Raw genomic sequence first — 55,800 nt, 5'->3', positions numbered from 1 at the left:
GATGGCGCCCTGCTCGTCCAGCAGCTCGGCCAGCCGCAGCTCCGCCTTGTGTGAGTAGGCGGGCAGCGGTGCGGCACCGGGGTGGGCGTCCACCACCAGGAAATGAACCGTATTGGAACCCACATCGAGCACACCGAGTCGCATAATGCACCACGCTACGCCACCGCACCTGGGGAAATCCCGCGTGTTCGATTGCTGATCGAATCCGCCTGCCGCCAGCCTGGGAGGCGTTGACCATCCGTCATCCGACCCTCACCCCTTGGAGCCGAACGACCATGACGATCAGTCACCGCCGCCTGGGCGCGGGCGAGCACAAGGTCATCGTCCTGCACGACTGGTTCGGCACCACCGCGGGCTGGGGGCCGTTCCTGGACTACCTGGACCGCACCGCCTTCTCCTACGCGATGCTCGACTACCGCGGGTACGGCGACCGGGTGGCGGAGCCCGGCGAGTACACCCTGGCCGAGATCTCCCAGGACGTGCTGGCGCTCGCCGACGAGCTGGGCTGGGAGACCTTCTCGCTGGTCGGCCTGTCGATGGGCGGCAAGGCGGCCCAGCGGGTGCTGGCCGACGCGCCGCACCGGGTGCGCAAGCTGGTCGGCGTCTCGCCGGTGCCGGCCGCCCCGTACGAGATGGACGCGGACGGCTGGGAGCTGTTCCGGGCCGCCCCTCAGAACTTCACCGCCCGCCGGATCATCGTCGACCTGGTGACCGGCAACCGGGCCAAGGCGGTCTGGGTGGACCGGATGGTGGCCCGCTCCTCCGCCACCTCCCGGGTGGACGCCTTCGCCGCCTACTTCGAGGAGTGGGCCGGGCAGGACCTGGCGCCGAAACTGGCCGGGCTGGAGCTGCCGGTGAAGGTCTTCACCGGCGAGCACGACCTGGCGATCACCCCCGAACTGATGGACCGCACCTGGCTGCGGCTCTACCCGAACGCCTCGCTGACCGTGCTGCCGGCCACCGGCCACTACCCGATGTACGAGGTGCCGGTGCACTTCGCCCGGGAGCTGGAGGACTTCCTGGCGCAGTGAGCGGGGCGAGGGGCTGACGCGTGCGGCCGCCCGGCTGCCCTACCCTTGCCGGGTGGCCGCCATCGACATCCCCGCCCCCACCCGCAAGAAGCCGCTCCCCGAGGTCGGCGCGGACTTCCCGCGCGCCTGGGTGGAGTTCGCCGACCCGACCGACCCGGACCAGGTCTTCCGCTGCGACCTGACCTGGCTGACCTCGCGCTGGGGCTGCATCTTCGGCCAGGGCTGCCACGGCATCCGCCCCGGCCGCGGCGAGTCGGACGGCTGCTGCACGCTGGGCGCGCACTACTCGGACGAGGACGACGAGCAGCGGGTGGTCGAGCACGCCCGCCGGCTGACCCCGCAGACCTGGCAGCACTTCGCCGAGGGCACCGACAAGAAGGGCCGGCTGAAGCTCGACGGCGGCATCACCATGCTGGACGAGGACGGCGACCGGCAGACCCGCCGGGTGGACGGCGCCTGCATCTTCCTCAACCGCCCCGGCTTCGCCGGCGGCCAGGGCTGCGCGCTGCACACCCTGGCGCTCGCGGAGGGCAAGGAGCCGCTGGAGACCAAGCCGGACGTCTGCTGGCAGCTGCCGGTGCGCCGCACCTACGACTGGATCGACCGCCCGGACGACACCCGCTACCTCCAGGTCTCGATCGGCGAGTACGACCGGCGCGGCTGGGGCCCGGGCGGCCACGACCTGCACTGGTGGTGCACCAGCAGCCCGGAGGCGCACCAGGCGGCGGTGCCGGTCTTCGTCAGCTACAAGCCGGAGCTGACCGAGCTGATGGGCGCCGAGGCCTACGCGGTGCTGGCCGCGCTCTGCGAGGAGCGGATCGCCGCCAAGGGCGACCGCAAGCTGGCGCCCCACCCGGCCGATCCGAAGCGGAAGAAGAGCGCCAAGCAGTAGCCCCGGCTACTTGTCGATGTCGCCGACCACGAAGAACATCGACCCGAGGATCGCCACCATGTCGGCCACCAGGGTGCCGGGCAGCAGCTCGGTCAGCGCCTGGATGTTGTTGAAGGACGCCGAGCGCAGCTTCAGCCGCCACGGCGTCTTGTCGCCGCGCGAGACCAGGTAGTAGCCGTTCACCCCGAGCGGGTTCTCGGTCCAGGCGTAGGTCTCGCCCTCGGGCGCCTTGAGCACCTTGGGCAGCCGCAGGTTGACCGGGCCGGGCGCCAGCCCGGCCAGCCGGTCCAGGCAGGCGTCGGCCAGGTCGAGCGAGTTCGCCGCCTGCTCCAGCAGGCACTCGAACCGGGCCAGGCAGTCGCCCTCCTCGCGGACCGCGACGGCCAGCACGTCCTGCAGCTCGCCGTAGGCCAGGTAGGGCTCGTCCCGGCGCAGGTCGAAGTCGACGCCGCTGGCCCGGGCGATCGGGCCGGTGACGCCGTAGGCCTGCGCGTGCTCGGCGCTCAGCACGCCGACGCCGGCGGTGCGGGCCCGGAAGATCTCGTTGCCGAGCACCAGGTCCTGGTAGACCGGCAGCTGGGCGCGGACGGCGGCGACGGCGGCCCGGACCCGGCCGAGCCAGCCGGCCGGCAGGTCCTCCTTGAGGCCGCCGACCCGGTTGAACATGTAGTGCATCCGGCCGCCGCTGGCCTCCTCCAGCACGTGCTGGAGCTCCTCGCGGGCGGTGAAGGCGTAGAAGACCGGGGTGATGCCGCCCAGCTCCAGCGGGTAGGAGCCGATGAACATCAGGTGGTTGAGCACCCGGTTGAGCTCGGCCAGCAGGGTCCGGGTCCAGACCGCGCGCTCGGGCACCTCCATGCCGAGCATCCGCTCGACGGCGAGCACCACGCCCAGCTCGTTGGAGAAGGCGGAGAGCCAGTCGTGCCGGTTGGCCAGCATGATGATCTGCCGGTAGTCCCGGGCCTCGAAGAGCTTCTCGGCGCCGCGGTGCATGTAGCCGATGACCGGCTCGGCACTGACGATCCGCTCGCCGTCCAGCACCAGCCGCAGCCGGAGCACGCCGTGGGTGGCCGGGTGCTGCGGTCCGATGTTCAGCACCATGTCGGTGGCGCCCGAAAGACTGGACGCCGCCTCGGCACCGGCCCCGACACCGACCGTGGTCTCCCTCAGCGTGCTCACGCCCCCACCTCGCTGCGCTCGGCGGATGCGTGCGCGCGGCACCTTCTCATCGATCGCTCGCTCCGCTCGCTCATGGTTGCAGAGTCTGCCATCCCGCCAGCCCCGCCAGGCTCTCCGGTACCGGCATCCGGACGGCCTGGGCGAGCCAGCCGAAGCCGCCCAGCCCGCCGGCCGAGGTCAGCTCGGCGGCCTCCCCGGCGGCGGCCAGCGCCCGCAGGTAGCCCGCCGGGTCGCGGCCGGCCAGCTCCAGCGGCGGCCGGGCGCCGGAGACGCCGAGCGCGTGCAGCGCCTCCCGCTGCGTCGTCCACAGGGTGTGGACGGCGGGTGCGGCCGCCGAGTCCAGCGCCACATGGGCCGTCAGGTCGCAGCTCCCGTCCGGCACCGGCGCCGTCTCGCGGCCCTGCCGGAAGCCGGTCAGGGTGCCGAAGAGCGGCCGGTCGGAGGCCGTGTGCGCGTAGTCCACCGCCACCGCCAGTCCCCGTTCGAGCGAACCGACCGCCGCCGCCCAGGCCTCGTCCCGCGGCCGGCCGATCTCGAACCGCTCGCCCTCCGGCCACCAGCGCTCCAGCCAGGCCGCGTCGGCCGGCTCCAGCTCCGCGCCCAGCCGCTCCTCCCCCGCGCCGTCCACCTCCAGGTAGCGCAGCACCCCGTGCCCGTCCCGCTCGGCCAGGTCCAGCGGGACGTTGTCCAGCCACTCGTTGGCGAAGAGCAGCCCGACCGCCCCGCGCGGCGGCTCGGTGCACCACTCCACCCCGGCGGGCAGCCCGGCCGGACGGTCCGCCAGCTCCACCCCGTACGCCCGCAGCCGGCCGGGCAGCAGGCCGGCCAGCCGTCCGACCAGCTCGCCGCGCCCGGCCCCGACGTCCACCAGGGCGATCTCCTCCGGGTGGCCGAGGGCCGCGTCCACCTCCAGCAGCAGCCGGCCGACCGCCTGCGCGTACTGGACCGAGGCGTGCACCGAGGTCCGGAAGTGGCCCGCCGGGCCCTCCGGCCTGCGGTAGAAGCCGCCGTCCGCCCCGTAGAGGGCCCGCTCCATGGCGGGCCGCCACCGCATCCAGCTCATGCCGGCGACCGTACCCGCCTCCGACCTGCGGACGACATCCGGATCGCTCTCCCGGTGGACGGGGATGCCCCCACCTGCTGCCTACGCTTGGTCATGTGCATCGACTCTATGCCTGGCTCCGCGGACACCCGATGGTGGTCGACGGTGCTTGGGCTGCCCTGGTGGTCTTCCTCTCGCTGGTGTCCAACATCAGCAGCGAGGGGTGGCACCGGATCGGGTACCTGGTCATCACCGGGCTGATCGCCGGCCTGATGGTGATCCGCCGGCGCTGGCCCGAGGTGGCCGTCGCGGGCGGGTTCGCGCTCGGCCTGCTGCAGTGCGCGGCGGGCATCCAGCCCGACGCCTCGTCCGTCGGCTACCTGGTCTTCGTCTACACCGGCGCCGCCTTCGCCGCCCAGTGGGCCTCCCGGACCGCCCTGGTGGGCGCGCTGCTGGCCGGCCCGCTGACGGTGCTGCTGCTGCACTCCGCCGAGGGCGACAACCCGCCGCCCGCCCACGGCTGGCTGCAGCAGGTCTTCGTCGCCGGGCTGCTCTCCACCCCGTTCATCCTCTGCTGGGCCTGGGGCCGGCTGACCCGGGTGCGCGGCGCCTATCTGACCGAGCTGGAGGACCGGGCCCGGCGGCTGGAGCGCGAGCGTGACGCCCAGGCGAAGGTGGCGGTGGCCGCCGAGCGGGCCCGGATCGCCCGCGAGCTGCACGACGTGGTGGCGCACAACGTCTCGGTGATGATCGTCCAGGCCGACGGCGCCGCCTACGTGATGGACAACTCGCCCGCGCAGGCCAAGGAGGCGCTGGGCACCATCGCCTCCACCGGCCGGCAGGCGCTGGTCGAGATGCGCCGGCTGCTCGGGGTGCTGCGCACCGCGGACACCGCCGAGGAGTACGTGCCGCAGCCCAGCGTGGAGGAGCTGCCGGAGCTGCTGGAGCAGGTCCGCACGGCCGGCCTGCCGGTGGAGTTCTCCACCTCCGGCACCCCGTGCGAGCTGCCCCGGGGCGTGGAGCTGACGGTCTACCGGATCGTCCAGGAGGCGCTCACCAACGTCCGCAAGCACGGCGGACCCAATGTCAGTGCCCGGGTCGCCGTGGACTTCGGCGACCGGGACCTGAACGTGCTGATCGAGGACGACGGCCGGGGCTCGACCGACGAGCAGCTGGCCAACGGGGGGACCGACGGCCTGGGCCACGGCCTGATCGGGATGCGGGAGCGGATCGGCATGGTCAGCGGCAGCCTCGACGCGGGGCCCCGGCCCGGCGGCGGCTTCCGGATCCGCGCCGTGCTGCCGCTGAAGGCGAGCCGATGAACCCTCTGAGCGAAGGAACACCTTGACCATCCGAGTGATGCTGGTCGACGACCAGGAACTGCTGCGCACCGGCTTCCGGATGGTGCTCCAGTCGCAGGCGGACATCGAGATCGCCGCCGAGGCGGGCGACGGCGCCGCCGCGGTGCAGACGCTGGCCGACCCCGCGACGGCGGTGGACGTGGTGCTGATGGACGTCCGGATGCCCCGGCTCGACGGGGTCCAGGCGACCCGGCGGATCTGCCTGGACGAGGCCGGACTGCCCCGCCCCGACGCCCCCAAGGTGCTCATCCTCACCACCTTCGACCTGGACGAGTACGCCTTCGCCGCGCTCAAGGCCGGGGCCAGCGGCTTCCTGCTCAAGGACGTGCCGCCGCCGGAGCTGGTCACGGCGATCCGCGCGGTGCACGCGGGTGACGCGGTGGTCGCCCCGACCACCACCCGCCGGATGATCGACCGCTTCGCCGACGTGCTCCCGGCCCCGCAGCCGGCGGGCGGCCCGCCCGCCCTGGACCCGCTCACCGAGCGTGAGCGGGAGGTCTTCCTGCTGGTCGCCCAGGGCCTGTCGAACGGCGAGATCGCGAGCGGCCTGGGCCTGTCCGAGGCGACCGTGAAGACCCACGTCGGCCGGATCCTGGCCAAGCTGCAGCTGCGCGACCGGGTGCAGGCGGTGGTGCTCGCCTACGAGGCGGGGCTGCTGAAGGCCGGCGGCCACTGATCGCCGCCCACGGTGTTCCGCCGGGGCCGTAGGATGGCACGGACCGTCTGGTACCCGTAGAGGACTGGAACGCCGTGAGCACCTGGGACTTCTCCGACTCCTCCGACCCGAGCGACCCCGCCGACCGGCCGGCCCGGCTGGCCGTCGGCGTGGTCGGCACCGGCCGGGTGGGCCCCGCGCTGGGCGCCGCCCTGCAGCTGGCCGGCCACCAGGTGGTGGCCGCCTCCGGCGTCTCCACCTCCTCGGTTCGCCGGGCCGAGGCGCTGCTGCCCGGCGTCCGGCTGGTCTCCCCGCCGCAGGTGCTGGCCGCCGCCGACCTGGTGCTGCTCACCGTGCCGGACGACGCGCTGGCCGACCTGGTGGCCGGCCTGGCCGCGACCGGCGCGGTCCGCCCGGGCCAGCTGCTGGTGCACACCTCGGGCGCGCACGGCGTGGCGGTGCTCGACCCGGCCACCCGGGCCGGCGCACTGCCGCTGGCACTGCACCCGGCGATGACCTTCACCGGCACCTCGGTGGACCTGGCCCGGCTGGCCGGCTGCCCGTTCGGGGTGACCGCGCCCGAGGAGCTGCGGCCGGTGGCCGAGGCCCTGGTGGTGGAGATGGGCGGCGAGCCGGAGTGGATCCCGGAGCAGGACCGCCCGCTCTACCACACCGCCCTGGCGCACGGCGCCAACCACCTGGTCACCCTGGTCGCGCAGTCGATGGAGCTGCTGCGCGGCGCCGGGGTGGCCGAGCCCGGCCGGCTGCTCGGCCCGCTGCTCGGCGCCGCGCTGGACAACTCGCTGCGCTCCGGCGACGCGGCGCTGACCGGCCCGGTCGCCCGCGGCGACGCCGGGACGGTGCGCCGCCACCTGGACCAGCTCAGTACCGTGTCCCCCGACATCCCCGCCGCCTACCGGGCGATGGCGCGCGCCACCGCCCAGCGGGCGCTGGCCAACGGGACGCTCAAGGAAGAAGCGGCGGCCTCGCTGCTGGACGTACTCAACGAGGAGAACCACTGATGGCCCGCCCCAAGCCCGCCGCCAAACCGCGCAGTACCCGGCTGACCCACACCGTCGACGATTTCGAGGCCGCGTTCTGGCCGGACGAGAGCCCGGTGGACAACGCCGTGGTGATGACCATGGGCGCGCTGCACGAGGGCCACGCCGCGCTGATCCGGGCCGCCCGCCGCAAGGTCGGCAAGGACGGCCGGGTGGCGGTGACGGTCTTCGTCAACCCGCTGCAGTTCGGCGCCGGCGAGGACCTGGACCGCTACCCGCGCACCCTGGCCGCCGACCTGCGGGTGGCCGAGGAGAGCGGCGCCGACGTGGTCTTCGCCCCGCTGCCGGAGGAGGTCTACCCGAACGGCGAGCCGCAGGTGCGGCTGACCGCGGGTCCGATGGGCGAGCGGTTCGAGGGCGCGGCCCGGCCGGGCCACTTCGACGGGGTGCTGACCGTGGTGGCGAAGCTGCTGCACATCACCGACCCGGACTACGCGTTCTTCGGCGAGAAGGACGCCCAGCAGCTGGCCGTCGTCCAGCGGATGGTCGCCGACCTGGACTTCGACGTCGAGGTGGTCGGGGTGCCGACCGTCCGCGAGGAGGACGGCCTGGCGCTCTCCTCCCGCAACCGCTACCTGGACGGCGGCGAGCGGGAGCAGGCGCTGGCGCTCTCCCGGGCGCTGTTCGCCGGCCGGGACGCGGCCGCCCAGGGGCCGGCCGCGATCCGCGCGGCGGCCGGCGAGGTGCTGGCCGGCGCGCCGGGCGTCGAGCTGGACTACCTCGCGCTGATCGACCCGCACGACTTCACCGAGGCGCCGGACGGCTTCCAGGGCGAGGCCGTGCTCGCGGTGGCCGGCCGGGTCGGCTCCACCCGCTTGATCGACAATGTTCGCCTGATCGTCAGGTGACCAACGGTCAGGTCCGTTAACCAGTCAGGCATGCACTCTCACCCGGGCCGGGAGGCCCGGGTCCTCTCCCAGGAGGCGTGACCCATGCTCCGCACCATGTTCAAGTCCAAGATCCACCGCGCCACGGTGACCCAGGCCGACCTGCACTACGTCGGCTCCGTCACCATCGACGAGGACCTGCTGGACGCCGCCGACATCCTGGCCGGCGAGCTGGTCCACATCGTCGACATCAACAACGGTGCCCGGCTGGAGACCTACACCATCGCCGGGCCGCGCGGCACCGGTGTGATAGGCATCAACGGCGCCGCCGCCCGCCTGGTGCACCCCGGCGACCTGGTCATCCTGATCGCCTACGGCCAGATGGACACCGCCGAGGCCAAGGCCTACCAGCCCAAGGTGGTCTTCGTGGACGCCGAGAACAAGATCACCGGGACCGGGTCGGACGCCGCCGAGGCGCTGCCGGGCACGGACACCCTGCGCGGCGACGCCGTGCACACCCGCTAGGAGCTCTGCCGTGACCCACCGACTCGCAGCCCCCGCCCCCGGCTGGACCGCCACCACCGACGTGGTCGTGGTCGGCTCCGGCGTGGCCGGGCTGACCGCCGCGCTGAACGCCCGTCAGGCCGGGCTGCGGGTGACGGTGGTCACCAAGGCGATGCTCGACGACGGCTCCACCCGCTGGGCCCAGGGCGGCGTCGCCGCCGCCCTGGGCGAGGGCGACACCCCCGAGCAGCACCTGGCCGACACCCTGGTGGCCGGGGCGGGCGTCTGCGACGAGGACGCGGTGCGCGTCCTGGTCACCGAGGGCCCGGGCGCGGTGCGCCGGCTGATCGCCGCCGGCGCGCTCTTCGACAGCGACCGGGACGGCGAGGTGCTGCTGACCCGGGAGGGCGGCCATCACCGCAACCGGATCGTGCACGCGGGCGGCGACGCCACCGGCGCCGAGATATCGCGCGCCCTGGTCGCCGCGGTGCGCGCCGACCCCGAGCTGGAGGTGGTCGAGCACGCCCTGGTGCTGGACCTGCTGACCGACGCCGAGGGCCACGCGGCCGGCCTGACCCTGCACGTGATGGGCGAGGGCCAGCGGGACGGGGTCGGCGCGATCCGGGCCCGTGCCGTGGTGCTGGCCACCGGCGGCATGGGCCAGGTCTTCTCGGCCACCACCAACCCGCCGGTCTCCACCGGCGACGGCGTGGCGCTGGCGCTGCGGGCCGGCGCCGAGGCGGCCGACCTGGAGTTCGTCCAGTTCCACCCCACCGTGCTCTGGCTCGGCCCGGAGGCCGAGGGCCAGCAGCCGCTGATCTCCGAGGCGGTCCGCGGCGAGGGCGCCCACCTGGTGGACGCCGACGGCGTGCGGTTCATGGTCGGGCAGCACGAGCTGGCCGAGCTGGCGCCGCGCGACATCGTCGCCAAGGCGATCATCCGGCGGATGCAGCAGCAGGACGCCGAGCACATGTACCTGGACGGGCGGCACTTCGGCGCCGAGATGTGGGCCGAGCGGTTCCCGACCATCCTCGCCTCCTGCCGCTCGCACGGCATCGACCCGGTGACCGAGCCGATCCCGATCGCCCCGGCCGCGCACTTCGCCTCCGGCGGGGTCCGCACCGACCTGCACGGCCGCACCTCGGTGCCGGGGCTGTACGCCTGCGGCGAGGCGGCCTGCACCGGGGTGCACGGCGCCAACCGGCTGGCCTCCAACTCGCTGCTGGAGGGCCTGGTCTTCGCCGAGCGGATCGCCGCCGACCTGGCCGCCCGGCACGCGGCCGGCGAGCTGCCGGAGCGCGCGGTGGACGTGGCGGGGGCCCGGGACCGGGCCACCGTGCCGCTGCCCGCCCCGGAGGCCCGGGCCGCGGTGCAGCACCTGATGTCGAGGGGCGCCGGGGTGCTGCGCTCCGCCGAGTCGATGGCCGCCGCGCGGGCCGGCCTGGACGAGCTGGCCGCGACCGCCCGCGCCGACGCCGCCGAGCAGAAGCCGGCCGACCCCCGGGTGGAGACCTGGGAGGCGGCCAACCTGCTGCTGGTCGCCACCGCGCTGGTCGCCGCCGCCGCCCGGCGGACCGAGACCCGAGGCTGCCACTGGCGCGAGGACTTCCCCGAGCGCGACGATGCCCACTGGCGGCGTCACCTGATCACCACCCTGGACGCGGACGGCCTGCACGTCACCGAGGAGCACTGAGGACATGACCCACACCCACGACGAGCTTCCACTGGCCGAGGCCGCAGGCTGCGGCGACGGCTGCGCCTGCGGCGACGGCAACGGCGAGGACTACGAGACCGGACTGGACCCGGCGCTGGCCGAGCTGCTGGAGGAGGCCGGCCTGGACCCGGTCGAGGTCGAGGACATCGCCACCCTGGCGCTGGCCGAGGACCTGGCCGGCGGCGAGGACGTCACCTCGGTGGCGACCGTGCCGGCCGACGCGGTGGCCACCGCCGACTTCACCGCCCGGGAGGCCGGTGTGGTGGCCGGCCTGCGGATCGCCGAGGCCGTGGTCTCGCTGATCTGCGAGGAGGAGTTCGAGGTCGAGCGCCACGTGGAGGACGGCGACCGGGTCGAGGCCGGCACGGTGCTGCTCTCGGTGCGCAGCCGCACCCGCGACCTGCTGACCGCCGAGCGCAGCGCGCTCAACCTGCTCTGCCACCTCTCCGGCATCGCCACCGCCACCGCCGCCTGGGCGGACGCGCTGGAGGGCACCGGCGCGGTGGTCCGGGACACCCGCAAGACCCACCCGGGCCTGCGCGCGCTGCAGAAGTACGCGGTGCGCTGCGGCGGCGGCGCCAACCACCGGATGGCGCTGAGCGACGCGGCGCTGATCAAGGACAACCACGTGGTCGCCGCGGGCGGCGTGGCCGAGGCCTTCCGGGCAGTCCGGGCCGCCTACCCGGAGCTGCCGGTGGAGGTCGAGGTGGACACCCTGGAGCAGATCCCGCCGGTGCTGGAGGCCGGGGCGGACCTGATCCTGCTGGACAACTTCACGGTGGAGCAGCTGGCCGCCGCGGTCGCCCTGGTGGCCGGCCGGGCCAAGCTGGAGGCCTCCGGCGGGCTGACCCTGGCCAACGCCCGCGAGGTGGCCGAGACCGGCGTCGACTTCCTGGCCGTGGGCGCCCTGACCCACTCCGCGCCGATCCTGGACATCGGCCTGGACCTGCGTCCCTGATCCCGCGCCACCCTCTGGAGACATCCTCCCGTTGGACATACCTGGAGAAAGCGGTCCCATGCTCCTGACCATCGACGTCGGCAACACCCAGACCACGCTCGGCCTGTTCGACGGCGGGGAGGTCGTCGAGCACTGGCGGATCTCCACCGACCCGCGCCGCACCGCCGACGAACTGGCGGTGCTGATGAACGGGCTGATGGGGCCGCACGCCCAGCAGGTGGACGGGCTGGCGATCTGCTCCTCCGTCCCGGCCGTGCTGCACGAGCTCCGCGAGGTGACCCGCCGCTACTACGGCGACGTCCCCGCGGTGCTCGTGGCGCCCGGCGTGAAGACCGGGGTGCACGTGCTGATGGACAACCCGAAGGAGGTCGGCGCGGACCGGATCGTCAACGCGCTGGCCGCCAACCACCTGTACGGGGGGCCGTGCATCGTGGTCGACTTCGGCACCGCCACCACCTTCGACGCGATCAACGAGCGCGGCGACTACGTGGGCGGGGCGATCGCCCCCGGGATCGAGATCTCGGTGGAGGCGCTGGGGGTGCGCGGCGCCCAGCTGCGCAAGATCGAGCTGGCCAGGCCGCGCAACGTGATCGGCAAGAACACCGTGGAGGGCATGCAGTCCGGGGTGCTCTACGGCTTCGCCGGGCAGGTGGACGGGCTGGTCGGCCGGATGGCCAAGGAGCTCTCGCCGAGCGACCCCGAGGACGTCCAGGTGATCGCCACCGGCGGGCTGGCGCCGCTGGTGCTGGGCGAGGCGGACTCCATCGACGTGCACGAGCCGTGGCTCACCCTGATCGGGCTGCGGCTGGTCTACGAACGGAACAAGCCGACGGCCTGACGCCCCGGTCGGCACCCCCCGAGCGGCGCAACCGCGGTTGACACTGCGCGAGGCTTCCGACAAATCGGATATTCCTCACGTAGTGTCAACTCATGCCTACGCCACACGGGTCCCGCGGCGGTATGGCGTTCAGCGCCGACGAAGTGCGCGTGCTGCGCCGTGCCCTCGCCCAGGCCCTCCACCCCACCCTCCCCGCCCGGCTACCGCTCGGCGCCGACCTGGCCCTCCTCTGGGCGGAGGACGTCCAGGAGGCGCTGAGGCTGGCCGAGTCGATCGACGAGGCGGTCCTGGAAGGCGGCCGACTGCGCGGCTTCCTGCTGGCCGAGCTGGTCCGCTACCGGGCCGCCCTGCCGGGCAGCGCCACCGGCTACCTGGAACGCCTGGAGGAGGCCGTCACCGACGGCTACCTACCGGAGCCCGACGACCTCTCCGCCCTGCGCGCCCTCACCCGCCAGCCCTGCGGCCCGGCCGAACGCCACCGCCGCTCCCGGCTGGCCGGCCGCTGCCACGCCTTGGCCGAGGCCGCCGTCCGGGAACGCCTGGCCCGCTCCGCCACCCCGCCACCCCGCCATCTGACGGCCGTCCCCAGCCCCGACCGCTCGGAAGGACCGACCCCCATGACCAGCACCCCCCGCCACCCGGCCACCCCGCCCGCCAAGATCCCCACCCCGGCCGAACTCTTCGCCCGCCGCCCGCGCCCGCCGCAGCACCCGGAGGCCGAGCACCCGGAGGCGGAGGAGACCGAGCCGGAGGAGCGGGAGCTGGCCACCGGGACGGGCTGATCATCCCTATTTGTCGATAAGATGATGGGCGCGTTGAACGCGTTCACGGAAGCCTCTAGAGTCCCCCCGATTCTTATGAGAAACCTGGGGGGACCGTGCTTTCCGCTCCGTCACGCCGCGCCGCCGCACTCGGCGCCGCCACCATCGCCGCCCTGCTGACCGGGGGCGCGACCGCCCTGCCGGCCCAGGCGACCGGCACCACCGTCACCGTCTCGGCCACGCCCGTGCTGGCGCTGCCCGCCGACGGCAGCTCGACCGACCTCGACGCCTTCGTCGGCGAGACGGCGAACGGCTCGATCACCCAGATCACCATCACCGCCGACCTGTCCTCGCTGGCCGGCGTCGCGGTCTACGGCACCCCGCAGACCGGCTGCTCGGTCCAGGGCAGCCAGCTCACCTGCACCGAGCAGGCCACTCCGAACGGCGCCTCGCTGCGCACCATCCCGTTCAAGGCCGCCCCCGGCGCGGCGCTCGGCGCCTCGGCCCCGCTGCATCTGACGGCCACCGACGCGACCGGCTCCTCGCTCGCCTTCGACAGCACCCTGGTGGTCGGCGGCAGCAAGCTACAGGTGACCGGCAGCGACCAGCAGGCAAAGCCCGGCAGCACGGTGCAGGAGGCCTTCAGCATCAGCAACAACGGCTCGCTGGCCACCCAGCGGACCGTGGTGGCGCTGAGCCCCAGCGTCGGCCTGCAGTTCAACCAGCGCTACTCGAACTGCGAGTACGGCACCACCAACGACCTCTCCGGCCGGAACGCGGTCGCCCCGCAGGTCGCCGTCTGCACCATCGACAGCGGGATCGAGCCGGGCGCCACCGCCCACCTCGACCCGGTCGGCCTGACCACCGCGGCCTCCGCGCTGAGCGAGTTCGTCGGGGTCAACGTCTTCCCGTCCCGCGACAGCCTCGACCTCCAGAACCTGTTGAAGCACTACACCGGTCTCACCCCCGGCAGCGGTCCCCGGCTGACCCTGGGCAAGCCGGAGGGCACGCCCGCCGGCACCCCGGTGGCCGACCTGGCCCGCACCGGCAACACCCAGGTCGACGTCAACGTGGACAACACCGCCGACTTCGTCGCGCTCGGCAGCTGGACCCCCGCCGGCGACGGGACCACCGGCACCCTGACCGTCGGCCTGCGCAACGACGGCCCCGCGGCCGCCTGGCTGCACGGCGAGTTCATCGACGTCCAGGTGGTCCTGCCGGACGGGGTCAAGGTCGCCGCCTCCGGCGACGGCTGCCTCGACCAGAAGATCTCGGACGCCGGCCGGAGTGTCTACGAGTGCGAGGCCGACGGCTGGCAGCCGGTCGGCGCGCAGCAGACCTACAACCTCAAGCTGACCATCGACGACCCGTCGAAGGTCCGCGACGCCCAGGTCTTCTTCCACAACCCGAACCAGCCGGCCACCCTGACCTCGGCGTACGACCCGTCCTTCGACCCGAACCAGGCGAACGACCGGCTGACCGTCGCCCTCGGCGCCAAGCCCGCCTCCGCCACCCCCACGCCCAGCACCGCGCCGTCCGCCGCGCCCAGCACCGCCGCTCCGGCCGCCGCCACCTCCCCGGTCGCCACCGCCTCCGCCCCGCGGGAGGACTCCACCAAGGCCGCGGACGCCGCGGACGGCAACTCCGGCAAGGCGCTCGCCTTCACCGGCGGCGGCTCCAGCGCCGGCCCGATCGCCGCGATCGGCGGCGGTGTGCTGCTGCTCGGTGCGGGTGCCGTGTTCTGGGCCTCGCGCAAGCGGCGCTCGGCCGAGCAGGGCTGAGCCCGGCAGCACATCGGCCGCACCCCTTGACTGCCCCGCCACCGAGGCGATATCCGGTGGCGGGGCAGTCCCGTCCGCTCGCTACCCTGGTGAGGTGAGCGATCAGAGCACTGCACCCGCGACCGATGACCTTCCCGAGCAGATGCGCGTGCGGCGCGAGAAGCTCGACCGCCTGCGCGCCGCCGGCATCGATCCGTACCCGGTCGGCTTTCCCCGCACCACCACCATCGCCGACCTGCGCGCGAAGCACACCGGCCTGGAGCCGGACACCGCGACCGGTGAGCGGGCCGGCGTGACCGGCCGGGTGGTGCTGGCCCGGACCGGCGGCAAGCTCTGCTTCGCGACCCTGCGGGACGGCTCGGGCGACCTCCAGGTGATGCTCTCGCTGGACAAGCTGGGCGAGGAGCGGCTGGCCGCCTGGAAGAGCGACATCGACCTGGGCGACCAGGTGGGCGTCGAGGGCGAGGTGATCACCTCCAAGCGCGGTGAGCTGAGCGTGCTGGTGGACAGCTGGGCGCTGACCGCCAAGTGCCTGCGTCCGCTGCCGGACAAGCACAAGGGCCTGACCGACCCGGAGGCCCGGGTCCGCCAGCGGTACGTGGACCTGATCGTCAACCCCGAGGCGCGCGAGATGCTGCAGCTGCGCTCCAAGGTGGTCCGCTCGATCCGCAACACCTACGAGGAGCGCGGCTACCTCGAGGTCGAGACCCCGATGCTGCAGCCGATCCACGGCGGCGCCAACGCCCGCCCGTTCGTCACCCACATCAACGCCTACGACATCGACCTCTACCTGCGGATCGCCACCGAGCTCTACCTCAAGCGCCTGGTGGTCGGCGGGGCCGAGAAGGTGTTCGAGATCAACCGGAACTTCCGCAACGAGGGCGCCGACGCGACCCACAACCCGGAGTTCACCGCGCTGGAGTCCTACGAGGCCTACGGCGACTACGACACCCAGGCCGAGCTGATCCGGGCGATCGTCGTCAACGCCGCCCGGGACGCGCTGGGCACCACCGTGGTCCGCGGCACCGACCCGCACGGGGTGGAGCACGAGATCGACCTCGCCGAGCCCTGGGAGGAGATCAGCGTCTACCCCGGCATCTCGGCCCGGATCGGCACCGAGGTGACCCCGCAGACCTCCGTCGAGGAGCTGCGCAAGCTCTGCGACGCGGCCGGCGTGCCCTACGAGAAGGAGTGGGGCCACGGCCAGATCGTGCTGGAGATGATCGAGCGGCTGCTCGAGGAGAACGCGATCCGGCCGACGTTCCTCAAGGACTACCCGACCGAGGTCTCCCCGCTGACCCGCCAGCACCGCTCGATCCCGGGCGTGGCGGAGAAGTGGGACCTGGTGATCTTCGGCACCGAGATCGGCACCGCCTACTCCGAGCTGATCGACCCGGTCGAGCAGCGGGCCCGGCTGACCGCCCAGTCGCTGCTGGCGGCCGGCGGCGACGTCGAGGCGATGCAGGTGGACGAGGACTTCCTGCGCGCGCTGGAGTACGCGATGCCGCCCACCGGCGGGCTCGGCCTCGGGGTCGACCGCCTGATCATGCTGCTCACCGGCAAGAACATCCGCGAGACGGTGCTCTTCCCGCTGGTGAAGCCGGAGGCGAAGAGCGCCGCCGTCAAGTCCGACTCCGAGGAGGAGTGATCCGATGCAGTACGTGAGTGCGATCGTGCCGCCGCTGGTGATGGCGATCGGGTTCGGGTTCCTGGTGCGGGCCATCATCCGCAGCCAGGGCGGCGCCCAGAAGGCCAAGGAGGACGTCGCCGCCGACGCGCTGGCCGCCGCCGCGCAGGCCGAATCCGCGAAGTAAGCGGCAGTTGAACGTTTTACCGGGCCTTCCCGGGCCCGGCCGGGCCGCTCTCCCCCCTCCGGGAGGGCGGCCCGGCCGCGTTCTCCGCCATTCACCTGACAAACGTCTCTAAAGTGGTCATATGGTCCGGCCGCTGGGCGAACTGGAGAACGCCGTGATGACCAGGGTCTGGGAGTGGAACCGCCCGGTCACGGTTCGCGAGGTCCTGCTCGATCTGCGCGCCGATCGGGATATCGCCTACACCACGGTGATGACCGTGCTGGACAAGCTCTATCGAAAGGGCTGGGTGCGCCGGGAACGCGACGGCCGGGCCTATCGATATGCGCCGGTGGCCACCCGCGAGGCGTACACGGCCGCGCTGATGCACGAAGCGTGGGCGACCAGTGACAATCCCGCCGCCGCCTTGGTGCACTTCTTCGGCATGATGTCCGCGCCGCAGCGCGAGGCGCTGGCGGACGCCCTGCGGGTGGCCGGTCCCGAGGGGGCGCCGCCGACGCGATAACGTCCCGCCATGGAGGTCACCATCCGCCGGGCGCGGACCAGTGATGTACGGGCCGTTCGGCGGCTCATCGACGCCTACTCGCAGGACGGCATTCTGCTCGACAAGCCGACCGTCACACTGTTCGAATCCATCCAGGAGTTCTGGGTGGCGGAACGCGATGACGACGGCAGCGTGGTCGCGTGCGGTGCGCTGCACGTGATGTGGGAAGATCTCGCCGAGGTCCGCACCCTGGCGGTGGATCGGGTCTGCCGCGGCCACGGGATCGGGCACGTCCTGTTGGAGAAGCTGCTGCAGACCGCGCGCTGGCTGGGCGTACGTCGGATTTTCTGCCTGACGTTCGAGGTGGCGTTCTTCGCGAAACACGGCTTCATCGAGATCGGGGAAACCGATGATGGTACGACAGACCCCGCCGTCATCGCTACGGAAGTGTATGAAGAACTCCTTCGCTCCTACGACGAAGGAGTGGCGGAGTTCCTGGACCTGGAGCGGGTGAAGCCCAACACCCTGGGCAACTCGCGCATGCTGCTGCACCTCTGAACCGGGCGCGCGGACTTGCCGTGCAGCGCATCGCGGACTCGGTCGAACAGTCCGGGGTTTGTGTTTTCCGAGAAAAGGCGGTTTCCTTTCCTCAGGCATTGGATCGTTAAGCGGAAAGGGACTCCCGTGGCACAGAGGGTGCAGGTCATTCTTGAAGACGATCTCGATGGCGGTTCGGCGGACGAGACGGTGACGTTCGCCCTCGACGGCGTTGCCTACGAGATCGACCTGAAGTCCGGCAACGCGGAGAAGCTGCGCAACCTGCTGGCTCCGTACGTCGAAAAGGGCCGCAAGCAGAGCGGCCGGCTCACCAGCGCCCGCCGCACCGGCGGCCGCACGGCGGCCCGCCCGGCCGCCGGCAGCGCGGACACGGCGAAGATCCGCACCTGGGCCAAGGACAACGGCTACAACGTGAACGACCGCGGCCGGGTCCCGAGCAATGTGCGCGAGGCCTACGAGGCGGCCAACGCCGCCTCCTGAGCCACCGGTGCGACAGCGCCGGCGGCCGGGCCGGCCGGCGGCCACGACGGGGTGCGGAGGGTCTCCCTCCGCGCCCCGTGGCCATGCCCGGGGCACCGCGCGCCGTCGGCGGGCGGCGGCGGGAGCGGGGTCGGGGCTGGGTGAACGCGCACGGACTGTGCAACGCTGGAGCGACGGCGCGGTCACGCCGGACCACCCCGTTCGGCCCCACCGCGAGGCCCGGAGGCCCACCACGGCCGCCCCGGTCCGACCCGCCCCGCACTGAACCCCCGTCACCCGGGGCCCGGCCGGGCGGACTTCTCGCCGGGCGAACAACACCACCGGGGAAACTGCACGAGAACAGCCGGAATTTCCGGTATGAATGCAGGTGGGACGGTACGCAGTGCGGATCGCCGGGCCCCGGCCCGGACCGTGTTCGCCATTGGCGTAGCGGGATCGCGTGCATCGGCCGCACTGGTGGGAACACCGTCTCCCAACACCAGGTTGGGAAGGGTGTCGGCTGGTCGCGCAGCCAGATATCCCGTGCACACCGCACGGGGAACTACGTGGGCCGCGCCGCTGAGCGGGACTAGCATGCGGAAGGACAGGGCGGGGACAGTCCCCGAACTGCCCGACCGCTCTGAGGAGCGATTAACGATGTTCGAGAGGTTCACCGACCGCGCGCGGCGGGTTGTCGTCCTGGCTCAGGAAGAAGCCCGGATGCTCAACCACAACTACATCGGCACCGAGCACATCCTCCTGGGCCTGATCCACGAGGGCGAGGGTGTCGCCGCTAAGGCCCTGGAGAGCCTCGGGATCTCTCTTGAGGCGGTCCGCCAGCAGGTCGAGGAGATCATCGGCCAGGGGCAGCAGGCCCCGTCCGGCCACATCCCGTTCACCCCCCGGGCGAAGAAGGTCCTGGAGCTGTCGCTCCGCGAGGCCCTCCAGCTCGGCCACAACTACATCGGCACCGAGCACATCCTGCTCGGCCTGATCCGCGAGGGCGAGGGCGTCGCCGCCCAGGTCCTGGTGAAGCTGGGCGCCGACCTGAACCGGGTGCGCCAGCAGGTGATCCAGCTGCTCTCCGGCTACCAGGGCGGCGGCAAGGAGTCGGCCACGGCCGGCGGCCCCGCCGAGGGCACTCCTTCCACGTCGCTCGTGCTGGACCAGTTCGGCCGCAACCTGACCCAGGCCGCCCGGGAGACCAAGCTCGACCCGGTGATCGGCCGGGAGAAGGAAATCGAGCGGGTCATGCAGGTGCTCTCCCGCCGCACCAAGAACAACCCGGTGCTGATCGGTGAGCCCGGCGTCGGCAAGACCGCCGTGGTCGAGGGCCTGGCCCAGGCCATCGTCAAGGGCGAGGTCCCGGAGACGCTGAAGGACAAGCAGCTCTACACCCTCGACCTGGGCGCGCTGGTCGCCGGCTCCCGCTACCGCGGTGACTTCGAGGAGCGCCTGAAGAAGGTGCTCAAGGAGATCCGCACCCGCGGCGACATCATCCTGTTCATCGACGAGCTGCACACCCTGGTCGGCGCGGGCGCCGCGGAGGGCGCGATCGACGCCGCCAGCATCCTGAAGCCGATGCTGGCCCGCGGCGAGCTGCAGACCATCGGTGCCACCACCCTCGACGAGTACCGCAAGCACCTGGAGAAGGACGCCGCGCTGGAGCGCCGCTTCCAGCCGATCCAGGTCGCCGAGCCGTCGCTGCCGCACACCATCGAGATCCTCAAGGGTCTGCGCGACCGGTACGAGGCCCACCACCGGGTGTCGATCACCGACGCCGCCCTGGTCGCCGCCGCGACGCTGGCCGACCGGTACATCTCGGACCGCTTCCTGCCGGACAAGGCGATCGACCTGATCGACGAGGCCGGCTCCCGGATGCGCATCCGCCGGATGACCGCGCCGCCGGACCTGCGCGAGTTCGACGAGAAGATCGCCGCGGTGCGCCGGGAGAAGGAGAGCGCGATCGACGCGCAGGACTTCGAGAAGGCCGCCTCGCTGCGTGACGACGAGAAGCAGCTCCTGAACGCCAAGGCGAAGCGCGAGAAGGAGTGGAAGGCCGGCGACATGGACGTCGTCGCGGAGGTGGACGAGGAGCTCATCGCCGAGGTCCTGGCCACCGCCACCGGCATCCCGGTCTTCAAGCTGACCGAGGAGGAGTCCTCCCGCCTGCTGCGCATGGAGGACGAGCTGCACAAGCGCGTCATCGGCCAGAAGGACGCCATCAAGGCGCTCTCCCAGGCGATCCGCCGCACCCGTGCGGGCCTCAAGGACCCGAAGCGCCCCGGTGGCTCGTTCATCTTCGCCGGCCCGTCCGGTGTCGGTAAGACCGAGCTGTCGAAGACGCTGGCCGAGTTCCTGTTCGGCGACGAGGACGCGCTGATCTCCCTCGACATGTCGGAGTTCAGCGAGAAGCACACCGTCTCCCGGCTGTTCGGCTCCCCGCCCGGCTACGTGGGCTACGAGGAGGGCGGCCAGCTCACCGAGAAGGTGCGCCGCAAGCCGTTCTCGGTGGTGCTGTTCGACGAGGTCGAGAAGGCCCACCCGGACATCTTCAACTCGCTGCTGCAGATCCTGGAGGACGGTCGCCTGACCGACTCCCAGGGCCGGGTCGTGGACTTCAAGAACACGGTCATCATCATGACCACCAACCTCGGCACCCGGGACATCTCGAAGGGCTTCAACCTGGGCTTCGCGGCCACGGGTGACACCCAGAGCGGGTACGAGCGGATGAAGGCCAAGGTCGGCGAGGAGCTGAAGCAGCACTTCCGCCCCGAGTTCCTGAACCGTGTCGACGACATCGTGGTGTTCCACCAGCTGTCGGAGGAGGACATCATCCAGATCGTCGACCTGATGGTCGACAAGGTGGATTCCCGCCTCAAGGACCGCGACATGGGCCTGGAGCTCAGCGTCGAGGCCAAGAAGCTGCTGGCCAAGCGTGGCTACGACCCGATCCTGGGTGCCCGTCCGCTGCGCCGCACCATCCAGCGCGACATCGAGGACCACCTCTCGGAGAAGATCCTCTTCGGCGAGCTGCGGGCCGGCCACATCGTGGTCGTGGGCGTCGAGGGCGAGGGCAAGGAAGCGAAGTTCACCTTCCGCGGCGAGGAGAAGGCGGCTGTCGCCGACACTCCGGCTGCGGTGGCGGCTCCGGGTCCGGACCTGACGAAGTAGGGTTTTACGGCGTAAAGGCTGCGGCCCCCGGTTCCCGAAAGGGAACCGGGGGCCGCAGCCTTGTTATGCCGCCGTCGCCGCGCCGGCGGGAGCCCCAGCGGATGGAGAACGCCTGGACGATCACCAGACCGCGACCGGAGACCGCCTCGGGAGCCAGCGGTTCGCGGCGGCCGGGGAGGTCGGCGCCGACGTCGGTGGCCGAGAAGACGATCAAGCCGGGCAAGTCGGCTGGGATGAAGTTCGGTTGGGGATTCTTCGGGGACGAGTTGAAGTTCCGTCGGGAGACGAAGGGGCTGACTCGGCAGGAATTGGGGGCCATGGTGTTCTGCACCGGGTCGTACATCGGGCAGATCGAGACGGCGGCCCGCAAGCCGCAGCCGGAGTTGGCGAAACTGCTCGACATCGCGCTGGAGACCGGCGGGCTGTGCGGAGCTGGAGAAGCGGACTTCACTGATCCTGAGCTACGGCGGTCAACTCATTCCGGGACTGTTCCAGACACCGCGCTATACCAGAGCGATCGTTCGAGCCGCGCAACCACTGCTCCCCAATGCTGAAGCCGACCTTCTCGTCGCCATTCGGACGGCCCGCGCCGAGATCTACGCCTCTCCCGACCTGACAACAAAACCTCGGCTGTGGACCATCATTGACGAGTCGCTACTCCACCGGATCGTCGGCAGCCGCGAGGTGATGTCCGAGCAACTCGACCGCCTCGTGGACTTGGTCGAGAAGTCCCTCCTCCTGCTTCACGTGGTGCCCTTCTCCGTCGGCGCGCACTCGCTCCAGGAGGGTCAGGTGAAGCTCATGGCCTTTGCGGACGAGATTTCCGTCGCCTATATGGAAGGCCCGTCCGTCATGCCGTTGGTCACGACGGGAACGGCCGACCAGCGTGTCGTCGAGATCGAAGAGGGCCAACGACTCTGTGGCACAGCTTTACTGACGTACCGTCGGGCACGGACGGGAGGCCCGGCGCCTGGGCGCCGGGCCTCCCGGGGGTGCGGACTTCCCGGGCCGCATCCGGGCGGGCTACTTGGGCGCCCGCTTGAACTGGGCCATCGACCAGCGGTAGCCGAGGGCGGTCAGGGCGAGGCACCAGGCGAGGGCGATCCAGCCGTTGTTGCCGATGTGGCTGCCGAGGAGCAGGCCGCGCAGGGTTTCGATGGTGGGGGTGAAGGGCTGGTACTCGGCGATCGGCTGGAACCAGCCGGGCATGGTGTGGGCCGGGATGAAGGCGCTGGAGATCAGCGGCAGGATGATCAGCGGCATCGCCATGTTGCTGGCCGCCTCGGGGGTCGGGCTGGCCAGGCCCATGCCGACCGCGATCCAGGTGAGGGCGAGGGCGAAGAGGGCGAGCAGGCCGAGGCCGCCGAGCCAGTCCAGCGCGGTGGCGCCGTGGGTGCGGAAGCCGATGGCCAGGGCGATGCCGCCGACCACGACCACGCTGGCGAGCACTTGGAGCACGGTGCCGAGGACGTGGCCGACCAGCAGCGAGCCGCGGTAGATCGGCATGGTGCGGAAACGGGAGACCAGGCCCTGGGTCATGTCCATCGAGACGGAGACCGCGGCGCCGATCACCGTGCTGCCGATGGTCATCACCAGCAGGCCGGGCACCAGGTAGTCGACGTAGGCGGCGCGGCCACCGCCGCCGCCCAGGCCCGCGCTCATCGCGTTGCCGAAGATGTAGACGAAGAGCAGCAGCATCATCACCGGGGTGAGCAGCAGGTTCAGCGTCATCGAGGGGTAGCGCCGGGCGTGCAGCAGGTTGCGCCGCAGCATGGTGGAGCAGTCGCGGGCGGCGAGGGTCAGGGTGCTCATCGGGTGGCCTCCTGGGCCTGGTCGTCGGGGGTGCCGGTGCTGGTGAGGGCGAAGAAGACATCGTCGAGGTCGGGGGTGTGGACGCTCAGCTCGTCCGCCTCCAGGCCTGCCTCGTCGAGCCGGTCGAGGATGGCGCGCAGTTCGCGCTGGCTGCCGCCGCTGGCGACGCGCAGCGACAGGGACTCCTCGTCGCGGGTCGCCCCGCGCAGGGTGGTGGCGGCGCGCTGGTAGGCGTCGGGGTGGGTGAAGCGGAGCCGGACGTGGCCGCCGGGGACCATCCGCTTCAGCTCCTCGGCGGTGCCCTCCGCGGCGATCTTCCCGCGGTGCAGCACGGCGATCCGGTCGGCGAGCTCGTCGGCCTCGTCCAGGTACTGGGTGGTGAGGAAGACGGTGACGCCGTCGGCGACCAGCTCGCGGATGAGCTGCCACATGGTGTGCCGGGAGCGCGGGTCCAGGCCGGTGGTGGGCTCGTCGAGGAAGATGATCCGCGGGGCGCCGACCAGGGTCATCGCGATGTCGAGCCGGCGCTTCATGCCGCCGGAGTAGGTGGAGACCGGCTTCTTCGCCGCCTCCACCAGGTCGAACCGCTCCAGCAGCCCGGCCGTCACCCGGCGGCCCGCGCCCCGGGGGAGGTGGTGCAGGTCGGCCATCAGGCGCATGTTCTCCTGACCGGTGATCAGCGGGTCGACGGCGGAGAACTGGCCGGTCACGCCGATCGCGGCGCGCACCCCGTCGGGCGCCTTGGCGATGTCGTGGCCGGCGACCTGGGCCTGTCCGCCGTCGGCGGGCTGCAGGGTGGAGAGGATCTGCACGGCGGTGGTCTTGCCGGCGCCGTTCGGGCCGAGCAGGGCGAAGACCGAGCCGGCCGGGATGCGCAGGTCGATGCCGTCGAGCACGGTCTTGTCGCCGTAGGACTTGCGCAGGCCGACGGCGGAGACGGCGACCGGCTGGACACTGTTGGATGTGGGCATGACAAAAGAAGGCATGTGGATTCCCGTCGGGAGTGTGCGCTGACAAGGGGGGCTGCGGTCGCGGGCGGGCCGGCGCCGCAGGCCCGGGGGCGTGCGGCGCCGCGGCGGCCTCACTCGCAGAAGACCTGCACCTTGGCCTCGGCGTCGTCGATGTCCACCGTGACGTCGTCCAGGTGCTCGATCAGGTCCTCGAGGTGCTGCGGCTTGAGCTCGGTGAGGTCGATCGGGACACCGGACTTGGTCAGCCCCTCGTTGACCTTGGCGAGCGCCGGCGGCGGGAGCAGGCTGGCCAGCCGGACGCCGGCGCGCAGCAGTTGGAGCGGGATGCGGATGTTGATCCGGGTCGTCCCGTCGCCGCCGGTGCCGTCCGAGGAGTCCACCAGCACCCGCAGGTACTTGGGGCGGCCCTTGGTCGTGCGGACCGGGCCGCCGGCCGTCGGCACGGGCTCCGGCAGGTCGCGCTCGAGGGCGCCGAGCAGCCGCTCGGCCTCGTCCGCGGTGATCTTGCCTTCGGAGAGCATCTGCAGGACCTGGCGGCGCTGCTCGTTCATGTCGGTCTACCCCTCTGGATCGTGGAAGTCATCGAATGCTTATCTGGAAGGCCAGGTGGCCGTCGTCCAGCTCGAGCCGGCTGCCGGGCAGCGCCCGGACCACCCGCCAGAGGCCGGCCAGTGCGCCGAGCGAGCTGATCCTGAAGATCAGGCAGGCGATCACCCCGCCGAGCGCGGCGAGCAGCAGCAGTGGCGAGAGCACCAGCGCGACCGGGACCACCGGGACGAACAGCCGCCGGCGGCGGCCGTCGGCGCGGCGCCAGCCCACCGTGACCAGTTGCGGGAGCATCAGGCTCCCCCGAGCTCGGTCAGGGCCTCCTCGGCGCTGATCTCGCCGCGCCGCAGGCGGTCGATCACCTCGGCGGTGCCGGTCGGCGCCGGGTCGGTGTCGACGAAGTCGAGCTGGTCGGCGATCCGCTTCAGCCGGGACTTGATCGTCGGGTAGCTGACCCCGAAGATCCGCTCCATCTCCTTGATCGAGCCGTGCGAGCGGACGAACGCGGCCACGAACACCTGGTCGTCGACCCCGAGTTGGGCCAGCTGCGGAGGCTCGAACTGCCCCTCGATCGCCACCCCGCTCTCCGCGAGCCGGACCCGCTCGACCACGAACGGCCGCCCTTGGGTCAGGTCCGTCAGTTCCTGCCAGTCCACTGTCGCCTCCTCTGTGCACGTGGCTCCGTGCTCATGACTCATTTGTACATTGAGATTTTTGAAGAGTCAACGCACCAAACTTAAGATCCTTGAGTTGATCTTCAATGTTCCGGAGGGAGCGAGGGCCTGGCTGTCATGGGTCGGCCTGGCGGCCCCCACGGGAGCCCGTGCGGCGGACCACGCGGAGGCCTTCCGCGCGTGCTGCGCGCCCGGAACCCGCTTGACGGGGCGCCGCCCGGTTGCGATCTTGGCCCGGCACGACAGCGAACGATCATCGATGAGGGGGATGTCATGACGACAGCGGGAGAGGGTCGCTCCGGGCGCCGGGCGCTGCTCGCCGGAGCCGTCGCGGGCCTGACCGGAGCCGCCGTGCTCGGCAGCGGGGCGACCGGCGCGGCGGCGGCCACCCAGTCCCTGGACTGGTACAGCGTCAAGGACTACGGCGCGTACGGCGACGGCAGCCACGACGACACCGCCGCCGTGCAGAGCGCCATCAACGCCGCGCAGGCCGCCGGCGGCACGGTCTACTTCCCGGCCGGCAGCTACCTGGTCGTCCCGGGCAGCAGCGGCGCCGCACTGACCGTCACCGGCAACGGGGTGCGGCTGGCCGGCGCGGGCAGCAAGGCCTCGACGCTGGTCAAGGGCGGCAACGGCATCCTGCTGCGGCTCTCCGGCCAGGCCGACCCGAGCGGCGCCAAGCACCTGCGCTACTGCTCGGTGGAGAACCTGGGGTTCAACGGCGCGGGCCGCACCGGCCTGCTGCTGGAGCTGTACTACAACGACAACTCCTACTTCCGCGACCTCTACCTGACCAGCAACAACGACCTGGCCATCGACGCGGTCGAGTTCTGGGACTCGCGGTTCTACAACCTGGTCATCGAGTCCTGCACCGGGACCCCGGACAGCACCAGCCAGCCCAACATCTGGCTGCGCAACACCTCCTCGGCCACCCCCGGCACCTGGGGCTACAGCCAGGACAACGTGAACCAGATCCACTTCACCGGCTGCCGGCTGGAGAACTTCGGCACCGGCGCGCTCTGGATCACCCAGGGCACGGCCGGCACCAACAACCCCAACGGGATCTACCTGACGGACTGCAAGTTCGAGACCTCGAACATGCAGGGCGGCCCGCACCTGAAGGCGGACGCCTCCTGCCGGGCCGTCTACGCCACCGACATCTACTGCTTCGCCGGCGGCTTCGCCCAGGGCTACGCCAAGGCGCAGAACATCATCGTCTGGTCGCCGAGCTTCAGCGCGCTGGAGAACGTGCTGATCGCCAACGGCAACGCGGCCACCGTCAACGCCGGCGTGGACCTCTACTCGGGGCCGGGCTCCACCGCGGTGCTGCGCAACGTGGTCGGCCAGTACGGCGCCGCGCCGACCGGCACCCACGTCTACTACGAGTCCTCCAGCACCGGCGACTTCCGGGTGGACGGCTGCTACGGCACCAAGGGCGCCCAGGCCACCGGCACGCTGCCCACCGCCAACCAGGGCAATCCGCCGCTGCGGCTGGTCGCGGGGCCGGTCAGCGACGCCTCCTTCACCCATCCGCCGCTGGACGGCACGATGGCCGTGGACACCGCCGGCAACCGGCTCTACGTGCGGGTCGGCGGCGTCTGGCGCTGGTCCCAGCTCAACTGACCGGACCGCCCGGCCGCCCGGAGTTGTCCACACCCTGTGGACCGCGCTGCCTCGGCGGCCGCCGCTCCGGCACCAGGCTCGCCCGGACCGCCGCCGTCAGGGGGTGGTCCGGGCTCAGGTGGGTCTCGCAGAGCGCCAGGGTGCGGGCCGCGTAGGCGGCGGCCTGGTGCGGGTCGCCGGCCGCCCAGTGGGCCATCGCGAGCTGGTGGCGGGTGCGCAGGGTGTCCGGGTGGTGCTCGCCGAGCAGGACCCAGCGGTCGCTGAGGACGTCGTTGAGCAGTGCCACCGCCGCGGCCGGCTCGCCGATCCGGCGCTGGGCGACGCCGAGTTCGTGGCGCAGCGAGAGCGGTTCGGGGTGGCGGTCGCCGAGCACCCGGTGGGCGCGCTCCAGGGTGGTCTCCAGCAGCCCGAGGGCCTGGGTGTGGTCGCCCTGCACCAGGTAGCCGACCGCGAGGTGGCGGCGGGCGGCGAAGGTGGCCGGGTGGTCCTCGCCGAGCACCCGGGTGCGGGCCTGGTCCACCCCCTCCAGGATCGGCACCGCCCGGTAGCTGTCGCCCGCCTGGAGGTGGGCCAGGGCGAGCCGCAGCGCCGCCGTCAGGGTGGTCGGGTAGTGCTCGCCGAGCGCCCGCACGGCGTCGCTCTGCACCTGCTCCAGCGCCGGGATCGCCCGGGCCAGGTCGCCGGCCTCGGTCTGCGCGGCGGCCGCGTCGGTGCGGATCACCAGGGTGTCCGGGTGGTCCTCCCCCAGCGCCCGTTCGGCGTCCACCAGCAGCCACTCGAAGGCCGTCAGCGCCTTCGCCAGGTCGCCCGCGTCCCGCTGGGCGGCCGCCAGCCGCCCCCGGGCCGCCAGCGCCTCCGGGCTCTCCAGCCCCTTCAGCGCCTCCGCCTCCGCCGTCAGCAGCTCGAACAGCGGCAGCGCCCGGCTGAGCGCGCCCGCCTCCAGGTAGGCGGCGCCCAGCCGGCTGCGGATCAGCAGCAGGTCGGCGGCGGCGGCCTGCGCCTCGGCGTCGGCCAGCAGCTGCTCGTAGTGCCGCAGCGCGACCGCCAGCGCGCCGCTCTCCAGGTGGGCGTCGGCCAGGCGCAGCCGGGCCTCGAAGGTGTCCGGGTGGCCCTGTCCCTTCACCTGCTCCTGCAGCTCCACCAGCTGCTCCAGGGCCGGGATCTCCCGCTCCAGGTCGCCCGCGTCCTGGTAGGCGCGGGCCAGTATCTGACGGGAGCTCAGCGTGGAGTGGCCGCCCTGCTCGGCGGCGATCCGGGCGTTGACGGCGGCCAGCCGCCCGAGCGCCTCCGGCCCGCCGATCCGCTCCAGCAGCCGGCAGACCAGCCAGAGCGGCAGCTCGGTGTCGGGGGTGAGCAGCGGCAGCAGGTCCTCGCCGACGGCGTAGAGCGCCTGCCACTCGCGCGGCTCGAACCGGGCGTCGGCCTCCTGCGGGTAGCGCAGCAGCATCGGCCGCAGCCGCTCCAGCACCTCCCCGCGCACCGCCTCGTCCAGCACCGAGGCGTACGGCAGGCAGCCGGCCGCGATCAGCCGGATCCAGCGGGCCCGCCGCTCGTCCTGCTGCCCGTCGGCGACGGCCAGCAGCCGGCGCAGCAGCAGCGCCCGGTCACGGTGCGAGCAGTGGCCGACCGCCATCCGCACCACGTCCGCCCACTGCTCGTCGGCGGACCGCTCGGCGAGCAGGCCGAAGTCCCGGTCCTCCATGAACTCCCGGGCGGCCAGGTAGTCCTGGAAGGTGCGGTGGACGAACTCGAAGGTCGCCACGCTGGTCTCGGTGAGCAGCCCGGTGCGCTCCACCAGGTGGCGCAGCACCTGCTCGCCGCCGAGCGTTCCGCGGGCGGCGGGCAGGCTGGGCAGCACCTGGTCGATCTGGCGCAGCGCGTCCTCGTGGCCGCCCTCATGCTGGCCGTTGAGCACCAGCCAGGCGGCCATCCGCTGCAGCAGCGCCAGCTGCTCCTCGCGGCCGAGCTGGCGGCTCTCCGGCACGGCGACCCGGCGCTGCTTGTCGCGGCGGAGCAGCAGCATGTCCAGGGCGGACTCGTAGACCTCCATCTTGCGCGACGGCAACCCGCCCTCCCACTCCCGGTGCAGGGCGCAGATCATCGCGCACAGCAGCGGGCTGTCGGTGATCTGGTCGAGCTCCGGGGACTGCTTGAGGGCTCGCCGCAGCGCCTCCGTCATCTCCCGGAACCGGGTCTCCAGGGCGGCGTGTTCGGCGGCGGTGAGGTCGTCGGCGGCGGCCTGCTCGGCGGCCAGCGCGGCCTGGTGCCAGCGCTCGACGAAGCGGCTGCGGTCCCAGTCGTCCATCGGACAGAGCATCAGCTCCTCGAACCGCTGGTGGTGCAGCCAGTCGGCGGGCACGCCGGTGGGGCGGACGGTGACCAGGGTGAAGCAGTTCGGGTGGCGCTGCAGCAGGTCGGCCAGCCACTCGCCGGCCTCGTCCCGGCTCTCCTGGGGGATCTCGTCCAGCCCGTCGATCAGCAGGATCGCCCGGCCGGACGCGAAGAGCCGCTCGGCCCAGCCCACCGGCTGGGCCTCGGCCACCGGGCTGCGGTCCATGGCCAGGAACTCGGCGGGCAGCGGCTGCAGGTTGCGCAGCTGGAACATGCTGCGCAGCCGAAGCAGGAACGGCACCCGGTAGTTGAGCTCGGCGAGTTCGCCGACCAGGGTGCCGGAGACGGCGTTGACGGCCAGCCACTGCAGCAGGGTGGTCTTGCCGGAGCCGGCCTGGCCGCGCAGCAGCACCCGGCGGCGGTCCTTGAGCAGGCTCTCCACCCGGCCGCGGCGGCCGGTGCGGTCCACCAGCAGCTCGCCGGTGCCGTCGGTGCGCGGCCGGCGCTCCGTCACCGGCAGGGCCTGGAGGCTGAGGTAGGCGGTGCCGAGGTCCCAGCGCAGCGACTGCGGCAGGCCGAAGATCTTCAGCCGGCCGTGCTCCTTGCGGATGGTGCGGGCGTACTCCTCCTCGAACTCGGCGTCCTGGCGGTCCCGGGCGGAGATGCCGGTGACCCGGACCGGGCCGCGCAGCAGCCGGCCCAGCACCCGGGTGAACTCCGGGTCGTCCAGCAGCGGGGCGACCGGGACCAGGCCGAGCTGGGAGTGGTGCCAGACGCCGGGCGCGAGGTCGGCGGCGGCGAGGCCGAGCAGCAGGTTGTTGAAGACCACCGGGGCGCCGGACATGCCCGACCACGGGGATTCGGCGCCGGGCACCGGGCCGGGCGGCCGGTGCGCGGTGGAGAGCACGTGGCGCCCGGTGCCCAGGCCGCTGGCGGGGGACAGGGTGCCGACCAGCTGGTGGCTGCGGAGCACCCCGCCGTCCTCCCGGCCGGCCGCCGGGTAGCCGATCGCGTGGCAGAGCGGGACCGGCTCCAGCTCGTCGATCCGGCCCCAGCGCAGCTGCTCGAAGCCGGCCGCCAGCTCGGGCCGGACCAGATCGCCGGCGGCCTGCAGCAGCGCCGCGTCGGCGCCGGCGGAGCGCCAGACCGGGGTGCAGCGCAGCCAGCCGCGGCCGCCGGGGACGGCGGCCTCGACCACCGGGCCGGCCGCGGGCGGCCCCTGCGGCAGCAGGTGGTCGGCGGTCAGGATCAGCCGGCCGGTGAGCAGCACCCCGCTGCCCTGGCCGGCCGCCCGCACGGCCGCGATCCGCTGGGCGGTCAGGCTCAATGGACGCCCTCGCCGGGCTCCGGGGCGAAGCCGTCCCGGCTGCCCAGGTCGCCGTTGCCGACCAGCAGGTTCGCGCCGGTGGCGGTGTCGACCGGGGTGAGGCTGACCGTCACCCGGTGCGCCCGGGTGCGGGCCTGGCTCGCCTCGGCGCCGACCGACAGCACCCAGGCCCGCACCCCGCCGCCGCCCTGCCGCTCGCGCCGCAGTTCGACCGAGAACTCCAGCTCCACCGTGCCGACCTCGAACTGCAGCCGCTCGCCCGCCGCCCGCTCGGCGGCCTGCGCCAACTGGCGGCGGACCGCCTCGACGGCCTCGGCGAGTTCGACCTCCGGGTACTCCTCGCTCATCCTGACCCCCTGTCAGCTGGCCGGAATCCGGCGGTGCGACGGCCGAGAACCAGCGTTGACGATGACCTGGCAAGCCGTCAAGCAGGCACCCGCGCACGGTCGGTGGCGGGCGGACCGGCCAGCCGCTCGACCTCGCCCAGGAAGGCCAGGACCGAGTCGGCGACCTGCTCGGCGGTCCAGCCGAGCGCCGGGGCGAGCACGCTCAGCTCGGTCATCGCCAGCCCGGGCACCGGGCCGGGCCACCAGGTGCCGAAGAGGCCGTCGCCGGTGCGGCGGCAGTGCGCCAGGCCGGCCTCGGTGAGCAGGCCGGGCGGGTACGGCAGCCAGAGCTGGAACTGGTGGGTGTGCGGCGGGTCGGGGTGCACCCGGGCGCCGGGCAGGCCGGCGGTGGCGGCGCGCAGCCCCTCGGCGACCACCCGGGCGTGCGCCAGGTAGCCGGGCAGCCGGGGCAGCTCGCGGACCAGCGCGGCCCGGGCGGAGAGCGCGGCGGGCCACTGCTGGTAGAGCTGCCCGCCGTAGCGGTGCCGCCAGGCCCGGGCCTCGGCGATCAGCTCGGCCGGGCCGGCCAGCGCGGCGCCGCTGAGCGCGCCCAGCGCCTTGTAGAAGGAGACGTAGACCGAGTCGCCGAGGGCGGCCGGCTCGCGCGGCGGGCGGCCGTAGTGCGCGGCCGCCTCCCAGAGCCGGGCGCCGTCCAGGTGCACGGCGGCGCCGGCCGCCCGGGCCTCGGCGGTCAGCTCGACCAGCTCGGACCAGTCGGGCAGCACGAAGCCGGCCGCGCGCAGCGGCAGCTCGACCAGCAGCACGCCGTAGGGCTCGTCCAGGGCGCGCAGCTCGGCGGCGCTGGGCAGCCGGGGCGCGGTGGTCGGGAAGACGGCGTCCAGGCCGGTGAGCCGGCGGTAGGCGCGGCGCTCGTGGGTCTCCAGGTGGGAGAGCGGGTGGCCGGCCACCACCGGGCAGCGGCGCTGCCGGGCCCAGCAGCGCAGCGCGACCTGCTGGGCCATGGTGCCGGTCGGGAAGTAGGCGGCGGCGCGCTTGCCGAGCAGGTCGGCGACCTGGTGCTCCAGGGCGGCGACCACGCCGTCGCCGTAGAAGTCGGGGCGCTCGGCGGGGTCCACGCAGGCCCTGGCGTCGGCGCCGAGCTCGGCCAGCCGCTCGTGCAGGGTGACCGGCCGCGGACCGGAGAGGATCCGGTCGGCGGCCCGCCAGAGGGCGAAGCGGCGGTCGTCGGGGCCGTGGTACGGCTCCGGGGTGACGTTCGATTCTTCGGTCATCCCTTGATGGTCCGCCGGGCGGGCGGCGGCGGGAACGGTCGTGCGGTGGAGCTTTGGAGGTCACGGCGCGGTCTCGACCCGCCCCGGCTGCGGTGGTGATGGTCACAGCCGGTGAGCGAAGTACGAGGGGCGGTAGGAGGTCGGGGCGGACCCTCGGTCGGTACGACAACAGCAGTAATCCGCCAACGGCTTGAACTTGGCGCGCGGCTCGCACTACACGCCGTAGTAGTTGATCGGATTTCGCTACTTCCTCACCGACCGTTACACCTGACTGGACACCCGCCCAGCGCTGCCGACCAGCCGCTGGCCCGAGCCCGCAGCGAGGTCGAGCAGCGCATGCACCCACTGCTGAAGTCCCTGATCGACGGCCCTGATGGCCGCCACGCCCGCCCGCGCCAGTCCCGCGACCCCTACGCCGTCTTCCGCGGCCCGAACCGCCGGGCCGCCCTGACCGCGACCGCGGCGGGTGCCGTGCTGCTGGGCACCGTGCTGGCCGCGGTGCCGGGCAGCGCCGTGGCCCAGACCGTGCGGCCGACCACGCCGGGCGCCTCCGCCTTCACCGCCGGGCACGGCCACACCGCCGACGGCGTGCTGGTGCAGCTGACGGCGCCGACCGCGTACCGGGTGAAGGGCGGGGCGTACGCCTCGCAGAAGGCCGTCGCGGTGGCGGCCAACCTGGCGCCGGCGGACGCGCCCGGGCCCGCGCAGCCGCAGCCCGCTGCGGCCCCCGAGCCGCCCCAGCAGCCCCAGCAGCCCGCCGCGCCGGCCCAGCCGGCCGCCGCGGCACCCCCACCGGCCCCGGCCGGGCCGGTCTGGTCGGCCCCCGCCCCCGGCGCGCCGATCAGCAACCCCTACGGCAAGCCCGACCGCGGCTACGCGGCCGGCTACCACACCGGCGTGGACTTCGCGGTGAACTCCGGCACCCCGCTGCTCGCGGTCGGCGACGCCACCGTGGTCTCGGCGGGCTGGGACGGCGCCTACGGCAACGAGGTGGTGCTGCGGCTCTCCGACGGGAGGTTCGCCGAGTACGCCCACCTCTCCCACCTGGAGGTGCACGCCGGCCAGCGGGTCGGCGGCGGCCAGCGGATCGGCGCCTCCGGCACCACCGGCAACTCCACCGGCCCCCACCTGCACTTCGAGATCCGCTCGGCCAACCGCTACGGCGCGGTGATCGACCCGGTCGCCTACCTCGGCTCGCACGGGGTCACCGGGCTCTGAGGATCAGGCGCCGGCCTGCGCCGCCGGCCGGGGCTCGATCCGGTCGGCGATCTCCAGCGCCACGGTGAGCGAGGCCCGCATCGCCGCGGCCAGCTTGCTCTCCACCGCCTCCGGCACCTCCTCGCCGACCACGCCGACCGCGGCCTGGGGGTCGCCGATGTCCTGCTTGAGCAGGAAGAAGGCCGAGTTCACCGAGAAGAGCGCCATGGTGGCGCGCAGCCGGTCCTCGAACGGGGCGTCGGGGCCGTGCACCAGGTGGATCATCCGGACCATCCGGTTCTTGAACTCCAGCCCGGCGGCCGACTCGCGCAGCGCGGGCTGGTTCTCGTGGAAGAACCGCAGCAGCGGCGCCCGCTCGGCCATGCCGGCGGCGAACCGGCGGACCAGCTCGTCGCGCACCGCGGGGCTCCACTCCTGCTGCTCGCCCCAGACGATGGTCTCGTCGATCGGGGCGGCCATGGTCTGCACGATGCCCTGGACGATGTCGTCCTTGGTCTTGAAGTGGTAGTACAGGGCGGCCTTGGTGACCCCCAGCCGGTCCGCGATCTCGCGCAGCGAGGTCTTCTCGTACCCCTGCTCGGAGAAGAGCTCCAGCGCCACCGCGATGATCCGCGCGCGGGTGTCGCTGCGGGGGCTTTGGGTCGTACTCATGGCCTCTATGCCTGCCTAGCTCGCTCGGACTCGGGGGGCCCCGACAATCGGCTTGACTCCCGACTTACCCAGACCTTACCGTGCCATCGACTCATAAACTAGCCGGTCGGCAAGTAAGGCACTCACGACGGGGCCGGAAGCCACGGCCACCAGGCGCTCCGGGAGACGCACCATGGCACAGCAACAGGTCGACGCGACGGCGGAGACCCCGCCCGCGGCGCTCGGTCCGGACGGCCGTCCGGCGCGTTCGCCGCGCGAGATCAGGCTGGTGATGATCGGTCTGGTCATCACCATGCTGCTCGCGATGCTCGACAACCTGATCGTCGGTACCGCGATGCCGACCATCGTCGGCGACCTCGGCGGCGCCAACCACCTCTCCTGGGTGGTCACCTCGTACACCCTGGCGACGGCCGCGGCGACCCCGATCTGGGGCAAGCTCGGCGACCTGTACGGCCGCAAGAACACCTTCATCACCTCGATCGTGATCTTCCTGATCGGCTCGGCGCTCTCCGGCCTGGCCCAGACCATGAACGAGATGATCGCCTTCCGCGCCCTGCAGGGCCTGGGCGCCGGCGGTCTGATGGTCGGCGTGATGTCGATCATGGGCGCGCTGGTCTCCCCGCGCGAGCGCGGCAAGTACCAGGGCATGTTCGCGGCCGTGATGGCGCTGGCCACCGTCGGCGGCCCGCTGCTCGGCGGCTTCATCACCGACCACTTCAGCTGGCACTGGATCTTCTACATCAACCTGCCGCTGGGCATCGTCGCGCTGGCCGTGGTGACCGTCACCCTGCACCTGGAGAAGGTCAAGTCCACCGCGCGGATCGACTACGCGGGCGCCGCGCTGCTGACCGTCGGCATCACCTCGCTGGTGCTCATCACCACCTGGGGCGGCACCCAGTACGCCTGGGGCTCCAAGCACATCATCGGCCTGGCGGTGCTCTCCGCGGCCTCGCTGATCGGCTTCTGCTACGTCGAGCAGCGGGTCGCCGAGCCGATGCTGCCGCTGACCCTCTTCAAGAACCGCGACTTCACCTCGGTCTCGATCATCGGCTTCATCGTCGGTTTCGCGATGTTCGGCGCGGTCGCCTTCCTGCCGCAGTACCAGCAGATCGTGCAGGGCGCCTCGGCCACCAACTCCGGCCTGCTGCTGATGCCGATGATGTTCGGCATGCTGGTGGTCTCGCTGGTGGTCGGCCAGTACGTCACCAAGACCGGAAAGTACCGGATCTTCCCGATCATCGGCACCATCGTGATGGGCGGCGGCTCGCTGCTGCTCTCCACCATGGGCGTCGGCACCAGCCAGATCGTCTCCAGCGCCTACATGGTGGTGCTCGGCGCCGGCATGGGCTTCCTGATGCAGATCACCATGCTGGTCGCGCAGAACAGCGTCGAGCTCAAGGACATGGGCGTGGCCAGCTCCACCGCCACCCTGTTCCGCACCATCGGCGGTTCGTTCGGTGTGGCGCTGTTCGGCGCGATCTACACCAACCAGATGACCGACACCCTGAAGTCGCGGGGCATCCCGACCGGCGGCTCCAGCAACCAGCAGCTGACCCCGGCCTCGCTGCACACGATGCCGGCGCCGGTGCAGGACGCCATCCACCACGGCGTCACCAACGGCATCCACTCGGTCTTCCTCTGGGGCGCGGCGATCAGCCTGATCGCCATCGCCGCCTCCTTCCTGCTGCGCGGCGCCCCGCTGCGCGGCGCCAGCCAGCCGTCGGAGGACAGCGCCATGGCGGCCGCGGCGCACTGACGCCCGACCGCCCGCAGACCGGCGGGGCCCCACCCTGAGGGATCCAGGGGGGGGCCCCGCCCCCTTTCCGGCTTTCCGGCTCGGGCCGGCTACTGCGGCAGCCGGTACCAGCCGTCCGCCAGCGGCTCGACCAGGCCGTCGGCCACCAGGCCGTCCAGCGCCCGGGAGCGCTGGACCTCCTCCGGCCAGACCACGTCCAGGTGCCTGCGCTCCACCGGCCCGTGGCTGGCCCGCAGCACCGCGAGCAGCTTGCCGCGCACCTGCCGGTCGGTGCCCTCGTAGGTCTGGCCGCGCCGGGCCGGGCCCTGGTACGGCGGGCAGCCGGCCCGCTGCCAGGCACAGTGCGGGCGCAGCGGGCAGCCGCCGCACTCCGGCGAGCGGGCGGTGCAGACCAGCGCGCCCAGCTCCATCACGCCCACCGCCCAGCTCGCGGCGGTCTCCGGGTGGTCGGGCAGCAGCTCGGCGGCGGTGCGGCGCTCGGCGGCCGTGGTGGCGTTGGCCGGGTACTCGACGCCGGTCACGGCCCGGGCGAAGACCCGGCGCACGTTGGTGTCCAGCACCGCGTGCCGCTGCCGGAAGGCGAAGGAGGCCACGGCGGCGGCGGTGTACTCGCCGACCCCGGGCAGGGCCAGCAGCGCGGCGTGCTGCTCGGGCACCTCGCCGCCGTGCCGCTCGACGATCGCGGTGGCGGCCGCGTGCAGCCGCAGCGCCCGGCGCGGGTAGCCGAGCCTGCCCCACATCCGGACCGCCTCGCCCGGCGCGTCGGCGGCCAGCGCGGCCGGGGTGGGCCAGCGCTCCAGCCAGGCGGCCCAGGCCGGCAGCACCCGCTTCACCGGGGTCTGCTGGAGCATGAACTCACTGACCATCACGCCCCACGGACTGGCCCCCGGGGCCCGCCAGGGCAGGTCCCGGGCGTTCTCCCGGTACCAGTCGAGGACGATGGTGTGCAGCAGCGGGGCGGGGGCCTCGGCGGTGCTCGGCGCTGCGGTGCGGGGTGCGGAAGTGATCGGCATAGCGCCTTCGATCCTCGCACAGTCGCGGTGCGACACTCCCTCGGACGGCGGAAATACCGGATCATGTGAAAGATCGAGTCCCGAGACCGGTGTTGGTGCGCATGAGGGGTCCCCGGCTCTCGTAGAGTTTGCTCGTGCCCTCTCTGCGACAGCCCGTCGGTCCCCTGCCCGCCTCGATCTACTGGCGGCGTCGGCTTGTTGTGCTCGGCGCCGCCGCGGTGGCGGTGCTGCTGCTGGCCTGGCTGACGTTCGGTCAGGACGGCGGGAAGAAGAACGCCGCGCATCCCGCGCCGATCTCCGGCGCGCCCAGCGCGCCCGGCTCGATCACGCCGGGCGCCTCCCCGACCGGCCCGGCGATCTCCACCCGGCCCGGCGGGACCGGTGGCGGCGGAGCCTCGCCGACCGCCGGCGCGAGCGGCACGGCCGGCACGGGCACCGGCGGTACGGCGGGTACCGGCGGCACCGGCACGGGCGGGACGGCCGGCACCGGCGGCACCGGCACGGGCGGCACCGACGGCGGCGCCACGGGCGGGGCCACGGCCGGCCCGACGGCCGGCGGCACGGGCGGCACCGGGACCACCGGCGGCAGCGGCACCGACCCCGGCAGCGCCCCGCCGATCAACACCGCCGCCGTGCTCTCGCTGCCGATCTGCACCGCCTCCCAGCTGACCCTGGAGCTGGCCGGCACCCAGAACGCCTACGCGCCGAAGGAGAAGCCGACCTTCGAGCTGAAGATCCGCAACGCCTCGAGCAACCCGGCCGTCCTCTGCCGGGTGGACCTCAGCCAGGCCGCCTCCTCCATCACCGTCAACTCCGCGACCGGCGAGCGGATCTGGTCCTCCGCCGACTGCGTGACCGACAAGCAGGGCCGCTGGGTGCAGGTCTCCCCCGCCACCGCGCTGACCGAGACCTTCGTCTGGGACCGCACCCGCAGCAAGCCGCAGTGCGCCACGGTGACCGACACCTCCCCGGCCCCGGCGGGCAACTACCTGGTGCAGGCCGAGCTGGCCGGCCCGGCCGGCGGCCCGGTGCCGGCCCGCACCTCCACCCGGCTGGACGGCTGACAGCACGTCAGCGGAACGGCCCGGACCCTCGCTCGAGGGTCCGGGCCGTTCGTCGTACTGATGGCTGAGGAAGCGTTACCTCAGACGTACCGCTCCAGGATCGAGGACTCGGCCAGCCGGGACAGCCCCTCGCGGACCGAGCGGGCCCGGGTCTCGCCCACGCCCTCGACGGCCTGCAGGTCGTCGATGCTCGCCGCGAGCAGCTTCTGCAGCCCGCCGAAGTGCTCCACCAGGCGCTCCATCACGGTGTTGGGCAGCCGCGGGATCTTCGCCAGCAGCCGGTAGCCGCGCGGCGAGACGGCGGTGTCCAGCGACTCGGGCGAGCCGGAGTAGCCGATCGTCTTGGCCACCGTCTGCAGGTCGAGCAGCTCGGCGTGGGTCAGCGTCTCCAGGTCGGCCAGCACCTCGGCCACCGTGCGGCCGCGCTTGGCGGCCCGCTCCGGGAAGTAGTCCCGGGCGACCAGCTCGCGCTCCGGCTCCACCCCGGCGATCAGCTCGTCCAGCTGCAGCGAGAGCAGCCGGCCGTCGGTTCCCAGCTCCAGCACGTAGCCGGCGATCTCGGCCGCGATCAGCCGGACCATCTCCAGCCGCTGCGCCACCGCGGTGACGTCCCGGACGGTGACCAGGTCCTCGATCTCCAGCGCGGAGAGGGTGCCGGCCACCTCGTCCAGCCGGAGCTTGTAGCGCTCCAGGGTGGCCAGCGCCTGGTTGGCGCGGGAGAGCACGGTGGTGGAGTCCTCCAGCACCCGGCGGCTGCCGTTGACGTACATCGCGATCAGCCGCATCGAGTGCGAGACCGCGACCACCGGGAAGCCGGTCTGCCGGTTCACCCGTTCGGCCGTGCGGTGGCGGGTGCCGGTCTCGTCGGTGGGGATCGCCGCGTCCGGCATCAGGTGCACGCCGGCCCGGACGATCTTGGTGATGTCCTTGTCCAGCACCACCGCGCCGTCCAGCTTGCACAGCTCGCGCAGCCGGGTCGCGGTGAACTCGACGTCCAGCACGAAGCCGCCGGTGCAGAGCGACTCGACGGTCTTGTCGAAGCCGAGCACGACCAGCCCGCCGGTGTTGGCCCGCAGCACCCGCTCCAGCCCGTCCCGCAGCGGGGTGCCCGGGGCGATGGCCTGCAGCGAGGAGCGCAGCAGGGCCTCCTCGCGGGGGGACTTGTCTCCCCGGTCGCTCGCTGCCACGTGACTCCTCCGGCCCGGTTCCGGACCGCTCTCAGCCCCGGTCCCTCGTTCGCTTCTGTCCGATCTGGTACTGGACAGGGCAAAGTCTACGGTGCGGCCGCGCTGACGGTGCCTCGGTCAGACCAGTTCGTCCGAATCGACCGGTTCCCAGCCGTCCATCAGCTCGTCCGGATGGGCGGGCGGTGCGGGCACCTGGCGGGCACCGGCCGCCGGGCGCTGCTCCGTCCGGGGCCGCCCGGCGGAGCCCCGGCCGCGCCGGCCCGGGATGGCCCGCAGCGCCTCGCCGATGTCGGAGACCTCGACCACCTTCATGCCCGGCGGCACCTTGCCCGGGTCCGGCGGCACCAGCGCGTGGGTGAAGCCCAGCCGGTGCGCCTCGGCCAGCCGGCGCTGCACCCCCGTCACCCGCCGCACCTCGCCGGCCAGGCCGACCTCGCCGATCGCCACCAGGTTGCTGGGCAGCGGGGTGTCGGTGGAGGAGCTGGCCACGGCCAGCGCCACCGCCAGGTCGGCCGAGGGCTCGGTGAGCTTCACCCCGCCGACGGTGGCGGTGTAGATGTCCTGCTTGCCGAGCTTGATGCCGCCGTGCCGCTCGACCACGGCCAGGATCATCGCGATCCGCGGCGACTCCAGACCGGAGGTGGTGCGGCGCGGCGAGGGGATCTGCGAATCCACCATCAGCGCCTGCACCTCGGCCACCAGGGGGCGCTTGCCCTCCAGGGTGACGGTCAGGCAGGTGCCGGCCACCGGCTTGTCGCGGCGGGTCAGGAAGAGGCCGGAGGGGTCGGCCAGGCCCTCGATCCCCTCGTCGTGCAGCTCGAAGCAGCCGACCTCGTCGGTGGCGCCGTAGCGGTTCTTGACGCCGCGGATGATCCGCAGCCGGGCGTGCCGGTCGCCCTCGAAGCTCAGCACCACGTCGACCAGGTGCTCCAGCAGCCGGGGCCCGGCGATCTGGCCGTCCTTGGTGACGTGGCCGACCAGCAGGGTGGCCATGCCGCGGTCCTTGGAGGCCCGGATCAGCGCGCCCGCCACCTCGCGCACCTGGGCCGGGCCGCCGGGCGCGCCGTCCAGCTCGGCGGAGGCGACGGTCTGCACCGAGTCCAGGATCAGCAGGCCCGGGTTCACCTGGTCGATGTGGCCGAGCACGGCGCCCAGGTCCTGCTCGGCGGCCAGGTAGAGGTGGTCGGAGAGGGCGTTGATCCGGTCCGCGCGCAGCCGGACCTGGCCGGCCGACTCCTCGCCGGTGATGTAGAGCGTGCGGTGCTGGGAGGTGGCGGCCTTGGCGGCCACGTCCAGCAGCAGGGTGGACTTGCCGACGCCCGGCTCGCCCGCCAGCAGCACCACGGCGCCGGGCACCAGGCCGCCGCCGAGCACCCGGTCCAGCTCCGGCACCCCGGTGGAGCGGGCGGTGGCCACCTGGCCGTCGACCTGGCCGATCGGGCGGGCCGGGGAGCTGACCGGGCCGGCCGCGGTGGTGCGGATCGGCACCGCGCCGTACTCCTCCACCGTGCCCCAGGCGTTGCACTCCGGGCAGCGGCCCACCCATTTGGGCAGCTGGTTCCCGCACTCCGTGCAGCGGTAGGCCGGGCGGGGCTTGGCGGTGGTCTTCGAGGTGCGGGCTGCCATGCGGGCCACGGTAGCGGGTGGGGCCGACAACACGCGTACGGGTGGACTTCGTCGCCGGAACAGCGGTCCTGTTACCCGAAAGAAGTACAAAGGCACCGATTGGCGCGGGTCCGGGGCGCCGGACTCCCTACTGTTCCGGACGTGACCCCCGCGACCATGCGCACCGCCTACCAGCGACAGCTGGACGGCCTCTACACCTACTGCCTCTCGGTGCTCTGCGACCCGGTGGCGGCCGCGGCCGCCACCGGCGAGGTCCGGGAGCTGGCGGAGAGCGGCGGCGACCGGCTCACCGACCCGGCGCTGCGGCGCGCCTGGCTCTACTCGGCCGCCCGGTACGCCTGCGTGCGGCGGCTCGCCGGGGGCCGGGCGGACGGGCCGGTCGACGACCCGGCCCGGCAGCGCGGCGAACTGGCCGCGCTGGCCTGGCCGGAGGCGGCCGGGACCACCGCCGAGCAGCGCGAGGCGCTGGAGCTGACCCTCCGTCACCACCTGGACGAGGGCGAGCTGGCCGCCGTGCTGGGCCTGGGGCCCGGCGCGGCCGCCCGGCTGCTGGCCGGCGCCCGGGCCGAGCTGGCCACCACCCGGCAGGCGCTGCTGGTGCTCGGGGTCGGCAGCTGCCCCGAACTCGCCCGGCTCGGGGGGCCGGGCGCGGAGCACTGGCGCGGCTGGGTGCTGGGGCCGGCGCTGCGCCGGGAGCTGGTCCGGCACGTGGACGACTGCCCGACCTGCCGGGGGACGGCCGGGCGGGTGGCCGGCGCGGTGGGCCCGGACGCGGTGCCGCCGGCCGGACTGGCGCTGCTGCGGGCGCCGGCCTGGCTGCGGGATCCGGCCGGTGCGCGGCCGGCGGAGGAGCCGCCGGCGGCCGTCTTCGACGCCCGGGGGCTGCCCCGGCACCGGGCACCCGGGCTGCTGGAGCGGCACCGGGCGGGCGGGGACCTGCACGAGCGGCTGGTGGTGGCCCGGCAGCGGCTGGTCAGCACCGGGGTGCTGGCGGCGGTGCTGACGGCGCCGCTGGCCGCGTTCTGGGTCGCGCACCGGGACGGCACGCCGGTCGCGGGGGCCGCGGCGGTCTCCTCGGTGCGGGTCGCCTCACCGCCGCCGGGGGCGGACGACGAGCCGCCCGCCGCGGTGGCGCCGATCGCGCCGGCGGTGGGCGACGGCGGGCCGGAGGCCGCCGTGCCCGCTCCGGTGGTCGGCCGTCCGGGCGGCGGACCGGCGGTCGCGGGGGCCGTCCCGGTGCGCGGCCTGGCGGCCGCGCTGGTGGGGTCCGCGTCTGCAGAAACGTTGCTGCCCCCACTGCAGGGGCTCGCGGTGCCGGTGCCCGCCGCCGGCGCGGTGCCGCTCTCCAGCCCGCGACTCCAGCCGGCGCCGCTGCCCGCACCGGCCGCCGCGCTCGACGTGACCGCCGGCAGCTACGGCAACCGCACCGTGCTCACCCTCACCAACACCGGCGGCAGCCCCCTCGACTGGCACGCCGTGGTCGGCTGCGACTGGCTGCGGCTCAGCCGCGACTCGGGCTCCCTGGCGCCCGGTCAGCGGATCACCGTGATCGTCACCGTGGACGATCAGCACGCCCCCGACGCGGACTGGACCGCCTCGATCGCGCTGCCGCCGTCCAGCGCCGTGGTCACCCTCAGCGGCGGACCGAACCGGCGCGGGGTGCCCGCCCCCGGCCCGTCCGCCTCCGCCACCGACACCCCGCCGGCCGGCACCACGCCGAGCGCCAGCGCGAAGCCGAGCGGCAGCGCCAGCGCCACGCCCTCCGACGCCCCGAGCGCGGGCAGCAGCGCCAGCACCGCGCCCAGCAGCAGCGAGAGCCCCAGCGCCAGCCCCACGTCCGGTCCGTCCGCCCGCCCCTCGGCCAGCCCTTCGGTGAGCAGCAGCCCGTCCGCCACGCCCGCGCCGTCCGGCCCCAGCAGCTCCCCGGCCCCCTCGACCGCACCCGCCAGCGGCTCCAACACGCCCGACACCTCGCCCTCGTCATCCTCGTCGTCCTCGCGGTGAGCGGTCCCTGCACCGCTCCAAGAGATATGACTCTCCAGTGACAACCCGCGTTGCACGCGGATCCATGAGAACCGGATGACAATCCGGTCTCGGTCCTGGGTATGCGGTCCGGTGGAGCTGTACCCGGACTGACGAGGAGGCGGCGGTGGCGGACGGCGGCGCGATGCGGGAGACGGTGCGGGAGGCGTATGGGCCGGGGGACCTGGCCGGGGCGCCGATGTTCGGCGGCGGGTTCATCAACTTCGGCTACTGGCAGGCGATCGACCTGCGGGGGCCGGTCGGCGGGGCGGAGCGGGTGCGCAGCCAGCAGGACCTCTACCGGCACGTGCTGGACGCGGCCGGGCTGCCCGCGGCGGGGTCGGTGCTGGAGGTGGGGTGCGGGCTGGGGATGGGCTGCGCGCTGGTGCTGGGCGAGCACGGGGCCGCCGAGGTGACCGGCCTGGACATCCACCCCGAGCAGCTGCGCCGGGCCCGCGACACCCACGCCGGGCTGCTGGACCGCACCCCGCCGCGGCTGCGGTTCGTCCAGGGCGCCGCCGAGCGGATGCCGCTGCCGGACGCGGCCTTCGACACCGTGCTCAGCGTCGAGGCCGCCCAGCACTTCCCCGACCTGCCCGCCTTCGCCGCCGAGACCGCCCGGGTGCTGCGCCCCGGCGGCCGGGTCTCGCTGGCCGGCTTCTTCACGGTGGACGCCGACCCGGGCCGGCCCGCCGAACTGGCGGAGCTGCTGGAGACCTTCGCCAACGGCCTGGACATCGCCCGGCCGCTCTCGGCACTGACGGACGCGTTCGGGAACGTCGGCCTGACCGACGTCCGGGTCGAGTCGATCGGCGCGGAGGTCTGGCCCGGCTGGGACCAGTGGCTCGCCCAGTGGTGGGCGCCGGACACCTGGCCGCGCAACTTCCTGCATGCGTACCGGCGGGGGATCCTGGACTACTACACGGTGACGGCCACCCGGCCGCGCTGAGCCTTCGCCGGGGGTGCACCTTGTTCTCTCTGAGCGAACACCGCACGCCCCCGGCGAACGCCCCTGCCCCGCCGCGCCCCCTGCGGTCAGACTCAGGCGCATGCGAATCCTGATTCTGGGCGGCTCGGTCTTCCTCGGCCGGGCGTTCGCCGATGCCGCCGTGCGGCGCGGGCACTCGGTGACCACCTTCAACCGCGGGCGCTCGGGCACCGACCCGGCGGGCGTCGACGTGGTGCGCGGCGACCGCACGGTCGCCGCCGACCTGGCCGCCCTGGTCGCCGGCGGCGAGCGCTGGGACCTGGTGGTCGACACCAGCGGGCAGCAGCCGCACGACGTGCGGCAGTCCGCCGCCGCGCTGCGCGAGCACGCCGACCGCTACCTCTTCGTCTCCTCCGTGCACGCCTTCGCCGGCTGGCCGGACGCGCCCGTGGACGAGGCCTCGCCGCTGCACGAGTGCCCGGCCGACACGCCGGCCGGGCAGCCGTTCAGCACCGCGCTGAAGGCCGGCTGCGAGCGGGCGGTGCTGGAGCAGTTCGGCGCCGAGCGCTCGCTGCTGCTCAACTGCGGCCTGCTGGTCGGCCCGCACGAGAACGTCGGCCGGCTGCCCTGGTGGCTGGAGCGGATCGCGGCCGGCGGCCGGGTGCTCGCACCGGGGCGGCCGGACCTGCCGATCCAGCTGATCGACGCCCGGGACTTCGCCGAGTTCGGCCTCGGCCTGGGCGAGCGGGGCGAGCACGGCAGCTTCGTCACCACCGCGCTGCCCGGTTCCAGCACCTTCGGGGGGATGCTGGAGGCGTGCGTCGCGGCCACCGGGTCGACGGCCGAGCTGGTCTGGGTGCCGGATGCCGCGCTGACCGCCGCCGGCATCGAGATCTGGAGCGAACTGCCGCTCTGGGCACCCGAGTTCGGTGAGGACGGCAAGCCCAGCGGGATCTGGCGGGCGGACAGCGCCAAGGCGGTCGCCGCCGGCCTGGCCTGCCGTCCGATCGAGCGGACCGCCGCGGACACCTGGGCCTGGATCCTCGAACGCGGCCCGCGCGACCGCCCGTACACCCAGGGCGGCGAGCCGATCGGCATCGACCTGGAGAAGGAGCGCCGCCTGCTCGCCGCGCAGGGCTGAGCACGCCGACGGTGCGCCGGCCCGGGCAGGGCCGGCGCACCGTCAACTTGCCTGGGCCGCTAGGTCCGTGGCGGTGGCAGTCGTTGCAGGAAGACGTCGAAGGCCGTCGGTTTCACCGCCGTCACGCCGGTGAACGGGAAGTTCATCTCCTTGATCACCAGCAGCGAGACCACCACCAGCGCCCCCAGCGAGAGCACCATCAAGGTGTGCGCCAAGGTGTTGGAGAGGCCGAAGAGGAAGGTGAAGCCGACGGTCAGCACGCCGCCGACGATCAGCGCCACCCAGAGCAGCGCCGGCACCGAGTCGTCCACCTGGTTGAGGCGTTCGCGCCGCTCGGAGGCCAGCGCCTCCAGGTGGCTCACCGCGTGCTCGTAGAGCACCTGCTGCTGGGCGTCGGTCGGGTTGATGGAGAAGACGCTGGTGCGGATCTGGTAGACCAGCTGGGTGGCCTCGGGGCTGCTGTGGTGATGAGCCATCAGCGGCCACTCGGTGTCCTGCACCTGGCGGGCGTAGGCGAGGGTCTGCTGCTCCAGCTGCGGGCCGAGCGGGTCCGGGAGCTCACGGGAGATCCAGTAGATGCCGGCCAGCGCGTCGGCCTCCTGGAAGGTGGTCTTGCGGGCGGCGTCGTTGTTGGTCCAGACGGTGATCACGACGAAGCCCAGCAGCACGGCGTAGAGCACGCCGACGGCCGCGAAGATGAAGCCGGCCACGTCGTTGTGGCTCTCGCGGACGTGGTGCGGGATCCAGCGCTGCAGCAGTTTGAGGGAGACGGCCAGCAGGGCCAGCACGATGACGACGGTGCCGATGTCGGCGAGACTCATGAAGGTGGTGCCTTCTGGGTCAGGGCAGCACGGACCGCGGGGGCGGCCGCGGGCTGCGACTGGTGACGGGGTGGGCCGTGCGCGGCGCACCGGCGGGCGCCCGGGAAGCGGGGCGGCGGGCGGCGGTGCGCAGTGAAGGAGAAGCGGGGCGGGAGACGGTCAGCGGTTGCGGCGGGTGACCAGCTCGGCCAGCGCCAACAGGTCGTCGGTGTCCGCCGGGTCGGGCACGGCGGCGGAGAGGTGCTCGATGGCCGCGGCCATCCGCTCGCAGGAGGCGCCCTGCGCCCAGACGCGGCCGCCGGCCCGGTCCACCGCCTCGGCGGCCTGCCGGACCTCCTCGGGGGTGAGCGGCCGGTCGAGGGCGTAGATCCGGGCGAGTTCGGCGCCGGCCGGGGTGCCCGAGCCGAGCGCGGCCACCACGGGGAGGGACTTCTTGCGCACCAGCAGGTCGGCACCGGCGGGCTTGCCGGTGACCGCGGGGTCGCCCCAGATGCCGATCAGGTCGTCGATCAGCTGGAAGGCCAGGCCGATCTCCCGCCCGAAGGCGTCCATCGCGGCGGCGGCCCGCTCGTCGGCCCCGCCGTAGAGCGCGCCGATCGCGCAGGCGGCGCCGAGCAGCGCACCGGTCTTGGCCTCGGCCATCGCCAAGCACTCCGCCAGCGAGACGGTGCTGCGCTGCTCGAAGGCACAGTCGGCCTGCTGGCCGGCGCAGAGCTCGACCACGCAGTCGGCCAGCCGCCGCATCGCGCTGCCGGCGGCCGGGTGGCCGTCCTCGGCGAGGGTGCGCAGGGCGAGCGAGTGCAGGGCGTCGCCCGCCAGGATCGCCTCGGTGGCGCCGAACACCCGCCAGGCGGTGGGACGGTGGCGACGGGTGTCGTCGCGGTCGATGACGTCGTCGTGCAGCAGGGTGAAGTTGTGCACCAGCTCGACGGCGGCCGCGGCGGAGACCGCGGCGCGGGCCGGCTCACCGCCGGTGCGCTGGGCGGGCAGTCGGCGGGTGGCGGCGCAGGCCTCGGCGGCGGCCAGCACCAGGGCGGGGCGGATCGCCTTGCCCGGGTCGGCGGTGGCGGGCGAGCCGTCGGCCTCGCGCCAGCCGAAGTGGTAGGCACCGACCCGGGCCATCGACTCGGGCATGCTGTCGACCGCGCGGCGCAGCGCGGGGTCGACCAGGGCGCGGGCCCGGGCCAGCAGCCCGGCGGCCTGCTGGTCGGCGGTCGCCTGGTCGGCGGGCTGCTGGCCGGCGGTGGTACCCGGCTGGTTCTCCGGGTTTCCTTGATTGTCCTGACTACCCCGGCTGAGCGTTTCGGTGCCCATGGGTTCCGGCCCCCCAGAATTCGTTCGCTGTTCGAATATCCCCCGCCGAGCCGCCCCCGGGGAATTCCCGGGAGCGGTCCGCCCATGCCTCAGCTCGTACCGCCCGAACCGCGCGATGGCGTGATTCAGTCCCGCGGGCGGGCGATTTCCACGTTCTCCAGCACGCCGATCGCGTCCGGCACCAGAATGGCCGCCGAATAGTAGGCGCTGACCAGATAGGAAATGACGGCCTTCTCGTTGATGCCCATGAAACGGACCGAGAGGCCGGGCTGGTACTCGTCCGGCAGGCCGGTCTGGTGCAGGCCGATCACGCCCTGCTTGTCCTCGCCGAGACGCATCGCCAGGATCGAGGTGGTGTGACCGTCCACGATCGGGATCTTGTTGCAGCTGAGCAGCGGGACGCCGCGCCAGGCTGGCACCGTCTGCCCCTCGACCTGGACCGGGGTCGGGTAGAGGCCGCGCGAGCTGCACTCCCGGCCGAAGGCGGCGATCGCCTTCGGGTGGGCCAGGAAGAACTTGGTGCCGCGGCGGCGGCTCAGCAGCTCGTCCATGTCGTCCGGGGTGGGGGCGCCGGCGTGGGTCTGGATCCGCTGCTCGTACTCGGCGTTCTGCAGCAGGCCGAACTCCGGGTTGTTGATCAGCTCGTGCTCCTGGCGCTCGCGCAGCGCCTCGATGGTGAGCTTGAGCTGCTGCTCGATCTGGTTCATCGGCTCGTTGTAGAGGTCGGCGACCCGGCTGTGCACCCGCAGCACCGTCTGCGCGACGCTCAGCTCGTACTCGCGGGGCGCGATCTCGTAGTCCACGAAGGTGCTGGGCAGCTCGTGCTCGCCCTCGTGGCCGGCCGCGAGCTCGATCTCGGCCTCGCCGTGCCTGGTCTGCGGCTGCTGCGAGTCGGCGATGAACTGCAGGATCTGCTCGCGCAGCGACTCCGAGCGGTCCACCAGCTCCTGGAAGGCGGGCCAGGGCAGCGACATCGCGGTGCCGGCGGTGACGGCGGTGACGCTGTAGGGCCAGTTGCCGTCGGCGACGGTCAGCGCCTCGTCGCCGATGTGGTCGCCGTCGGCCAGCACGCCGACCACGGCGCTCTGGCCGTACTTGCCCGGGGCGACCTTGTTCACCTTGCCGTGGGCGATCAGGAAGACCTCGTTGATCGCCTGGCCGGCCTCCACCAGCACCTCGCCGGCCCGGAAGTCGCGCTGCACGAAGCGGCTGGCCAGCTCGTTGAGCAGGGCCTCGTCCTCGACACCGCGCAGCACCGGGACCTCGGTCAGCGAAGGCGCCCAGACCTTCACCTGGGCGCCGGTCTTGACGAAGCTGACCCGGCCTCGGCCGACGGCGTAGCTGAGCCGGCGGTTGACCCGGTAGGTGCCACCGCTGACCTGCACCCAGGGCAGCATCCGGAGCAGCCAGCGCGAGCTGATGCCCTGCATCTGCGGTTCGGACTTGGTGGTGGTGGCAAGATTCCGGGCGGCAGCGGTACCAAGACTCTGCTGTTGGCCGGCGGCCGGCTCGGAACCGGGCGCCGGAATACCGGTGGCGATCTCTGTAGTCATGACAGGGCCCTCCCCCACGCGAAGATACGGACTGCTGGATTCCAGCGTGCCGCTCGGCACTCGCGCGGCGCAATCACTCGTACGGGTGATTGACCCCGTGGGGCAATTAGTACGATTAGCTATTCTGCTCGATTTTTGTTCGGGCTATTTCCATGCAGAATCGATCCCGCCCCGCCGCTGTCCGGAGCAGTTCTCACATCCGAATCCGTGCACATCCGACCCGATCGCCCCTCCGCGGCGGCGGTGGCGAGGACACGCGGAACCACCGGTTCGGAGCAACCCCGGCGGTGCGCCGCCCGGGGTGCCGTCAGCCCGGCCCCGCCCAGTCCAGCGTCGGCTCCAGCCGGCCCTCCAGGGTCAGCAGCCAGCGCTTGGTGTCCAGCCCCACCCGGCCGTTGCCGAAGCCGCCGAGGCCGTCCGCCGCCACCACCCGGTGGCAGGGCACCAGCACCGGCAGCGGGTTGGCGCCCATCATCTGGCCGACCGTCCGGGCCGCCAGCCCCGGCGCCTCGCCGGCCGGGAAGACGCCGCAGCGCCGGGCCAGCTCACCGTAGGTCACGGTCTCGCCGAACGGCACCGTGCCGAGCAGCGTCTCCAGCACCGCGCGGTGCGGCCCGGTGGCCAGCCGCCAGTCCAGCGGCAGGCCCAACTGCCGGACCCGGCCGTCGAAGTAGGCCGCGAAGGCGTCGCGGACGCGGGCGCCGCGCCGGTCCTCCGGGGCCCGCGGCCGGTCCGCCGGCAGGCTCTGCGCGATGAACTGCACGGCCGCCACCCCGGCTCCGGTCACCCCGACCGCGAGCGGGCCGCTGGGCAGCGGGCTGTCCACCGACAGCCACTCGATCCGGTCGGCGGCCTGCGGCGCGCTCATCGCCCGCCCGCCAGGTCCGCCGGCTGCGCTCGGCCGCTCGCCGCCCAACTCGCCAGGAGCGCCAGCCGCTGGTCGCTCGCACTGCCCGGCTCGACCGTGTAGGTCACCAGCAACTGGTCGCGGTCGCCGGGAAGTTGCAGCGTCTCGTAGGCGAACTCCAGCTCGCCGGCCACCGGGTGGTCGAGCCGCTTGCTCCCCCAGGTCTTGTCGTGCACCTCCTGGGCGGCCCAGAGCTTGGCGAACTCCGGTCTCAGCTGCGAGAGTTCCGCGACCATCCGGCTGAGCACCGGGTCGTTCGGGTGCCGTCCCGCGTCCAGCCGCAGGTAGCCCACGGTCTCCTCGGCGACATGCGCCCAGTCCGGGTAGAGCTCCCGGGCGGCCGGGTCGGTGAAGGTCTGCCAGGCCGCGTTGCACCGCCCCGGCGCCATCGCGGAGAAGCCGCCGACCGCGTCGCCCAGCGCGTTCCACGCCAGCACGTCCATCCGTCGGCCGAGCACGAAGGCGGGCACGTCCGCCATCCGGTCCAGCAGCCGCCGCAGCCCCGGGCGCACGGTCTGGACGGCACCGCCGCCGGCGCCGAGCGCCGCCGGGCCGTCCGGGCGCGGCGGGTGGGCCAGCAGGCGCAGGTGGTCGTGCTCCACCGGGTCCAGCCGGAGCACCCGGGCGACCGCGTCCAGCACCGCCGCCGAGACGTGCTGCCCGCGCCCCTGCTCCAGCCGCACGTAGTAGTCCACGCTGACCCCGGCGAGCTGCGCGACCTCCTCGCGGCGCAGCCCCGGCACCCGGCGCCGTCCGTAGGCGGGCAGGCCCACCTCGGCGGGCTGGATCCGGGCCCGGCGCGAACGGAGGAACTCCCCCAGTGTGTTCTCCATGCCCACCAGCCTAGGCCGCCGCCCCGGCACGCGTTCCTGGTACTGGCAGACCCAGGAAAACCGCCACCCTGGGTGGCCCCCGCCGACCGGCGCATGATCGGTCACGTCGAACGAAGGACCCGATCCCGATCCTCAGGAGCTCGAAATGACCTACTCCCTCACCGGCCGCACCGCAGTCGTCACCGGCGCCGCCTCCGGCATGGGCGAGGCGACCGCGCGGCTGCTGGCGGCCGGCGGCGCCCGGGTGGCGCTGCTGGCCCGCCGGGCGGACCGGCTGACCGAACTGGCCGCGAAGATCACCGCCGACGGCGGGCAGGCGCTGGCCGTCCCGGTCGACATCACCGACCAGGAGGCCGTGGACCGGGCCGCCGAGGCCGTGCACCGGGCCTTCGGCCGGGTGGACCTGGTGGTCAACGCGGCCGGCGTGATGCTCCCCAACCCGCTCGCCGACGGCCGCCTGGACGAGTGGACCACGATGGTGGACACCAACCTGACCGGCGCGCTGCGGGTGGTGCGCGCCTTCCGGGACGACCTGGTGGCGGCCGCCGCCGAGGGCGCGGCCGCCGACCTGGTCAACGTCTCCTCGATCGGCGCCCACGTCCCCTTCCCCAACTACGCGGTCTACGGCGCCACCAAGGCGGCGCTGACCCAGCTCTCGACCGCGCTGCGCACCGAACTGGGCCCGCTGGACGTGCGGGTGACCAATGTGGAGCCCGGCCTGACCGACACCGAGCTGGGCGGCCACATCGACAACGCCGAGCTCTCCGCCCAGTTGGACGGCATGTTCGCCGTGATCCCGCCGCTCGCCGCCGGGGACATCGCCGACCTGATCGCCTGGACGGTCAGCCGGCGCCCCGGGGTGAACCTCTGCCAGGCGATCGTGCTGCCGACCCGTCAGGCCTGACGGTCGAGCACGGGATGGTCCAGCAGCTCCACCGACTCCCCGGCCGGGCCGTGCAGTTCGAGGATCACCAACTCGTTGCGCCCGGCCCGGAGCAGCGGCCCGGGGAGGTAGAGGGTCTGCTGCGGGCCGATGTCCCAGTACCGGCCGAGCAGGAAGCCGTTGATCCAGCAGACACCCTTGCCGTGGCCGGCGGTGTGCACGAAGGTGTCGGCCGGCTCGGCCACCTCGAACTCGGCGCGGCGCAGGACGGGGTGGCCGTCCCCCGCCGCCGCCGGCTCGGCCGGCTCCGGTGCCTCCTCCAGCGGCAGCGAGACCATCTCCCAGCCACCCAGCAGCAGTTGCTGCCCGAGCCGGACCCCGCCGCTGATCCCCTTCCGCTCCGCCAGTGCGGGCCCGTAGTTGACCCGCCCCAGGTTCTCCACCAGCAGCTCCAGCCGGGCGCCGCCGGCCGGCACGGCGAACTCCACCGGCCCGTCGCCGCTGCGCCCGGTGCGGTCCAGCACACCGACCGGGCGCCCGTCCAGGAAGACCTGGGCGCGGTCGCCGAGCCCGTCCACCCGCAACTCGGCCGCCTCGCGCGGCCCGGAGACCTCGGTGCGGTAGAGCACCAGGCCGTACGCCTGCCCCAGCTGCTCCATCGCGAGCGGGTACGGCGAGCGGACCGGCTCGCCGTACAGCGCGGCGAGCGGCACCGGTTCGGAGAGCCGCAGGGTGCGCGGGGCCAGCCGCCGCGGCTCCTCGCGCGGCGGCGGCTCCGGCAGTTCGGTGTACTTGCCCAGCACCTCGCGGAAGGCCCAGTACTTGGCGGTGGGCCGGCCGTCCTCGCTGATCGCGGCGTCGTAGTCGTAGCTGGTGACAGTCGGCTCCAGCCGCCCGTCGGTGAGGTTGGCGCCGTTCAGCCAGCCGAAGTTGGTGCCGCCGTGCGCCATGTAGAGGTTCACCGAGGCCCCGGCGGCCAGGATCTCCTCCAGCGCCCGGGCGGCGTCGGCGGCGTCCCTGGTGTGGTGCGGCTCGCCCCACTGGTCGAACCAGCCGTACCAGTACTCCATGCAGACCGGCGCCGCGGCCGGGTCGTGCGCCCGCAGCACCTCGAAGTGTCCGGCGGCCCGGTCGCCGAAGTTGACCGTCGGCAGGATGCCCGGCAGCGTGCCGCCCTGCAGTTGGGCCCGGTCCGGCCCGTCGGAGGTGAACAGCAGGCAGCCCGCCCCGCGTCGGCGCAGCCCGTCCGCGAGGTGGCGCAGGTAGGCGGCGTCGGTGCCGTACGAGCCGTACTCGTTCTCGACCTGCAGCGCCAGCACCGGGCCGCCGTTCTCGGCCAGCATCGGCAGCAGTTCGGGCAGCAGCCGGTCGAACCAGCGGTCCACGGCGGCCAGGTAGCCCGGGTGCGAGCAGCGCAGCCGCATCCCCGGATCGGCGAGCAGCCAGGCGGGCAGGCCGCCGGCCTCCCACTCCGCGCAGATGTACGGCCCGGGCCGCACCAGCGCCTTCAGCCCGTGCCGCTCGGCGGCGCGCAGGAACCTGCGCAGGTCGAGCCGCCCGCCGAAGTCGTAGGCGCCGTGGCGCGGTTCGTGCAGGTTCCACGGCACGTACGTCTCGACGGTGTTGAGCCCCATCGCCCGCAGCAGGGAGAGGCGGTGGTCCCACTGCTCGGGCACCACGCGGAAGTAGTGCATCGCTCCGGAGAGGATGCGGAACGGTTCGCCGTCGAGGGCGAACCCGTGCTGGTCGTAGGTCAAGCTGGACATCGGCAGTGCTCCTCCGGCTCGGCTGCCTTCCATCCTGCCCCGCCGGCCGCCCTCAACCGTTGCGGGCCGCACCCTCCGGCCAGACGACCGTCACCGGAATCCCCCGGCTCCGCGCCACCGCCACCGCGTCCGCGGTCCCGCCGCCGCCGTTGCCGGACTGCCCGTCCCAGACCGCGACCAGCCGGTCGGCGCGCCGCAGCATCTCCTCGTTCGCGGCCTCGTACGCCTCGCGCCGGGCCGCGGCGAACGGCATCACCAGCACCTCGGCGGCGGCCTGCCGCAGCCGGTCGAACTCGGCCGCGTAGCCCGGCCGCACCTTGGCGTCCCGGTAGTCGGCGGAGGGGATGACCACGACGAGCCTCCCGCCGAGCGCCAGCACCACATCCGCGAAGAGCGCGTCCGCGCCCTCCGCGATGCACGACACCCCGGTGAGCAGCCCGCTCGGGTAGACGGAGAGCATGCCGACCAGCGCGGCCCGGACGAGCGGGAGGCTGTCGCCGGTCAGGTCCATGTGCCCGGTGACGGCGATGACGGTCACGACACCGTCCCCGCCGCCCGCACCTGGACGATCCCGTACTTCCCGGTGGTCCGCCACGCCTCGCCGGTCGCGTCCAGCCCGGCGAGCGCTGCCGGGTCCAGGCCGACGATGACGTCCGACTTCAGCGTGCGGAGCGCGGCCACCGGGGTCGGGAAGTACCCGACGCACTCGGCGAACGGCGTGGTGGGCTCCCAGTACCGGTCCCCGACCAGGCGGCGGTAGTTCAGGTCGCCTTTGGTGACGGTCAGCGCGGCGCCCTCGAACTCGCTCCGCAGGTCGGCGGGCAGGTCGTGGAAGGGGAGGGGAGCGGCGAAGAAGGCATGGGTGCGGACGGCGAGCGTACCGTCGCCCATCGCCTGCCGCAGCCGCCGGCCGATCGGCCCGGCCTGCTCCAGCCGCGCCACGGTCGCGAGGACGTCCGTGGCCGTCGCGTCCGAGACGTAGTACGGGTACGGCTTGACGTACAGCACCACCTCGGCGGCCCGCCCGCTCGTGAGCAGGTGGTCGATCAGCACCAGGTCGGGCAGCAGCTCCCGTCCGGCGTTGTCCGCGACGAAGCAGATCCTCCCCTGCACGGCGTCCCACAGCGCCGCGCTCTCGTCGACGATCACCGCCGAGTCCCGGGCCTCGCCGGCGCCGGCGATGATCTGGAAGCTGAGGTCCGCCCGGTTCCCCCAGAGCGCGGATGCGAGCAGCACCTCGCGCCGCTCCTCCCCGGGCAGCGCTGCCAACTCGGCGTCCACCGCCGCCCCGCCGAGCTCGGCGCTCTTGAACGGCGCGAACGGATCGACGCCCGGCCACTCCCCGAAGTACCCGGTCGCCTCCAGCAGACGCCGGTAGAAGTAGCTCTCCGCCCAGAGGAACGGCACCTCGCCCCACGGCCGCCCGAGGTACCCGTCCCCCCACGCCAGCCACTGCGCGGCGTCATGGGCGCTCGCGGGCAGCGGCTCCACCACGCCGCTGATGGTCTCGGCGAGCAGCCCCTCGACCGCGGCCCGCTGCCCCGGTCCGTAGGGCAGCGCGTCGAGCACCTGCCGGATGAGCTTCGGATGCCGCTCGTGGAACACCGACCGGGCGAAGGACCCGGGGGTACCAGTGAGGATCACGGGTGCGGTGGGCATGTGCAGACTCGTCCTCGTGAAGACCCGTCCGGTCAGCTGCCGGGCTGTCACCAGGCTACGGGGCCGGGGCGGTCGACGAGGACGCCACTCGGTCCGGCGGCACCGGTCACGGCGAGCCGCACGATCGGTTCGTCGGCGAGGGCCCGTCCGGCGGCCGGAAACCGGGACAGTCCCGGTCAATCCACCGCCCCCGGCGGCCGCTTCGCCCGGCCCCGTCACCACCCCTTCGAACCGGTGCCCGATACTCCCCGGGTGAGCACCGACACCGCCGACCGAGCCGCCACCCTCCGGGTCTCCCCGCTGGAGCTCTTCCTCGACCTGGTCTTCGTCTTCACCGTGACCCAGCTGACCGCCAGCCTGGTGCGCCACCAGACCGTCGGCGGGCTGCTGCGGGTGCTGGTGATGCTGGCCGTGATCTGGTGGATGTACGACGCCTTCACCTGGCTCACCAACGCGATGCCGCCCGCCACCCACGCCCGCCGCGGGCTGCTGCTGCTCACCATGGTGGCCTTCCTGGTGATCGCGCTGACCATCCCGCACGCCTTCGAGGGCGAGGGGGTGGCCTTCGGCTGGGCCTACCTGGCGGTGGTGGCGCTGCACACCGGGATGTTCGCCGCCCACGGCGTGGCCCCGCGCTCGGTGATCCGGATGGGCCTGCTGAACGGGGTGAACACCACCCTGGTGGTGGTCGGCGGCTACCTCGCCGGCTCCGCCCAACTGGCGCTCTGGGCGCTGGCCTACGTCCTGCAGTTCGTCAATCCGGGGCTGGTGGACCTGCACAACTTCCGGCTCCGGGCCGACCACCTGGTGGAGCGGCACGGGCTGGTGGTGATCATCGCCTTCGGCGAGTCGGTGATCGCGCTCGGGACCGGCGCGGTCAGCCTGGCGCCCGGCCCGCTGGCGGTGGCGCTGCTGGCGCTGGCGGTCTGCGTGGGGCTCTGGTGGGCGTACTTCGGGCATGACGACGACACCCGGGCCGAGCACTACGTGGCCTCGCTGGACAACGCCCGGCGCAACCGGCTGGCGGTCTTCGCCTACGACGTGGGCCACTACTGGCTGCTGCTCGGGGTGCTGCTCTTCACCGCCGGGATCCACGAGGCGCTGCAGCACCCGGGCAGCCGGCTGGCCTGGCCGGCGGCGGCCGCGACGGCGGGCGGAGTGGTGTTCTACCTGCTGGCGAACGCGGGGATCCGGCGCGCCCTGCGGCTCGGTCCGTCCACGGCCCGGGTGGCGGCGGCCGGGCCGGTGGCGGCCACGGTGCTGCTCGGCGGCCTGGTCGGCGGTCTGGCCCAGGTGGCCGTGATCGCCGCGCTGCTCGCCATGCTCTTCGGCGCGGAGGAGTGGCGGGGGGGGGGGGGGGCCCGGGCCCCCCCCCCCCCCCCCCCCCAAAACGGGCCCCCCCCCCCCCCCCCCCCCCCCCCACCCCCACCCCCCCCCCCACCCCCCCCCCCCCCCCCCCCCCCAAC

51 protein-coding genes and 1 pseudogene (1 of these 52 only partly in view) are annotated in these 55,800 nt (G+C 73.3%); 29 read left to right on the top strand and 23 right to left on the bottom strand.

The window, feature by feature from the left end:
- A protein-coding gene (locus tag ACFYNO_RS27245) for a Ppx/GppA family phosphatase (RefSeq protein ID WP_388017857.1) crosses the window boundary here: on the bottom strand, positions 1 to 144 show its beginning. Its footprint begins 792 nt before the window's first position; only the first 144 of its 936 coding nucleotides appear in the window; the start codon lies at positions 142 to 144; its stop codon lies off the left edge, out of view.
- A 131-nt stretch (positions 145 to 275) separates the two neighbouring features.
- Here ACFYNO_RS27245 and ACFYNO_RS27240 point away from each other — a divergent pair, with 131 nt between their 5' ends.
- Together ACFYNO_RS27240 and ACFYNO_RS27235 are read left to right on the top strand one after the other, a co-directional pair.
- A complete protein-coding gene (locus ACFYNO_RS27240) occupies positions 276 to 1,031 on the top strand; it encodes an alpha/beta fold hydrolase (RefSeq protein ID WP_388017854.1) in 756 nt (251 codons plus the stop codon).
- 52 nt (positions 1,032 to 1,083) lie between these two features.
- Positions 1,084 to 1,923 (top strand): hypothetical protein, encoded by an 840-nt coding sequence (locus tag ACFYNO_RS27235; RefSeq protein WP_388017852.1) that lies wholly within the window; start codon positions 1,084 to 1,086, stop codon positions 1,921 to 1,923.
- Between the two features lie 6 nt (positions 1,924 to 1,929).
- On the opposite strand, the gene ACFYNO_RS27230 is transcribed toward ACFYNO_RS27235, so the two are convergent.
- Both ACFYNO_RS27230 and ACFYNO_RS27225 read right to left on the bottom strand, forming a co-directional pair.
- On the bottom strand, positions 1,930 to 3,093 hold the full coding sequence (locus ACFYNO_RS27230) for an NADH-quinone oxidoreductase subunit D (protein WP_388018105.1): 1,164 nt from the start codon (positions 3,091 to 3,093) through the stop codon (positions 1,930 to 1,932).
- A 79-nt stretch (positions 3,094 to 3,172) separates the two neighbouring features.
- Positions 3,173 to 4,165 carry an SAM-dependent methyltransferase gene (locus ACFYNO_RS27225; RefSeq protein WP_388017849.1) on the bottom strand — a complete coding sequence of 331 codons (993 nt, stop codon included), beginning with the start codon at positions 4,163 to 4,165 and terminating at the stop codon, positions 3,173 to 3,175.
- 95 nt (positions 4,166 to 4,260) lie between these two features.
- Between ACFYNO_RS27225 and ACFYNO_RS27220 the strand changes: the two genes are divergently transcribed.
- From ACFYNO_RS27220 to ACFYNO_RS27135, 18 genes and pseudogenes are all read left to right on the top strand, one after another.
- Positions 4,261 to 5,466, top strand: coding sequence for a sensor histidine kinase (locus ACFYNO_RS27220; protein ID WP_388017846.1), 1,206 nt, complete (start codon positions 4,261 to 4,263; stop codon positions 5,464 to 5,466).
- 22 nt (positions 5,467 to 5,488) lie between these two features.
- On the top strand, positions 5,489 to 6,181 hold the full coding sequence (locus tag ACFYNO_RS27215) for a response regulator (RefSeq protein ID WP_388017843.1): 693 nt from the start codon (positions 5,489 to 5,491) through the stop codon (positions 6,179 to 6,181).
- Positions 6,182 to 6,255: 74 nt separating this feature from the next.
- Positions 6,256 to 7,182, top strand: a complete 927-nt coding sequence (locus ACFYNO_RS27210) for a Rossmann-like and DUF2520 domain-containing protein (protein WP_388017840.1) — start codon at positions 6,256 to 6,258, stop codon at positions 7,180 to 7,182.
- Positions 7,182 to 8,069: a pantoate--beta-alanine ligase gene (gene panC, locus ACFYNO_RS27205; protein ID WP_388017834.1), complete on the top strand. Its 888-nt coding sequence runs from the start codon at positions 7,182 to 7,184 to the stop codon at positions 8,067 to 8,069. Before ACFYNO_RS27210 ends, panC begins: the two co-directional genes overlap by 1 nt.
- Positions 8,070 to 8,153: 84 nt before the next feature.
- Positions 8,154 to 8,573: an aspartate 1-decarboxylase gene (panD, locus tag ACFYNO_RS27200; RefSeq protein WP_388017831.1), complete on the top strand. Its 420-nt coding sequence runs from the start codon at positions 8,154 to 8,156 to the stop codon at positions 8,571 to 8,573.
- A 10-nt stretch (positions 8,574 to 8,583) separates the two neighbouring features.
- A complete protein-coding gene (locus tag ACFYNO_RS27195; RefSeq protein WP_388017828.1) occupies positions 8,584 to 10,245 on the top strand; it encodes an L-aspartate oxidase in 1,662 nt (553 codons plus the stop codon).
- A 4-nt stretch (positions 10,246 to 10,249) separates the two neighbouring features.
- Complete coding sequence (nadC, locus tag ACFYNO_RS27190; protein ID WP_388017826.1) at positions 10,250 to 11,224, top strand: carboxylating nicotinate-nucleotide diphosphorylase; 975 nt, start codon at positions 10,250 to 10,252, stop codon at positions 11,222 to 11,224.
- A 58-nt stretch (positions 11,225 to 11,282) separates the two neighbouring features.
- On the top strand, positions 11,283 to 12,062 hold the full coding sequence (locus tag ACFYNO_RS27185; protein ID WP_388017823.1) for a type III pantothenate kinase: 780 nt from the start codon (positions 11,283 to 11,285) through the stop codon (positions 12,060 to 12,062).
- A gap of 92 nt (positions 12,063 to 12,154) precedes the next feature.
- Positions 12,155 to 12,844, top strand: a complete 690-nt coding sequence (locus ACFYNO_RS27180) for a hypothetical protein (RefSeq protein ID WP_388017820.1) — start codon at positions 12,155 to 12,157, stop codon at positions 12,842 to 12,844.
- Between the two features lie 95 nt (positions 12,845 to 12,939).
- Positions 12,940 to 14,604 (top strand): hypothetical protein, encoded by a 1,665-nt coding sequence (locus ACFYNO_RS27175; RefSeq protein WP_388017817.1) that lies wholly within the window; start codon positions 12,940 to 12,942, stop codon positions 14,602 to 14,604.
- Between the two features lie 94 nt (positions 14,605 to 14,698).
- Positions 14,699 to 16,252 (top strand): bifunctional lysylphosphatidylglycerol synthetase/lysine--tRNA ligase LysX, encoded by a 1,554-nt coding sequence (gene lysX, locus ACFYNO_RS27170; RefSeq protein WP_388017814.1) that lies wholly within the window; start codon positions 14,699 to 14,701, stop codon positions 16,250 to 16,252.
- A 4-nt stretch (positions 16,253 to 16,256) separates the two neighbouring features.
- On the top strand, positions 16,257 to 16,418 hold the full coding sequence (locus tag ACFYNO_RS27165; RefSeq protein WP_388017811.1) for a hypothetical protein: 162 nt from the start codon (positions 16,257 to 16,259) through the stop codon (positions 16,416 to 16,418).
- A gap of 121 nt (positions 16,419 to 16,539) precedes the next feature.
- Positions 16,540 to 16,920, top strand: coding sequence for a BlaI/MecI/CopY family transcriptional regulator (locus tag ACFYNO_RS27160; RefSeq protein ID WP_388017808.1), 381 nt, complete (start codon positions 16,540 to 16,542; stop codon positions 16,918 to 16,920).
- A 9-nt stretch (positions 16,921 to 16,929) separates the two neighbouring features.
- The gene (locus ACFYNO_RS27155) at positions 16,930 to 17,457 is read left to right on the top strand and encodes an amino-acid N-acetyltransferase (RefSeq protein ID WP_388017805.1); all 528 of its coding nucleotides are present in this window, start codon (positions 16,930 to 16,932) and stop codon (positions 17,455 to 17,457) included.
- Between the two features lie 126 nt (positions 17,458 to 17,583).
- Positions 17,584 to 17,937, top strand: a complete 354-nt coding sequence (locus ACFYNO_RS27150; RefSeq protein WP_388017802.1) for an Lsr2 family protein — start codon at positions 17,584 to 17,586, stop codon at positions 17,935 to 17,937.
- Between the two features lie 636 nt (positions 17,938 to 18,573).
- Positions 18,574 to 21,090 carry an ATP-dependent Clp protease ATP-binding subunit gene (locus tag ACFYNO_RS27145; RefSeq protein ID WP_388017799.1) on the top strand — a complete coding sequence of 839 codons (2,517 nt, stop codon included), beginning with the start codon at positions 18,574 to 18,576 and terminating at the stop codon, positions 21,088 to 21,090.
- A gap of 194 nt (positions 21,091 to 21,284) precedes the next feature.
- On the top strand, positions 21,285 to 21,644 hold the full coding sequence (locus tag ACFYNO_RS27140; protein WP_388017796.1) for a multiprotein-bridging factor 1 family protein: 360 nt from the start codon (positions 21,285 to 21,287) through the stop codon (positions 21,642 to 21,644).
- Positions 21,541 to 21,882: pseudogene (locus ACFYNO_RS27135) on the top strand (DUF5753 domain-containing protein); the annotation flags it as partial. The gene ACFYNO_RS27140 and the pseudogene ACFYNO_RS27135, both read left to right, overlap by 104 nt.
- Positions 21,883 to 22,113: 231 nt before the next feature.
- Here the strand turns inward: ACFYNO_RS27135 and ACFYNO_RS27130 are convergent.
- From ACFYNO_RS27130 to ACFYNO_RS27110, 5 genes are all read right to left on the bottom strand, one after another.
- Positions 22,114 to 22,902 carry an ABC transporter permease gene (locus ACFYNO_RS27130; RefSeq protein ID WP_388017793.1) on the bottom strand — a complete coding sequence of 263 codons (789 nt, stop codon included), beginning with the start codon at positions 22,900 to 22,902 and terminating at the stop codon, positions 22,114 to 22,116.
- Positions 22,899 to 23,873, bottom strand: a complete 975-nt coding sequence (locus ACFYNO_RS27125) for an ATP-binding cassette domain-containing protein (protein ID WP_388017790.1) — start codon at positions 23,871 to 23,873, stop codon at positions 22,899 to 22,901. Before ACFYNO_RS27125 ends, ACFYNO_RS27130 begins: the two co-directional genes overlap by 4 nt.
- 110 nt (positions 23,874 to 23,983) lie before the next feature.
- Positions 23,984 to 24,424 (bottom strand): hypothetical protein, encoded by a 441-nt coding sequence (locus tag ACFYNO_RS27120; protein ID WP_388017787.1) that lies wholly within the window; start codon positions 24,422 to 24,424, stop codon positions 23,984 to 23,986.
- Between the two features lie 28 nt (positions 24,425 to 24,452).
- Positions 24,453 to 24,713, bottom strand: coding sequence for a hypothetical protein (locus tag ACFYNO_RS27115; protein ID WP_388017784.1), 261 nt, complete (start codon positions 24,711 to 24,713; stop codon positions 24,453 to 24,455).
- The gene (locus ACFYNO_RS27110) at positions 24,713 to 25,075 is read right to left on the bottom strand and encodes a DUF2089 domain-containing protein (RefSeq protein WP_388017781.1); all 363 of its coding nucleotides are present in this window, start codon (positions 25,073 to 25,075) and stop codon (positions 24,713 to 24,715) included. Before ACFYNO_RS27110 ends, ACFYNO_RS27115 begins: the two co-directional genes overlap by 1 nt.
- A gap of 291 nt (positions 25,076 to 25,366) precedes the next feature.
- Between ACFYNO_RS27110 and ACFYNO_RS27105 the strand changes: the two genes are divergently transcribed.
- Complete coding sequence (locus ACFYNO_RS27105) at positions 25,367 to 26,716, top strand: glycosyl hydrolase family 28-related protein (RefSeq protein ID WP_388017778.1); 1,350 nt, start codon at positions 25,367 to 25,369, stop codon at positions 26,714 to 26,716.
- Here ACFYNO_RS27105 and ACFYNO_RS27100 read toward each other — a convergent pair.
- The 3 genes from ACFYNO_RS27100 to ACFYNO_RS27090 all read right to left on the bottom strand — a co-directional run bounded on the left by ACFYNO_RS27100 (position 26,709) and on the right by ACFYNO_RS27090 (position 31,992).
- Positions 26,709 to 30,374 carry a tetratricopeptide repeat protein gene (locus tag ACFYNO_RS27100; protein ID WP_388017775.1) on the bottom strand — a complete coding sequence of 1,222 codons (3,666 nt, stop codon included), beginning with the start codon at positions 30,372 to 30,374 and terminating at the stop codon, positions 26,709 to 26,711. The genes ACFYNO_RS27105 and ACFYNO_RS27100 overlap by 8 nt on opposite strands.
- Positions 30,371 to 30,721 carry a trypco2 family protein gene (locus ACFYNO_RS27095; RefSeq protein WP_388017772.1) on the bottom strand — a complete coding sequence of 117 codons (351 nt, stop codon included), beginning with the start codon at positions 30,719 to 30,721 and terminating at the stop codon, positions 30,371 to 30,373. The genes ACFYNO_RS27100 and ACFYNO_RS27095 overlap by 4 nt, the downstream gene beginning before the upstream one ends.
- Before the next feature lie 77 nt (positions 30,722 to 30,798).
- Complete coding sequence (locus ACFYNO_RS27090) at positions 30,799 to 31,992, bottom strand: threonine aldolase family protein (RefSeq protein WP_388017769.1); 1,194 nt, start codon at positions 31,990 to 31,992, stop codon at positions 30,799 to 30,801.
- A 336-nt stretch (positions 31,993 to 32,328) separates the two neighbouring features.
- On the opposite strand from ACFYNO_RS27090, the gene ACFYNO_RS27085 reads away from it, so the two are divergent.
- Positions 32,329 to 33,210 (top strand): M23 family metallopeptidase, encoded by an 882-nt coding sequence (locus ACFYNO_RS27085; RefSeq protein WP_388017766.1) that lies wholly within the window; start codon positions 32,329 to 32,331, stop codon positions 33,208 to 33,210.
- A gap of 3 nt (positions 33,211 to 33,213) precedes the next feature.
- Here ACFYNO_RS27085 and ACFYNO_RS27080 read toward each other — a convergent pair whose 3' ends face one another.
- On the bottom strand, positions 33,214 to 33,861 hold the full coding sequence (locus ACFYNO_RS27080) for a TetR family transcriptional regulator (RefSeq protein WP_388017763.1): 648 nt from the start codon (positions 33,859 to 33,861) through the stop codon (positions 33,214 to 33,216).
- A 172-nt stretch (positions 33,862 to 34,033) separates the two neighbouring features.
- Here ACFYNO_RS27080 and ACFYNO_RS27075 point away from each other — a divergent pair, with 172 nt between their 5' ends.
- Entirely contained in the window at positions 34,034 to 35,617 is a 1,584-nt protein-coding gene (locus tag ACFYNO_RS27075; RefSeq protein WP_388017760.1) for an MDR family MFS transporter, read from the top strand.
- A gap of 89 nt (positions 35,618 to 35,706) precedes the next feature.
- Here ACFYNO_RS27075 and ACFYNO_RS27070 read toward each other — a convergent pair whose 3' ends face one another.
- On the bottom strand, positions 35,707 to 36,630 hold the full coding sequence (locus tag ACFYNO_RS27070) for an A/G-specific adenine glycosylase (protein ID WP_388017757.1): 924 nt from the start codon (positions 36,628 to 36,630) through the stop codon (positions 35,707 to 35,709).
- Between the two features lie 134 nt (positions 36,631 to 36,764).
- Here ACFYNO_RS27070 and ACFYNO_RS27065 point away from each other — a divergent pair, with 134 nt between their 5' ends.
- On the top strand, positions 36,765 to 37,694 hold the full coding sequence (locus ACFYNO_RS27065; RefSeq protein ID WP_388017754.1) for a hypothetical protein: 930 nt from the start codon (positions 36,765 to 36,767) through the stop codon (positions 37,692 to 37,694).
- A gap of 80 nt (positions 37,695 to 37,774) precedes the next feature.
- On the opposite strand, the gene disA is transcribed toward ACFYNO_RS27065, so the two are convergent.
- Both disA and radA read right to left on the bottom strand, forming a co-directional pair.
- Entirely contained in the window at positions 37,775 to 38,881 is a 1,107-nt protein-coding gene (disA, locus tag ACFYNO_RS27060; protein WP_388017751.1) for a DNA integrity scanning diadenylate cyclase DisA, read from the bottom strand.
- Between the two features lie 117 nt (positions 38,882 to 38,998).
- Positions 38,999 to 40,507, bottom strand: a complete 1,509-nt coding sequence (gene radA, locus ACFYNO_RS27055) for a DNA repair protein RadA (RefSeq protein WP_388017748.1) — start codon at positions 40,505 to 40,507, stop codon at positions 38,999 to 39,001.
- 141 nt (positions 40,508 to 40,648) lie between these two features.
- On the opposite strand from radA, the gene ACFYNO_RS27050 reads away from it, so the two are divergent.
- From ACFYNO_RS27050 to ACFYNO_RS27040, 3 genes are all read left to right on the top strand, one after another.
- Entirely contained in the window at positions 40,649 to 42,511 is a 1,863-nt protein-coding gene (locus ACFYNO_RS27050) for a sigma-70 family RNA polymerase sigma factor (protein ID WP_388017745.1), read from the top strand.
- Between the two features lie 145 nt (positions 42,512 to 42,656).
- Positions 42,657 to 43,478 (top strand): class I SAM-dependent methyltransferase, encoded by an 822-nt coding sequence (locus ACFYNO_RS27045; protein WP_388017742.1) that lies wholly within the window; start codon positions 42,657 to 42,659, stop codon positions 43,476 to 43,478.
- Positions 43,479 to 43,578: 100 nt separating this feature from the next.
- Entirely contained in the window at positions 43,579 to 44,598 is a 1,020-nt protein-coding gene (locus ACFYNO_RS27040; RefSeq protein WP_388017739.1) for an NAD-dependent epimerase/dehydratase family protein, read from the top strand.
- Between the two features lie 59 nt (positions 44,599 to 44,657).
- Here the strand turns inward: ACFYNO_RS27040 and ACFYNO_RS27035 are convergent, their stop codons facing one another.
- From ACFYNO_RS27035 to ACFYNO_RS27015, 5 genes are all read right to left on the bottom strand, one after another.
- The gene (locus ACFYNO_RS27035; protein ID WP_388017736.1) at positions 44,658 to 45,419 is read right to left on the bottom strand and encodes a hypothetical protein; all 762 of its coding nucleotides are present in this window, start codon (positions 45,417 to 45,419) and stop codon (positions 44,658 to 44,660) included.
- Positions 45,420 to 45,578: 159 nt separating this feature from the next.
- Positions 45,579 to 46,733 (bottom strand): family 2 encapsulin nanocompartment cargo protein polyprenyl transferase, encoded by a 1,155-nt coding sequence (locus tag ACFYNO_RS27030; RefSeq protein WP_388017733.1) that lies wholly within the window; start codon positions 46,731 to 46,733, stop codon positions 45,579 to 45,581.
- 125 nt (positions 46,734 to 46,858) lie between these two features.
- Positions 46,859 to 48,286 carry a family 2B encapsulin nanocompartment shell protein gene (locus ACFYNO_RS27025; protein WP_388017730.1) on the bottom strand — a complete coding sequence of 476 codons (1,428 nt, stop codon included), beginning with the start codon at positions 48,284 to 48,286 and terminating at the stop codon, positions 46,859 to 46,861.
- Positions 48,287 to 48,593: 307 nt separating this feature from the next.
- A complete protein-coding gene (locus tag ACFYNO_RS27020; protein ID WP_388017727.1) occupies positions 48,594 to 49,154 on the bottom strand; it encodes a methylated-DNA--[protein]-cysteine S-methyltransferase in 561 nt (186 codons plus the stop codon).
- Positions 49,151 to 50,026 carry a helix-turn-helix transcriptional regulator gene (locus ACFYNO_RS27015; protein ID WP_388017724.1) on the bottom strand — a complete coding sequence of 292 codons (876 nt, stop codon included), beginning with the start codon at positions 50,024 to 50,026 and terminating at the stop codon, positions 49,151 to 49,153. The genes ACFYNO_RS27020 and ACFYNO_RS27015 overlap by 4 nt, the downstream gene beginning before the upstream one ends.
- Positions 50,027 to 50,171: 145 nt before the next feature.
- Between ACFYNO_RS27015 and ACFYNO_RS27010 the strand changes: the two genes are divergently transcribed.
- Complete coding sequence (locus ACFYNO_RS27010; RefSeq protein ID WP_388017721.1) at positions 50,172 to 50,930, top strand: SDR family oxidoreductase; 759 nt, start codon at positions 50,172 to 50,174, stop codon at positions 50,928 to 50,930.
- On the opposite strand, the gene ACFYNO_RS27005 is transcribed toward ACFYNO_RS27010, so the two are convergent.
- Genes ACFYNO_RS27005 through ACFYNO_RS26995 form a run of 3 tightly spaced genes read right to left on the bottom strand, consistent with a single transcriptional unit; the run spans position 50,921 to position 54,334 of the window.
- A complete protein-coding gene (locus tag ACFYNO_RS27005) occupies positions 50,921 to 52,675 on the bottom strand; it encodes a beta-galactosidase family protein (RefSeq protein WP_388017718.1) in 1,755 nt (584 codons plus the stop codon). The genes ACFYNO_RS27010 and ACFYNO_RS27005 overlap by 10 nt on opposite strands.
- 52 nt (positions 52,676 to 52,727) lie before the next feature.
- Complete coding sequence (locus ACFYNO_RS27000) at positions 52,728 to 53,213, bottom strand: hypothetical protein (protein WP_388017715.1); 486 nt, start codon at positions 53,211 to 53,213, stop codon at positions 52,728 to 52,730.
- Positions 53,210 to 54,334 carry a damage-control phosphatase ARMT1 family protein gene (locus ACFYNO_RS26995; RefSeq protein ID WP_388017712.1) on the bottom strand — a complete coding sequence of 375 codons (1,125 nt, stop codon included), beginning with the start codon at positions 54,332 to 54,334 and terminating at the stop codon, positions 53,210 to 53,212. The genes ACFYNO_RS27000 and ACFYNO_RS26995 overlap by 4 nt, the downstream gene beginning before the upstream one ends.
- 252 nt (positions 54,335 to 54,586) lie before the next feature.
- Between ACFYNO_RS26995 and ACFYNO_RS26990 the strand changes: the two genes are divergently transcribed.
- Positions 54,587 to 55,800, top strand: a 1,214-nt coding sequence (locus ACFYNO_RS26990; protein ID WP_388017709.1) for a low temperature requirement protein A, incomplete at its 3' end; no start/stop codon positions are given.

This window comes from Kitasatospora sp. NPDC006697, from assembly GCF_042869935.1.
GTDB lineage: Bacteria > Actinomycetota > Actinomycetes > Streptomycetales > Streptomycetaceae > Kitasatospora.
The sequence above is the reverse complement of the archived record's forward strand: the minus strand, read 5'-3'. Positions and strand labels throughout refer to the sequence as shown.

What these genes read in the sequence shown, in the direction of transcription:
- ACFYNO_RS27240 (WP_388017854.1), top strand. Translation starts at nt 276, where the DNA reads ATGACGATCAGTCACCGCCGCCTGGGCGCGGGCGAGCACAAGGTCATC.
- ACFYNO_RS27225 (WP_388017849.1), bottom strand. Translation starts at nt 4,165, where the DNA reads ATGAGCTGGATGCGGTGGCGGCCCGCCATGGAGCGGGCCCTCTACGGG.
- panC (WP_388017834.1), top strand. Translation starts at nt 7,182, where the DNA reads ATGGCCCGCCCCAAGCCCGCCGCCAAACCGCGCAGTACCCGGCTGACC.
- panD (WP_388017831.1), top strand. Translation starts at nt 8,154, where the DNA reads ATGCTCCGCACCATGTTCAAGTCCAAGATCCACCGCGCCACGGTGACC.
- nadC (WP_388017826.1), top strand. Translation starts at nt 10,250, where the DNA reads ATGACCCACACCCACGACGAGCTTCCACTGGCCGAGGCCGCAGGCTGC.
- ACFYNO_RS27185 (WP_388017823.1), top strand. Translation starts at nt 11,283, where the DNA reads ATGCTCCTGACCATCGACGTCGGCAACACCCAGACCACGCTCGGCCTG.
- ACFYNO_RS27180 (WP_388017820.1), top strand. Translation starts at nt 12,155, where the DNA reads ATGCCTACGCCACACGGGTCCCGCGGCGGTATGGCGTTCAGCGCCGAC.
- ACFYNO_RS27165 (WP_388017811.1), top strand. Translation starts at nt 16,257, where the DNA reads ATGCAGTACGTGAGTGCGATCGTGCCGCCGCTGGTGATGGCGATCGGG.
- ACFYNO_RS27160 (WP_388017808.1), top strand. Translation starts at nt 16,540, where the DNA reads ATGGTCCGGCCGCTGGGCGAACTGGAGAACGCCGTGATGACCAGGGTC.
- ACFYNO_RS27155 (WP_388017805.1), top strand. Translation starts at nt 16,930, where the DNA reads ATGGAGGTCACCATCCGCCGGGCGCGGACCAGTGATGTACGGGCCGTT.
- ACFYNO_RS27145 (WP_388017799.1), top strand. Translation starts at nt 18,574, where the DNA reads ATGTTCGAGAGGTTCACCGACCGCGCGCGGCGGGTTGTCGTCCTGGCT.
- ACFYNO_RS27130 (WP_388017793.1), bottom strand. Translation starts at nt 22,902, where the DNA reads ATGAGCACCCTGACCCTCGCCGCCCGCGACTGCTCCACCATGCTGCGG.
- ACFYNO_RS27125 (WP_388017790.1), bottom strand. Translation starts at nt 23,873, where the DNA reads ATGCCCACATCCAACAGTGTCCAGCCGGTCGCCGTCTCCGCCGTCGGC.
- ACFYNO_RS27120 (WP_388017787.1), bottom strand. Translation starts at nt 24,424, where the DNA reads ATGAACGAGCAGCGCCGCCAGGTCCTGCAGATGCTCTCCGAAGGCAAG.
- ACFYNO_RS27115 (WP_388017784.1), bottom strand. Translation starts at nt 24,713, where the DNA reads ATGCTCCCGCAACTGGTCACGGTGGGCTGGCGCCGCGCCGACGGCCGC.
- ACFYNO_RS27105 (WP_388017778.1), top strand. Translation starts at nt 25,367, where the DNA reads ATGACGACAGCGGGAGAGGGTCGCTCCGGGCGCCGGGCGCTGCTCGCC.
- ACFYNO_RS27095 (WP_388017772.1), bottom strand. Translation starts at nt 30,721, where the DNA reads ATGAGCGAGGAGTACCCGGAGGTCGAACTCGCCGAGGCCGTCGAGGCG.
- ACFYNO_RS27090 (WP_388017769.1), bottom strand. Translation starts at nt 31,992, where the DNA reads ATGACCGAAGAATCGAACGTCACCCCGGAGCCGTACCACGGCCCCGAC.
- ACFYNO_RS27085 (WP_388017766.1), top strand. Translation starts at nt 32,329, where the DNA reads ATGCACCCACTGCTGAAGTCCCTGATCGACGGCCCTGATGGCCGCCAC.
- ACFYNO_RS27080 (WP_388017763.1), bottom strand. Translation starts at nt 33,861, where the DNA reads ATGAGTACGACCCAAAGCCCCCGCAGCGACACCCGCGCGCGGATCATC.
- ACFYNO_RS27075 (WP_388017760.1), top strand. Translation starts at nt 34,034, where the DNA reads ATGGCACAGCAACAGGTCGACGCGACGGCGGAGACCCCGCCCGCGGCG.
- ACFYNO_RS27070 (WP_388017757.1), bottom strand. Translation starts at nt 36,630, where the DNA reads ATGCCGATCACTTCCGCACCCCGCACCGCAGCGCCGAGCACCGCCGAG.
- radA (WP_388017748.1), bottom strand. Translation starts at nt 40,507, where the DNA reads ATGGCAGCCCGCACCTCGAAGACCACCGCCAAGCCCCGCCCGGCCTAC.
- ACFYNO_RS27040 (WP_388017739.1), top strand. Translation starts at nt 43,579, where the DNA reads ATGCGAATCCTGATTCTGGGCGGCTCGGTCTTCCTCGGCCGGGCGTTC.
- ACFYNO_RS27035 (WP_388017736.1), bottom strand. Translation starts at nt 45,419, where the DNA reads ATGAGTCTCGCCGACATCGGCACCGTCGTCATCGTGCTGGCCCTGCTG.
- ACFYNO_RS27030 (WP_388017733.1), bottom strand. Translation starts at nt 46,733, where the DNA reads ATGGGCACCGAAACGCTCAGCCGGGGTAGTCAGGACAATCAAGGAAAC.
- ACFYNO_RS27025 (WP_388017730.1), bottom strand. Translation starts at nt 48,286, where the DNA reads ATGACTACAGAGATCGCCACCGGTATTCCGGCGCCCGGTTCCGAGCCG.
- ACFYNO_RS27020 (WP_388017727.1), bottom strand. Translation starts at nt 49,154, where the DNA reads ATGAGCGCGCCGCAGGCCGCCGACCGGATCGAGTGGCTGTCGGTGGAC.
- ACFYNO_RS27015 (WP_388017724.1), bottom strand. Translation starts at nt 50,026, where the DNA reads ATGGAGAACACACTGGGGGAGTTCCTCCGTTCGCGCCGGGCCCGGATC.
- ACFYNO_RS27010 (WP_388017721.1), top strand. Translation starts at nt 50,172, where the DNA reads ATGACCTACTCCCTCACCGGCCGCACCGCAGTCGTCACCGGCGCCGCC.
- ACFYNO_RS27005 (WP_388017718.1), bottom strand. Translation starts at nt 52,675, where the DNA reads ATGTCCAGCTTGACCTACGACCAGCACGGGTTCGCCCTCGACGGCGAA.
- ACFYNO_RS26995 (WP_388017712.1), bottom strand. Translation starts at nt 54,334, where the DNA reads ATGCCCACCGCACCCGTGATCCTCACTGGTACCCCCGGGTCCTTCGCC.